Source organism: Streptomyces sp. NPDC001902, from assembly GCF_042891295.1.
GTDB lineage: Bacteria > Actinomycetota > Actinomycetes > Streptomycetales > Streptomycetaceae > Actinacidiphila.
Genome location: NZ_JBIATA010000026.1, coordinates 62,444 through 118,569 on the forward strand (window position 1 = coordinate 62,444; position 56,126 = coordinate 118,569).

A 56,126-nucleotide genomic window follows, 5' to 3' on the forward strand; every position below is an offset into this window, starting at 1 on the left:
GCCATCCCCAGACCCTGGATCGTCATCAACCCCGCCGACTGCAACGTCATCGCCCGCCCCCGCAACCCCTCCGGCACCGCCGCCACGAACCACTGAGCTGAACCTCGCCCGGCCGCCCTCGCACCGCTCGGCCCCAAGGGGCCTCACCGGCTTCGGACGCCTGCGCCGGGCTCCGCCCGGCCCCCTCACACCCCGCCGACGGCAGTCCCCCGCACCCGCGCCAGCACCAACAGGACGCACACCGTCCCCGCACCACCCGCCACCGCCGTCACCACGTGCGGCCGGACGAACTCCGCCGCCCCACCCGCCACCGCCATCCCCAGACCCTGGATCGTCATCAACCCCGCCGACTGCAACGTCATCGCCCGCCCCCGCAACCCCTCCGGCACCGCCGCCACGAACCACTGATCGAGGCCGAGGGTGTAGGCGGCCGTCAGGCCCGTGGTGAACATCGCGGCGACGGCCAGGGGCAGCGAGGGGCGCAGGGCGAAGAGGGCGTACGGGAGGAGGGAGCACGCGGCGAGGGGGACGGTGAGGCGGGCGCGGGCGGCCGGGGGCAGGAAGGCGCCCGCGAGGAGTTCGCCGAGGACGGTGCCGACGGGCATCGCGGCCATGAAGAGGCCGAGGCCCGGGGTGCCGGCGCCGATGGAGTCGGTGTACGGGGCCGCGAGCGCCTCCGGGAACACCACGAAGAACGGCTGGATCCAGCAGAGCAGCAGCAGGGACCGCACCCGGGGGTCCCGCAGCAGACGGCCGCTGCCGCCGGCGGAGCGCGCCGCGCCGCCGCCGCGCGCGGGGCGCCGCGCGGTGCCGAGGCGCAGCAGCAGGGCGGAGCCCAGGAAGGCCGCCACGGTGATCGCCAGCGCGGCCCGGGGCGGCAGGAGGACCAGCAGGAACCCGCCGACGCCGAAGCCCACGATCTGCGCGCCCTGGGCGACCATGCGGATCAGGGACCGGCCCAGCACGAAGGTGTCGCCGGGCAGGATGTCGGCCAGGCTCGCGGCCCGGGTGCCGGTGAACACCGGGGCGATCATCGCCATCACGCACCGCAGGCCGAGCAGGACCGCGATCGGCGTCCCGGGCAGCACCATCCCGGCTGCGCACGCCGCGCACAGCAGGTCGCACACGACGAGCACCCGGCGCGGCGGGAAGCGGTCGGAGATCCCGGCGAGCAGGGTGCCGCTGAGCGCGTACGGCACGAAGCCGAGCGCGAAGGTGAGCGCGGTCAGCAGCGGCGACCCGGTGAGCCGGAAGACCAGCACGGACAGCGCGATCTCGGCGACCACGGTGCCCTGGAGCGACAGTACGTGTGCCGCGAAGACCGCCCGGAACTCCCGTACGGCGAAGACCGCGCGGTAGCCGCGCCCGGCGGCCGGGCCCGCCGCTGTGGTGTCGGTGTTCAGCGTCATGGGCGCAGCCTGGCGGCCGGGACGGGGCACGCCGTAGTGTTTCGGCTCCAGCCGAAAGTCGAGGAGCAGGGGTCCGCCGTGCCGTTCCGTATGCGCTTCGGACCGGACGACCTGTTGCGCTGCCGGTTCGCGCTCTCCCCGCTGTGGGAGACCGAGGGGGCCGTCCGCACCCTGAAGGAGCCCGGGCTGCAGACGTACCACGTGCCGTGGTTGCGGCAGACCCGTGAGGCGGCCCGGGCCCTCGACCTCACCCCGCTGTGGCTGCTGATGCCCCGCCCCGGCCACAGCCCGGACTTCCTCTGCCCGCCCCCGCTGGGCCCGTCGGCGGCCATCGAGGACGAGCTCGCCCGGGTGCGGGCCACCGATCCGGAGGTCGCCCGGCAGGACATGGCCCGTTCGCTGGCGGACACCCCGGGCGCCGCCGACAGCCCGCGCGGCCGGGCGATGCTGGCCGACCCGGCGCGCGCGGTGCGGGAACTGGCGGATCTGTACGAGCGGGCCTGGGAGACGCTGGTGGCGCCGTACTGGCCCCGGCTGCGTGCCGTGCTGGAGGCCGACATCGCCTTCCGCGCACGCCGGCTGGCCGACGGCGGGCTGACGGGCCTCTTCGCCGACCTCCATCCCTCGCTGAGCTGGGCGGACGGCACCCTCACGCTGCACAAGCCGACGGAGCACGACCGGGACCTGGGCGGCGACGGCCTGGTCCTGGCGCCCAGCGTCTTCGTGTGGCCGGACCTCGCGGCGGGCTTCGACCCGCCCTGGCAGGGCACCGTCGTCTATCCGGCGCGCGGCATCGGTGGCCTGTGGCAGACCCCGCAGGCCGCCTCCGAGGCCCTGGTGCGGCTGCTCGGCGCCAACCGGGCGGCCATCCTCGGCGGTCTGGGCGAGCCGGCGACCACGACCGCGCTCGCCCACCGGCACGGCCTCGCCCTGTCATCGGTGTCGGCGCACCTGTCGGTCCTGCGGGACGCAGGGTTGCTCACCTCGCGCCGCTACGGCCACCAGGTGCTGTATGAGCGCACCCCGCTGGGCAGCGCGCTGGCCGGCGACTGACCGCCGGGACGCGGAACGCCGCGGGGTGCGGAGCGGCTACCGCGCGAGGTGCCGCTCGACGGTCTCCACCTTGGAGGTGAGCCCGTCGGTGACGCCGGGCCGGATGTCGGCCTTGAGGACCACCGAGACGCGCGGTGCCCGGGCCTCGACGGCTGCCACGGCGCGCTTGACGACGTCCATGACCTCGTCCCATTCGCCCTCGAGGGAGGTGAACATCGCGTCGGTGCGGTGGGGCAGCCCCGACTCGCGGACCACACGGACCGCGTCGGCCACGTACGCGCCGACGTCCTCGCCGACGCCGAGCGGGGTGACGGAGAAGGCGACGATCATGCCTCGACCACGCCTTCCTTGAGCTCCTTGCGCGCGCGGGCGGCGATGACACCGGCCTCGGCCTCGCGGCGGAGCCTGCGCTCGGCGAAGAAGCCGCCGGTGGGGAGGACGGACAGCACGAAGTACAGCGCGGCGCGGCCGAGCGGCCACTTGGCACGGTTCCAGGCGTCCAGCCAGAACACGACGTAGAGCACGAAGAGGACGCCGTGGATCATGCCCATGACGGGGACCGCGTTGAAGTCCGTGGTGCGCTTGAGCACCGAGCAGACCAGCAGGAGCAGGAACGAGACCGCCTCTGGGGCGGAGACCAGGCGGAGCCGGTTCAGGGCGGAGGCGGTCTTGATGTCCACGGGACCTCACTATCGGGACAGGGACTGCGGCGGGCGTGGGCACTGCGATCGAGTGTTTGTGAATGCGATCACAAGTGTTCCGCCCATTATCACCCGGCCCTCCGGCCGCCCCGCCCCCGGGGCCCCCGGGGGAACAGGTGAACCATCGGCGCGCGGGACGCGTCCCCCTCCACGACGGAAGACGAACCGCCCTCTCGAGGAAGAAGCGGGATGAAGCTGGACTGGGACCGCCGGCACTGCGCCCGGCGCGGGCACATCACGTACGCGCCCGACGAGGCGCACCTGCGGGAGCGGCTGCGCGCCGACACCGCGCTGGGAGAGGTGTGGCGCTGCCTGCGCTGCGGCGACTTCGCCCTGGGTGCGCCGCACGGTTCGGGGCCGGCCGACCGGGCGCCCGAGGTGCCGCGCGGCCGGGCGCTGCGCGACCTGTTCATCCTGCGCTTCCTGGCGGTCGAGCGGCTGCTGCGGGGGGTGTTCATCGTCGTCGCGGCCTGGGCGGTGTGGCGGTTCAGCAACTCGCAGGACTCGGTGCGCCGGTTCTTCGAGGAGAACCTCACCGTCTTCCGCCCGGTCTTCCGGCACTTCCACTACGACCTCGACCACTCCCCCGTCGTGGACACCATCCGCCGCACCTTCGAGTACCGGCACTCGACGCTGCTGATCGTGGCGGGCGCGCTGCTCGCGTACGCGGTGATCGAGATCGTCGAGGCCGTCGGCCTGTGGGCGGCCAAGCGGTGGGCGGAGTACCTGACGGTGGTGGCGACCGCGGCCTTCCTGCCGCTGGAGGTCTGGGAGCTCACCGAGAAGGTGAGCTACCTCAAGATCGGCACGCTGGTCCTCAACGTCCTCGCCGTCCTCTACATCCTGCTCTCCAAGCGGCTGTTCGGGCTGTGCGGCGGTCACGCGGCCTTCGAGGCCGAGCGCCGCGGCGCCTCGCTGCTGGAGGTCGAGGAGGCGGCGGGAGCGCCGCACGGAACCACTGCACCCCATGTGACGAGGACCCTGGTGACGGGTTCCTCCCGGACGGATACGGTCTGACCCGTGGCTCAGTTTCGATTGCAGGGCAGCAAGGTGCTCGCCGTGGACATGGCCGGCGACGCCGTCAAGGCGAAGAACGGCTCGATGGTCGCGTACGACGGCCAGATGAGCTTCAAGAAGATGTCCGGGGGCGGTGAGGGCCTGCGCGGCATGGTCACCCGGCGGCTGACCGGGGAGTCGATGGAGGTCATGGAGGTGCGCGGGCAGGGCACCTGCTACTTCGCCGACCGCGCGAGCGAGATCAACCTCGTCCGCCTGAACGGGGAGAAGCTGTACGTCGAGGCCAGCAACCTGCTCGCCACCGAGGCGGCACTGCGCACCGGCACCACCTTCACCGGCCTGCGCGGTGCCTCGCAGGGCAACGGCCTGTTCACCACCACGGTGGAGGGCGTCGGCCAGGCGGCGATCACCTCCGACGGCCCGGCCGTGGTGCTGCGCGTCGCCCCCGGCCTGCCGCTGCAGGTGGACCCGGGCGCGTACGTGGCGCACACCGGCAACCTCCAGCAGCACTTCCAGGCCGGCATCAGCTGGCGGTCGGTGATCGGCGAGTCGGGCGGCGAGTCCTTCCAGATCCGCTTCGAGGGCGACGGCCTGGTGTACGTCCAGCCCAGCGAGCGCAACACCATCGGGGGGCAGGTCTGATGCCGTTCACCCGCGTCAACTCCAAGATGGTCGAGGCCCAGGTGCTGCCGGGCCAGCGGCTGTTCAGCCAGCGCGGCGCGATGCTGGCCTACCGGGGGAACGTGAGCTTCACCCCCAACGTGCAGGGCGGCCAGGGCGGCATCGGCTCGATGATCGGCCGCCGGCTCGCCAACGAGGCGACGCCGCTGATGACCGTCGAGGGCCACGGCTCGGTGATGTTCGGCCACGGTGGCCACCACGTGCACTGCGTCGACCTGACCGGCGACACCCTGTACGTCGAGGCGGACCGGCTGCTGGCCTTCGACGGCTCGCTGCGGCAGGGCACGATGTTCATGGGGTCCCAGGGCGGCGTCATGGGCGTCATCCGCGGTCAGGTCACCGGTCAGGGCCTGTTCACCACGACCCTGCAGGGGCACGGCGCGGTCGCGGTGATGGCCCACGGCGGCGTCATCGAGCTGCCGATCACCCCGCAGCGCCCGGTGCACGTCGACCCCCAGGCGTACGTCGCCCACCGCGGCGACGTGCGCAACAAGCTGTCCACCGCGCTCGGCTGGCGCGACATGGTGGGCCGCGGTTCCGGTGAGGCGTTCCAGCTGGAGCTGTCGGGGCAGGGCACGGTCTACGTGCAGGCGAGTGAGGAGAAGCTGTGAGCACCGGACCCGTCGTCCACGACCCGTACACCCTGCCGGTCGACGACAACGTCAACCCCTACGCCTTCAGCGTCGACCTGAAGGGCCAGTGGTTCCTGCAGAAGGGGAAGATGATCGCCTACTACGGGCAGATCAGCTTCCACGGCATCGGCCACGGCGCCCTCGACGGCCTGATCCGCAGCAACTTCCACTCCCCGCTGCACGCCTCGGACTGGGTGGTTGCCGAGGGCCAGGGCAAGATGATCCTCGCCGACCGGGCGTTCGACGTGAACTCCTTCGACCTGGAGGACGGCAACCTGACCATCCGGTCGGGCAACCTGCTGGCCTTCCAGCCGGGCCTGTCGCTCAAGCAGTCGATCATCCCGGGCTTCCTCACCCTGATCGGCACGGGGAAGTTCGTGGCGGCCTCCAACGGGGCCGTGCACTTCGTCGAGCCTCCGGTCCGTGTCGACCCGCAGGCGCTGGTGGGATGGGCGGACTGCCCCTCCCCCTGCCACCATTACGACCACGGGTACATGCGCGGCGTGCTGGGCGGCCTGCGGGCGCTGACCGGCGTCGGCGGCACCTCGGGCGAGGAGCACCAGTTCGAGTTCGTCGGCGCGGGGCAGGTGCTGCTCCAGTCGAGCGAGGTCCTCATGCCCGAGCAGGCCACGGGCGCGGTCCCGCACGAGGCCGGCGTCCCGGGCGGCGGAGCGGGCGCCCCGGGCATGCCGCAGGGCGTGCCGAGGCTCCCTGGGCAGCTCGGGGACCTGCAGCGCCGCTTCGGTCTGTGAAGCTACCGACACGTATCGGGACCCCGAATAATCCGGATTTCAACTTTCTGGGTATAATTCCATCATGGAGACAGAGACCGGCACCCTTTGGCTGACCGCCGACGAGCAGCGCACCTGGCGCATCCACCTGGAGGTCAGCAAGTTGCTGACCCACCAGCTCGAACGGGACCTGCAGCCGTTCGGTCTGACGTACAACGACTACGAGATCCTGGTGAACCTCTCGGAGTCGCCCGAGCACCGCATGCGGATGAGCGACCTGGCCCGTGCCACCCTGCAGTCCAAGAGCCGGCTGTCCCACCAGATCAGCCGGATGGAGACCGCGGGCCTGGTCCGCCGCGAGAACTGCGAGTCCGACCGGCGCGGGCTGTTCGCCGTCCTCACCGAGGACGGCTGGGAGACCATGCGCAAGGTCGCCCCGCACCACGTCGTCGCCGTCCGGGAGCACTTCATCGACCTGCTCCCGGCCGAGGACCTGGCAGCACTGCGCAGGGCCCTCCACCCCGTCGCGGACCACCTGCGCGCGGTGCGCGGCAAGGCCTGACCCACCCGGCGGCCCGTTCGCCCGCGCCCCAGGGCGCGGGCCTCAGGCCTGCTCGGTGAGGCCGGCGACCAGTTCGTCGGCGGCGGCGTACGGGTCCAGCTCGCCCGCCACGATGCGCTCGGCGAGCGCGCCGAGGCGGCGGTCGCCGTGGAGGTCGCCGATGCGCTCGCGCAGCGTGGTGACGGCGATGTGCTCGACCTCCAGGGCCGCGCGGCGCAGCCGGCGCTCCGCGAGCACGCCGTGCTCCTCCATCCAGGCCCGGTGCTTCTCCAGGGCCTCGACCACCTCGTCGATGCCCTCGCCGCGGGCGGCGACCGTCCTGACGATCGGGGGGCGCCAGTCGCCCGGCCCGCGGGCCTCGCCCAGGCCCAGCATGTGGTTGAGCTCGCGGGCGGTCGCCTCGGCACCGTCCCGGTCGGCCTTGTTGACGACGTACACGTCGCCGATCTCGAGGATGCCGGCCTTCGCCGCCTGGATGCCGTCGCCCATGCCCGGCGCCAGCAGCACCACGCAGGTGTCGGCCTGGGCGGCGATCTCCACCTCGGACTGGCCGACGCCGACGGTCTCCACCAGGATCACGTCGCAGCCGGCCGCGTCGAGCACGCGGATCGCCTGCGGCGCCGCCCAGGCCAGACCGCCCAGGTGGCCGCGGGTGGCCATGGAGCGGATGTAGACGCCGGGGTCGGAGGCGTGGTCGCTCATCCGGACCCGGTCGCCGAGCAGGGCTCCCCCGCTGAACGGCGAGGAGGGGTCCACGGCCAGCACCCCGACCCGCTTCCCGGCCCGCCGGTACGCCGAGACCAGCGCGGACGTCGACGTGGACTTGCCGACGCCCGGTGAGCCGGTCAGGCCGACCACGTACGCGCCACCGGTCAGCGGCGCGAGCGCGGCCATCACCTCCCGCAGCTGCGGGGACGCCCCCTCCACCAGTGAGATCAGCCGGGCGACCGCCCGCGGGCGGCCCTGCCGTGCCTGCTCCACCAGGGTGGGGACGTCCATCGCTGTGCTCCTCTTTTTTTCAGGGCTCGGTTCGCCTCCGGTGCGCTCAGCCGTCGCCGACGGTCGACCGTGCTCGCCCGCTCGTTCCTCGTCGCGGGCTCCGCGCGCTCTCCCTTTCGGCAACGGCCGCTCCCCTTCGGCTCACTCGCCGTTCGTACTGCTACTTGCCCGGCACGCGGATGATCAGGGCGTCGCCCTGGCCGCCGCCGCCGCACAGGGCCGCCGCGCCCACGCCGCCGCCGCGGCGCTTCAGCTCCAGGGCGAGGTGCAGGACGATACGGGCACCGGACATGCCGATCGGGTGACCGAGGGCGATGGCGCCGCCGTTGACGTTCACCTTTTCAGGTGTCACGCCCAGGTCCTTCATGGACTGCACGGACACCGCCGCGAAGGCCTCGTTGATCTCGATCAGGTCCAGGTCACCGACGGACAGCCCCTCCTTCTTCAGGGCGTGCGCGATGGCGTTGGACGGCTGCGACTGCAGCGAGTTGTCCGGGCCGGCCACGTTGCCGTGGGCGCCGATCTCGGCGATCCACTCCAGGCCCAGCTCCTCGGCCTTGGCCTTGCTCATCACGACCACCGCGGCGGCGCCGTCGGAGATCTGCGAGGAGGTGCCCGCGGTGATCGTGCCCTCCTTGCTGAAAGCGGGGCGCAGCTTGGCCAGCGACTCGGCCGTGGTCTCCGCGCGGATGCCCTCGTCCTTGGCGAAGACCACCGGTTCGCCCTTGCGCTGCGGGATCTCCACCGGGGTGATCTCGGCCTCGAACAGGCCGTTCTTCTGCGCGGCGGCCGCCCGCTGGTGGGAGAGCGCGGCGATCTCGTCCTGCTCGGCGCGGCCGATGCCCAGGCGCGTGTTGTGCTTCTCGGTGGACTCGCCCATGGCGATGTCCTCGAAGGCGTCGGTGAGACCGTCGTACGCCATGGCGTCCAGCATCTGGACGGCGCCGTACTTGAAGCCCTCGCGGGACTTCGGCAGCAGGTGCGGGGCGTTGGTCATCGACTCCTGGCCGCCGGCCACGACGACGTCGAACTCACCCGCCCGGATCAACTGGTCGGCGAGGGCGATGGCGTCCAGACCGGACAGGCAGACCTTGTTGATCGTCAGCGCCGGCACGCTCATCGGGATGCCGGCCTTGACCGCGGCCTGACGGGCCGGGATCTGCCCGGCACCCGCCTGGAGCACCTGGCCCATGATCACGTACTGCACCTGGTCGCCGCCGATGCCGGCCCGGTCCAGGGCGGCCTTGATGGCGACGGCGCCGAGTTCGGCGCCGGAGAAGGTGCGCAGCGAGCCGAGCAGCCGGCCCATGGGAGTGCGCGCACCCGCGACGATCACGGACGTTCGTGCCTGGCTGGTCATGACGCGGCCCCTTTGCACGGAGGGAAGGTTAACGATGGTTTTCGAGGGTGCTGTCAATGTACTGAGGGGTGGAGCCGGCGGTCACCCGGCAGACGGTGTGATCGCGCGCACGTTGCGTGACCATGCGGACCGGCGGTCCACTGGAGTCATGCTGACGCGAATCGACCACATCGGCATCGCCTGCTTCGACCTCGACAAGACCGTCGAGTTCTACCGTGCCACCTACGGCTTCGAGGTGTTCCACACCGAGGTGAACGAGGAACAGGGCGTGCGCGAGGCCATGCTCAAGATCAACGAGACCTCCGACGGCGGGGCCTCCTACCTCCAGCTGCTGGAGCCCACCCGCGAGGACTCCACCGTCGCCAAGTGGCTGGCCAAGAACGGAGAGGGGGTGCACCACATCGCCTTCGGGACCGAGGACGTCGACGGGGACGCGGCGGCCGTCCGCGACAAGGGCGTGCGGGTGCTCTACGACAGCCCGCGCACGGGTTCCATGGGGTCGCGGATCACCTTCCTGCACCCCAAGGACTGCCACGGTGTGCTCACCGAGCTCGTCACCTCGGCCAAGGACCACTGACCGGAGACGACTCGCCCCGGTAGAGTGGCCTGGCGACCCCGGGGTGGGCTGGGGTACCTGCCCGCGCTTCGGCGTGGGATCGGACACAATTCTCCGCAAGGCCCCGCGGTAAACGGGGCCCCGGGGAATCTCACTCGGTTGGCGGGTGGGTACACCAGGAGACGGATGGGACCGCGGAGTGCGGGGCTACGACCGCTACGAGGTTGAGGACGACCACCTCTCGCAGTTCGAGGCCGAGATGGAGCGGCTTCGTAAGGAGCGGGACAAGGTCGTCCAGCATGCCGACGACCTCGGCTACCAGGTCGAGGTGCTGCGCGCCAAGCTGCACGAGGCGCGCCGTAACCTCGCGACGCGTCCTGCCTACGACAACCTCGGCCACCAGGCCGACCAGTTGCTGCGCAACGCCCAGATCCAGGCCGACCAGCTGCGCGCCGACGCCGAGCGGGAGCTGCGCGAGGCGCGCGCGGCCACCCAGCGGCTGCTCCAGGAGCAGGCCGAGCACCAGGCCCGGGTGGAGGCCGAGTGGCACGCCGAGGCCGTCGCCCGGCGCCGGCGGCTGGACGAGGAACTGGCGGATCGCCGCACCAACGTCGAGAGCCACGTCAACGAGAACGTGGCCTGGGCCGAGCAGCTGCGCGCCCGTGCCGAGGCGCAGGCGCGCCGGCTCATGGAGGAGACCCGCGCGGAGTCGGAGGCCGCGCTGGCCGCCGCCCGCGCCGAGGCCCAGCGGATCGCCGAGGGCGCCCGCGACCGGCTGGAGTCGGAGTCCGCGACCGCCCGCGCCGAGGCCGACCAGTTGCTGCGCCGCGCCCGCGCGGACGCCGAGCGGCTGCTGAACGCCGCGGCCAGCCAGGCCCAGGAGGCCACCACCCAGGCCGAGCAGCTGCGCGCCTCCACCCAGAGCGACACCGAACACGCCCGCACCCAGGCCGGCGAGCTCTCCCGCTCCGCCGAGGAGAAGCTGCGCGAGGCCCAGGAGAAGCTGCGCGAGGCGCAGAGCGAGTCCGACCGGCTGCGCGAGGAGGCCGCGGCCAACGCCGCCAAGCGGCTGGCCACCGTCGACGCCGACAACGAGCAGCGCACCCGTACGGCCAAGGCCGAGGTGGCCCGGCTGGTCGCCGAGGCCACCAAGGAGGCGGAGGCCGCCAAGGCCGAGGCCGAGCAGATCCTCGCCGACGCCAGGACCGAGGCCGAACGGCTGCACAGCCAGGCCCAGGAGACCGCCAAGTCCGAGGCGGCCGAGGACGCGGCGGCGGCCCTCGCCAAGGCGGCCCGCACCGCCGAGGAGGTCCTCAACAAGGCCACTGAGGACGCCCGTGCCACCACCCGCGCGGCGAGCGAGGAGGCCGAGCGCATCCGCCGCGAGGCGGAGACCGAGGCGGACCGGCTGCGCGGCCAGGCCGAGGAGTCGGCCGAGGAGCTGCTCGGCACCGCCAAGGACGACACCAAGGAGTACCGCGCCAAGACGGTCGAGCTGCAGGAGGAGGCCCGCAGGCTGCGCGGCGAGGCCGAGCAGCTGCGCGCCGAGGCGGTCGCCGAGGGCGAGCGCATCCGCGGCGAGGCGCGGCGCGAGGCCGTGCAGCAGATCGAGGAGGCGGCCCGGTCCGCCGAGGAGCTGCTGACCAAGGCGAAGGCCGAGGCCGCGGAGCACCGGCAGAAGGCGACCGTCGACTCCGAGAAGGCCCGTACCGAGGCGATCGAGCGCGCCGCCGCGCTGCGCAGGCAGGCCGACGAGCTGCTCGAGCGCGCCCGGGGCGAGGCCGAGCAGATGCGCACCGAGGCCGAGCAGCAGGCCGAGCAGGTACGGGAGGACGCCGAGGGCGCCGGCCAGGTGCTGCGCGAGGAGGCCGAACGGGCCGCCCAGCGGCTGCGCGACGACGCCGAGGCCGATCTGGTCCGGCTGCGCGAGGAGGCCGAGCGCCGCATCACCGCGGCCGAGGAGGCGCTGCGCGAGGCCCGCACCGAGGCGGAGCGGCTGCGCCGCGAGACCGCCGAGGAGGCGGCCACGCTGCGCACGGAGGTCGCCGAGCGCGTCAGGGCGCTGCAGGAGCAGGCCGAGCAGGAGACGGTGCGGCTGCGGGACGAGGCCGCGGCCGACGCGTCGCAGACCCGGGCCGAGGCCGAGCAGCTCGCCGTCCGGCTGCGGGGCGACGCCGCCGCCGAGGCCGAGCAGTTGCGCACCGAGGCGCAGGAGACCGCCGACCGCCTCCGCTCGGAGGCGCAGGAGACCGCGGGACGGTTGCGGGCCGAGGCGGCCGAGGCGCTGTCCGCCGCCCAGGAGGAGGCCGCACGCCGCCGCCGCGAGGCCGAGGAGTTGCTGGCCGCGGCCCGCGGCGAGGCGGAGCAGGAACGCGCCCAGGCCGGTCGCGAGGGCGAGGAGCTGCTGGCGGCCGCCCGCAAGCGGGTGGAGGAGGCCGGCGCCGAGGCGGAACGGCTGGTCGCCGAGGCCGAGCGGCACGCCGCCGAGCTGGTCGGCGCGGCCGAGCAGACCGCCCAGCAGGTGCGGGACTCGGTCAACGGGCTGCACGAGCAGGCCGAGGAGGAGATCGCCGGGCTGCGCTCGGCGGCCGAGCACGCCGCGGAACGCCTGCGGTCCGAGGCCCAGGAGGCCGCGGACCGGCTGCACGCGGACGCCAACGCCGAGCGCGAGCGCGCCACCGAGGACGCCCAGCGGCTGCGGCGCGAGTCGCAGGAGGAGGCCGAGGAGGCCCGGCAGCTCGCCGACCGCACCGTCGGCGAGGCGATCGAGGAGGCCGACCGGCTGCGGGTGGAGACCCGCGACGAGTCCAACCGGCAGCGGGTGGAGGCCGCGGAACAGGCCGACCGGCTGCTCACCGAGGCGATCGAGGAGGCCGACCGGCTCCGCGCCGACGCCGCCGCCCGGGCCGAGGAGACCGTGGGCAAGGCGCAGCGCGACGCCGAGCGGCTGGGCATCCTGGCCAAGGACGCCCTCGACTCCGCCGAGCGCGACGCCGAGGAGCGCCGCCGTGCGGCCGAGGAGGCGCTGGGCACCGCCGAGGCGGAGGCCCGCCGCATCCTCGACGAGGCGCGCGACGAGGCCAACAAGCGCCGCACGGAAGCGGCCCAGCAGGCCGACCAGCTGATCACCAGGGCCCGCGCCGAGGCGGAGCGGCTGGGCATCCTCGCCAAGGACGCACTCGACTCCGCCGAGCGCGACGCCGAGGCGGCCCGCTCGGAGTCCGACCGGATCCGGGACGAGGCGCGCGAGGACGCCAACAAGCGCCGCGCCGAGGCCGCGGGGCAGGCGGACGAGCTGATCTCCCAGGCGCAGGGCGAGGCGCTCAAGATCGGCACCACCGCGGAGGAGCAGGCCGACACGATGGTCGGCGCCGCCCGCAAGGAGGCCGACCGGATCGTCGGCGAGGCCACCGCCGAGAGCAACGGCATGGTGGAGCGGGCCCGTACGGACGCCGACACGCTGCTGGAGGAGGCCCGCAGGGACGCCACCGCCATCCGCGAGCGCGCGGAGGAGCTGCGGCAGCGCGTCGAGGCCGAGGTCGAGGAACTGCACGAGCGGGCCCGTAGCGAGTCGGCCGCCACGATGAAGTCGGCGGGCGAGCGGGTCGACAAGCTGGTCGAGGCCGCCACCGAGCAGCTGGAGAAGGCCGAGGCCAAGGCCCGCGAGCTGGTCACGGACGCCGAGGCCAGGGCCGAGGAGACCCGGTCCACCGCGAGCGCGGAGGCCAGCAAGGTCCGCATCGCCGCGGTGAAGAAGGCCGAGGAGCTGCTCAAGGGGGCCGAGCAGAAGAAGAACGACGCGGAGCGGGAGGCGGAGCGGGTGCGGAGCGAGGCCCGCGTCGAGGCCGAGCGCATCGTGACCGAAGGCAAGAAGGAGCTCGAGGTGCTGAGCCGGCGCCGCCAGGACATCAACGCGGAGATCACCCGTGTGCAGGATGTCCTTGAGGCACTGGAGTCATTCCAGCAGCCGATCGACGGGGGAAAGAGCAACAGTCAGAACGCCACGCAGAACGGTAAGAACACGGTCACTGCAGGTGCAGCGGCCGGCACGACCCGGACAGGGAGCAAGCGGTCCGACGATGCGCCACTCGATTGAGCGGTCATTGTGCACAGTTACTGGACAGTGACTGTAAGACACGCCGCTTGGGCCCCTAGGATTCCCCCTATCACCCCACCCGGTCTGAATTGACAGGAACCCCATGAGCGACACTTCCTCCCCCTTCGGCTTCGAGCTCGTGCGGCGCGGATACGACCGCGGGCAGGTGGACGACCGCATCACCAAGCTCGTCGCCGACCGTGACAGTGCACTGGCCCGGATCAATGCGCTGGAGAAGCGCATCGAGGAACTCCACCTCGAGACCCAGAACGCGCAGGCGCAGGTCAACGACGCCGAGCCGTCGTACGCCGGTCTCGGCGCGCGGGTGGAGAAGATCCTCCGCCTCGCCGAGGAGGAGGCGAAGGACCTGCGCGAGGAGGCCCGCCGGGCCGCCGAGCAGCACCGCGAGCTGGCCGAGTCCGCCGCCACCCAGGTGCGCAACGACGCCGAGTCCTACGCCGCCGAGCGCAAGACCAAGGCCGAGGACGAGGGCGAGCGCATCGTCGAGAAGGCCAAGGGTGAGGCCGGCCAGCTGCGCGCCGACGCGCAGAAGGACGCGCAGGCCAAGCGCGAGGAGGCGGACGCCCTCTTCGAGGAGACCCGCGCCAAGGCGGCCCAGGCCGCGGCCGACTTCGAGACCAACCTGGCCAAGCGCCGCGAGCAGTCCGAGCGTGACCTGGCGTCCCGTCAGGCCAAGGCCGAGAAGCGCCTCGCCGAGATCGAGCACCGCGCCGAGCAGCTCCGCCTGGAGGCCGAGAAGCTGCGCACCGACGCCGAGCGCCGGGCCCGCCAGACGGTGGAGACCGCGCAGCGCCAGGCCGAGGACATCGTGGCCGACGCGAACGCCAAGGCGGACCGCATCCGCAGCGAATCCGAGCGCGAGCTGGCGGCGCTCACCAACCGCCGCGACAGCATCAACGCCCAGCTGACCAACGTCCGCGAGATGCTGGCCACGCTGACCGGTGCGGCGGTCGCCGCGGCCGGCGCCCCCGCCGACGACGAGCCCGTGTCGCGCGGCGTCCCGGCCCAGCGCTGACGTCCCACCGGTCTTCCGGAGCACATCGAGCCCCCTGTCCCCTCGGCAGGGGGCTCGGTCGTGTGCGGGAGCGCAAACGGGGGCGTGAATTCCGCGTGCATCGCGCGCCGCGGCCAAATAGTGTATGCGGCATGATCGAGCTGCAGGGGCTGACCAAGCGGTACGGCGACAAGACCGCGGTGGACGACCTCACCTTCACGGTGCGGCCGGGGGTGGTGACCGGCTTCCTCGGCCCCAACGGGGCGGGCAAGTCGACGACGATGCGCATGATGCTGGACCTGGACAATCCGACCAGCGGCAGCATCCGCATCGACGGCAAGCACTACCGCGAACTCCACGAACCGCTCAAGCACATCGGGGCGTTGCTCGAGGCCAAGGCCATCCACGGCGGCCGCACGGCGTACAACCACCTGCTGTGCCTGGCCCAGTCCAACCGCATCCCGGCCCGCCGGGTCGACGAGGTGCTGGAGACCGTCGGTCTCGCGCCCGTCGCCAAGAAGCGTTCCAAGGGGTTCTCCCTCGGCATGGGACAGCGTCTCGGCATCGCCGCGGCGCTGCTGGGCGACCCCGAGATCCTGATGTTCGACGAGCCGGTCAACGGACTGGACCCGGAGGGCATCCACTGGATCCGCAACCTGATGAAGGGGCTGGCCGCGCAGGGCCGCACGGTCTTCGTCTCCAGCCACCTCATGAGCGAGATGGCGCTCACCGCCGAGCACCTGATCGTGATCGGCCGCGGCAAGCTGATGGCGGACACGACGATGGCGGACTTCATCACCGAGAACTCCCGCTCCTACGTGCGCGTCCGCACCCCCGAGCCGGAGAAGTTCAGGGACGCGCTGGCGGCCGCGTCGATCACCTCGGTGGTCGACGACGAGGGCGCCTTCGAGATCGAGGGCGCGGAGTCCGCCAAGATCGGTGAACTCGCCGCCCGGCACCAACTGGTGCTGCACGAGCTCAGCCCCCAGCAGGCCTCCCTGGAGCAGGCCTTCATGCAACTCACCGCCGAGTCGGTGGAGTACCACGCCGGTGGGGCCGCGGCGGAGGCCGGCGAGGCCGCGGCTCCCACGTCCCAGTGGGGCGCCGCCTGGAACACGCACACCGGAAAGGAAGCCTGACATGGCAGCGACCACCGCTGTTCTGCAGTCGGAGTGGACCAAGGTCAGGACCGTCCGGTCGACCGTGTGGACGCTGGCGTCCGCCGCCGTCCTGACCATCGTCATCAGCGGTCTGTTCTGCCTGCTCTTCCGCACCCAGTGGGACACCATCGAAGAGGGCGCCCGCGCCCAGTTCGACGCCACCGCCCAGAGCCTGTCCGGTCTCTTCCTCGGTCAGCTCGCGCTGATCACCTTCGGCGTGCTGATCATCTCCAGCGAGTACAGCACGGGCATGATCAGGGCCTCGCTCTCGGCGGTACCGCAGCGTGCGACGTTCTACCTCTCCAAGGTCGCCGTCGCCGCCGGCATCACCTTCGTCCTCGGGGTGATCGTCAGCTTCGTCTCCTTCTTCATCGGGCAGGCCGTCCTCGGCGGTGACCTCGACACCTCGATCAGCGATCCGGGGGTGCTGCGCGCGGTCTTCGGGGCCGGCCTCTACATGACGCTGATGGTGCTCTTCGCGGTCGGCGTCGCGACGATGCTGCGCAGCCCGCTGGTCTCACTGGGCATCCTCATCCCCTTCTTCTTCCTGATCTCCGGGATCCTCTCGGCCGTGCCGGGCGCCAAGGAGGTGGCCCGGTACTTCCCGGACCAGGCCGGCAGCAAGATCATGCGGGCCACGATCGCCCCGGACGACCCCGCCCCGTACAGCGCGTGGGGCGGACTCGGCATCATGGCGCTGTGGGTGGTCGTCGCGCTGATCGGCGGCTACGCGCTGCTGAAGAAGCGGGACGCCTGACCGTTCCCGGGCAATTCCGGCCTCACGGGGCGGGAACCGATCCCGCCCCGCTAGCCTCCTAATCCTCATGGGGGCGAGCGCCGCCCCGCGGACGGTTCGTCGAGGGGCGGAGCATGATCGAGGCAGTCGGCCTCACCAAGACCTACGGCAGCAAGACAGCCGTGTACAACCTGTCCTTCCAGGTGCGGCCCGGCATGGTGACCGGCTTCCTGGGGCCCAACGGCTCCGGGAAGTCGACCACGATGCGGATGATCCTGGGCCTGGACACGCCCACGGCCGGACGCGTGACCGTCGGCGGACAGCCGTTCCGGCAGCTGCCCAACGCCCCGCGCCGGGTGGGCGCGCTGCTGGACGCCAAGGCCGTGCACGGCGGGCGCAGCGCACGCCAGCACCTGCTGTGCCTGGCGCAGTTGTCCGGGATCCCGGCCCGCCGGGTGGACGAGGTGCTGGGCGTGGTGGGCCTGCAGGAGGTCGCGCGCAGGCGCTCCAAGGGCTTCTCGCTCGGCATGGGGCAGCGCCTCGGCATCGCGGCGGCGCTGCTGGGCGACCCCGAGGTGCTGCTCTTCGACGAGCCGGTCAACGGTCTGGACCCGGAGGGCATCCACTGGGTGCGCCATCTGATGCGCAAGCTCGCCTCGGAGGGCCGTACGGTCTTCGTCTCCTCGCACCTGATGAGCGAGATGGCGCTCACCGCGGACCACCTGATCGTGATCGGCCGCGGGCAGCTGCTGGCCGACATGAGCGTCAAGGACTTCATCGCCCGCAACTCCACCGGCTTCGCCGTGGTCCGCACCCCGGACGTGGCCGCGGACCGGGACAGGCTCACGAAGGCGCTGACCGAGGCGGGCGCGCAGGTGCAGCAGGAACAGGACGGCGCGCTGCGCGTGACCGGTCTTGAACTGCCGCGGATCAGCGACATCGCGCACGAGTCCGAGGTGCGGCTGTGGGAGCTCTCGCCCCACCAGGCCTCGCTCGAGGAGGCCTACATGCGCCTCACCAACAGCGCCGTCGACTACCGCTCCACCGCCGACCCGCGGCAGGGCCTGCAGCAGCCCGGCGGTGCGCCGGCCCCCGGCGGCTGGGGCATGCCGCCGCAGGCGCCCTACCCGCAGCCCGTCCCGCAGCAGCCGCCGTACGGGTACGGCTACGGGCACCCGCAGCCCCCGGTGCAGCCGTACGCGGCGCCGGTGCCGCCGGCCCCCGGCGCGGCGCCGACCGCGCCCGTGAACCCGTACGCGCAGCCGCCCGTGCCGCCCGGCGCCCCCGTACCGCCGGCGGTGCCCGCCGCTCCGGCGGCTCCCGCGGCTCCCGCCGCCCCGCCCGCCCCGCAGCCGACCCAGCCCGTCGAGGACGCCCGATGACTGCCCCCGTCCACAGCCCGGCTCCGCAGTTCTCCTCCACCGTCCCGGTGCAGAGGACCCACCTCGGCCACGCGCTGAAGTCCGAGTGGACCAAGATCCGTACGGTGCGCTCCACGCTGTGGACGCTCGGCGTCATGCTGCTGCTGATCCTCGGCATCAACCTGCTCGTCGTCGGCCTGGGCTCGACCGAGAACGTCTCCGACCCGGTGCTCGGCTTCGGCCTGTTCGGGGTGCTCCTCGGCCAGCTCTGCGTCATGACGCTCGGCGTGCTGGTGATCAGTTCCGAGTACGGCACGGGCATGATCCGCACGACCCTCACCGCGTGCCCGCAGCGCGGCCGGGTGCTCACCGCGAAGGCGATCGTCTTCTTCGCGCTGACCTTCACCGTCACCACCGTGGCCTGCGCGCTCACCGCGCTGATGAACTACGCCACCTTCGGCGGCAGGTCCGTGGGCGACGACACCTACGTGGGCGCCCGGCTCGTCATCGAGGACGGCCTCACCACCGCCAGCGGCACCCAGTGGCTGGGCGCCACCGTCGGCGTCGGCCTGTACGTGGCGCTGCTCGGGCTGCTCTCGCTGGCCGTCGGCGCGCTGCTGCGGCACTCCGCGGGCGCGATCACCACGATGATGGGCGTGGTCCTGCTGCCGCTGATCATCGCGATCTTCATGCAGTCGGACAGCCTCCGCAAGGTGCAGGAGAAGCTGATCGAGTACTCCTCCCCCAACGCCATCGCGTCGCTCTACCAGATGCCGATGCTGGAGAACGGCGACGCCGACGGCGTGCGCCAGTTGGTCGGGCTCGCGATCATCACGGCCGTCGCCCTGGGCGCGGCCTACGCGGCGCTCGCCAAGCGCGACGTCTGACCCGGGACACCGGGCTTCCGCCCCACGGTCAGTACCGGGGGGCGTTCCGGGACCGCTGGAGCCGTGCGCTCCGGCGGTCCCTGGCGTTCCAACAGGCGGTGTGCCAGTGGCGCCGGTCCTCCACGCCGCCGTGCTCCGGCCAGGCCACCAGGTGCCCGACGCCCGGCGGGATCTCCTGGTCGCAACCGGGGCAGCGGTAGTGCTTGCCACCCGGACTCCCGCTCAGCTGGCGGACGGTCCACTGCTCGCCCTGCCAGCTCTCCACACGCTCCGGGCCCCTGGCCGGTCCGGCCTCGGGACGCTCCTCGGCTCTGCCGGCGGCGCCTCGGGGGCGGTTTCGGCGCGGGGACACGGGCACGCACCTCATGCGGTTCGGGGGACTCGGGGCCGCCAACCAGCGTACGCGTAGCGCGGACCGTGCCGGGTACCCGGTCGGGGAACCCCCCATTCCGGCCATCGCCGAGAAAATCATGAAATCGCGGTGCGCGGACCGTGCCTTTGGCACGTGTCAGGCGTTAGTGCCAGTAGGGGAGCCGTGTCGGCCACCGAGGAAGGTGTGAAGCACGATGCGTGTCGGTACTTTCGTCCTCGCCGCCCAGTTCCCGGGGCAGGGACCGGGGGAGGCGCTGCACCGCGCGGTGCGGTCCGCAGAGGCGGCGGAGAAGGCCGGGCTGGACTCCGTATGGCTGGCGGAGCACCACTTCGTGCCGTACGGCGTGTGCCCGTCGGCCGTGACGCTCGCCGCGCTGCTGCTGGGCAGGACGCGCCGGATCGGGATCGGTACGGCCGTGAGCGTCCTGCCGACCGCGCACCCCGTGGCGCTCGGCGAGCAGGCGGCGCTGCTGCACATCGCCTCGCACGGCCGTTTCACGCTGGGCGTGGGCCGCGGCGGCCCCTGGGTGGACCTGGAGGTCTTCGGCGCCGGACTCGCCGCCTTCGAGAAGGGTTTCCCCGAGTCGCTGGACCTGCTGCTGCGCTGGCTCCGCGAGCCGCGCGTGGGGGCCTCGGGTGAACGATTCGCCTTCCGCGAGGTCGACGTCGTACCGCGGGCGGACGAGTTCGAGGAGCCCAGCGGGCCGCCGGTCGTCGTCGCCTGCACCTCGCCGGGCAGCGTCCGGCTCGCGGCACGCAGGGGTCTGCCGATGCTGCTCGGCATGCACTGCGGTGACGAGGACAAAGCTGCCATGGTCGCAATGTGGCAGGCCGAGGCGCGCGATGCGGGGCTTTCACCCGAAATGGTGGCCACGGCGGAACATGTCTCCGCGGGCGTCGTACAGATCGCGGACCGCCGTGCGGACGCCGTGGAGACCCTCACCAAGGCGATGCCCGGCTGGCTCCAGCGGGGTCTCGCCGCGCACCGCACGGTCGACGGCCGGCCCCGGACGATGCGCGATCCGCTCGCCTACACCGAACTCCTCTGCGACCTCCACCCCGTGGGCCCGCCCGCGCTGTGCGCCGACCGGCTGGCCGCCACCGCCGAGCGGACGGGCATCAGCCGCTTCGCCCTGCTCGTCGAGGGCTCCGGCGATCTCGCGGCCACCGAGGAGAACGTGGCGCGGCTCGGCAGCGAAGTGCTCCCGCAATTGGCCTGATTGAAACATCAAAGAGCAGTGGTGCGACCAACGGCGGGAGCACCCTGCCCGGTTCAGCAGTCCCGCAGCTCCGGGGACTGGTTCAGCAGCTGTGCGCGTACGGAGGTGAAGGTGGCGTAACGCCCGTCGACCGCCGGGTCCAGCGGGAACACCGCGACCCGGTGGCAGTTCTGGAACGCCAGCCGGACCCCGAAGTGCCGCTGCAGGGCCCCCCGTATCGCGTCACTCGCCAGGGCGCGGAGCAGCTGCCCGCGCGCGTGCTCGTCCGGCGGAGGTACCTGGTTGTCGGCGAACTCGCCGCCGTCCACCTTGAGTTGTGCCGCCAGAGAGCTGATCATGTCCCATGCGTAAGGCAGGGAAGTCCGGACGCAGTCGACGAATTCCCGTTCGTCGACCTCGCCTCGCTCGGCCTGTTCGAGGAGGGCCGGTGAGACGTCGAGCGACATGAGTACTCCTCTCGTGACCCCCCTGTCCGAGGAGTCAGACGGACTACGGAGAGAAGCCGCCCAGAGTTCTCCCGCGCGACGGCTTCCACCCACAACCGTAGGCGGAGAGGTCCCATGACACTAGGCGCGAGCGCTCACAACAGGCCATTTTCCGACCGCGCCCGGTAGCGAGTAACGTTGCCGACCATGCGTCTCGTCATCGCCCGTTGCTCCGTGGACTACGCGGGCCGGCTCTCCGCCCATCTGCCGTCGGCCACCAGGCTGCTCCTGGTCAAGGCCGACGGCAGCGTCTCCGTCCACGCCGACGACCGTGCCTACAAGCCGCTGAACTGGATGTCGCCGCCCTGCACGCTCAAGGAGGGTGAGGACGGGGTCTGGACGGTCACCAACAAGGCCGGCGAGCAGCTGATCATCACCATCGAGGACGTGCTGCACGACTCCACGCACGAACTCGGGGTCGACCCCGGCCTGATCAAGGACGGCGTCGAGGCCCACCTCCAGGAGCTGCTGGCCGACCGCATGGAGGTGCTCGGCGAGGGCTGGAGCCTCGTCCGCCGCGAGTACCCGACGGCCATCGGCCCGGTGGACATCCTGGGCCGGGACGCGTCCGGCACGACCGTCGCCGTCGAGATCAAGCGCCGCGGAGAGATCGACGGCGTCGAGCAGCTCACCCGCTACCTCGAACTCCTCAACCGGGACCCACTGCTCGCGCCCGTGAAGGGCGTCTTCGCGGCCCAGGAGATCAAGCCGCAGGCGCGCGTCCTCGCCACGGACCGCGGCATCGACTGCGTCGTCCTCGACTACGACGCGCTGCGCGGCATCGAGGACGACAAGCTCCGCCTCTTCTGACCCCAGGTCCCGGAACGGCCGCGGGCACGCACCACGGCGCGGCCCGGCGGTCGGCAGACCACCGCGGCCGCGCCGTGACGGGCGCCGGTCAGGCGATCGTTCCGGACGTGGAGGACTCGTCCACCGGGGTACCGGGATCCGTGGTGGCGACCGCGGTCTCGGAGGGCCCGCCGGCGCTGGTGGTGTCGCTGGGCTCGGTCGTCTCCGTGGGATCCGGCGACGCCGGGGGGGACGTCGGGGGCTCGCTGCTCGGCGTGGTCGAGGGCTGTGTCGGCGACTTGGTCGGCGTCTTCGACGGCGTCGGCTTTCCGGGGGTCCCACCGCCCGGCTTCTTCGTCGGTGACGTCTCCCCGCCCCCCGGCTGCTCGGTCCCCCCGTCGCCCGTACCCGGGTCGACCGCACCGCCCGGCGCGCCCGGCCCGCCGGTGGACCCCGGCGTGGTGCCGCTCGCGGAGGGGCTGGGCCGCCGGCTGGAGCCGGGGCTCGGGGCGTCCTCGGCCGGGAAGCCGTCGTCCGCGTTGTCCTCCTGGGCGGACTCGACCGGCTTGACGTTCATGGGTGTGTTCTGGTCACCGCCGGAGGCCGTCGTGCCGAGGGTGACGACGGTGCCGAGGACGGCGGCCAGCAGGGCGCCCGCGCCGGCGGCGACGAGGTTGCGGCGGGAACCGGTGAGGGCGATCCGGCGCGGGGCGGCGGCCGCCGCGGCAAGACGCTTGCTGATGATCGTCGTGGGCGCCTCGGACATGTCGGTGCCCGCCGCCGGGGTCTCGACGCCCGCGAGGCCCGTGCCGGGCACAGGGCCGCCCGCGCGGTCCACGACGAGCGCGAGGGTGCGGCGCCCCACCGTGGTGCCCTGGCGGTCCGCGAGGGCGCCGCGCAGGGCTATCGAGGCCTCCAGTTCGCTGCGGGCCCGGTCCAGGTTGCCGAGGCACAGCGCCAGGACGCCGAGTTCGTGGAGGAAGTACGCCTCCTCGGCCACCTCCCCGGCCAGCCGGGCGGCCTCCTGGCCGACGCGCAGCGCACGCTCCCACGCGCTCCAGTGCATGGCGGCCGCCAGGACGGGCGCCACCGCGCGGGCCAGGAGCACGGCCGCGCTGGTGTGCCCGCCGTCGCGGGCGGCGCTCAGGGCGCCGAGGATGGCCTCCGCCTCGGCGGCGACGCGCTTCGGGGTGACGGAGGGGTGCCCGGCCCACCAGGCGTAGTGCTGGGCGGCGGCCAGCGCCTGCGGTGAGCCCTCGGCGGCGGCCTCCGCGGCCAGTCCGTCCACCAGGGCCAGTTGGCGGCTCACACCGGCCGCCAGGCGGTGGTGCGCCGCGACGGGGACAGCGAGCCCGACGGCCACGATCTCGCCGAGCGCGGCATCGCCGTGGGTGTCGCCGACGAGCGCCGGCAGGTGGGCCTGGTGCGGGCACTCGCCGCCCAGGGCCACCGCGAAGCGCAGCGCCTCCTGCGCCGAGGCGCCGAGGCGGGAGGCGAGCAGGGCGGCGGGCGCGGCGCTCTCGGCGAGCGAGGGCAGCGGCACGTGCGAGGCCGACGCGCCCGGCTCGGTGCCGAAGGGCGCGTCGGCGGAAAGTTCGTCCGTCGCGTCCACGTCGCCCCACACGGACTCGTCGGCCGCGAGGATCTCCGCCCCGAGCGCGTCGCGCTGCCGCAGCAGCGCACCGGCCTGGACGAAGCGCAGCGGCAGACCCTCGGACTCGAACCACAGGTCGGCCGCCCAGGCGGTCTCCTCCTCCACCAGGGGGCGGCCCGCGGAGAGCTCCAGCAGTTCCAGGCAGGCGACCCGGGGCAGTCCGGGGAGGAAGACCTCTTCGACCAGGGAGTCGCCGGCGGGGGCCGGCACGTCGGGCGTCGCGGACACCAGGAAGGCGCACTCGGGCGCCGCCGCGAGCAGTTCCTCCAGGGAGGCGCCGCCGAACTCCAGGTCGTCCAGGACGACGACCCCGCCGATGTCGCGCAGCAGCTCCAGCAGGCGGCTGCGCTCGGGGCGGTAGTCATCGGTGTCGTAGACGGTGGCGAAGAGCTCCTGCAGCAGGTCGCTGGGGGTCCGCCGGTAGCCCGAGAGCCGGATCACGCCGTCGGGGGCGAGGTCCTCGCAGGCCCGGGCCACCGCGTCGAGCAGCACGCTGCGGCCGGCGCCGGAGGGCCCGGTGACGCGCACCGAACGGCCCCGGGAGAGCAGCCGCACCAGGCGCTTGCGCTCCTCCTCGCGCTCCAGCAGCGGGAGCTCGGGGGCGCGTGGCCCCGGCGGCACCGTCGGCCGGGCGGCGGCGGTCAGCGCGGCGCGTTCCTCCGCCGTGCGCCGTACGGGTGCGGGCAGGTCGCCGGGGGCGAGGGAGCTGACCTCGCTGCCGTCGACGGGGTTGAGGGTCAGCCTGCAGTCGCCCACGAGGAGTTCGACGACGCGTGGCGCGTCGCCGTCCCCCGTGCCCGCCCCGACCTCCAGGGCGAGCGGGTCGCGCGGCGGCCGGCCGACGCGCGGCGTCGGCGCGGTGCCGTCCTCCGCACCGCCGGCCGATGTCGCGTCGGCAAAGCCCGTGGGGTCCTGTTGTGCGCCGTACTCGTCACCGGTCATGTCGGGTCCGTGTGGGTCCATTAGTCTCCGCCCCCCATATGCGTCGCAGCAGGGCCCCACCGGGCCCGTGGTCGCGCCGTGGGACCGGTCCGGCTCCCCTCCTCGGCGTACGGGGTTGAGGCACGCCGGAACCGAACCCTAAACCTTCCCGCAGCGTGTGCGAAGCCCAGGGCGGCGATGCCGCCCTTGCGTCCGAATCTGTCCGGGGTTGCCGCTTGCGTATCGGCGCGCCCGGTGGGTGCGCTAGGTCCGCGGCAGTGCTTCTGCCGCGATTCCCCCCTCGATGACCAGGATGCGGTGCAGCCGCGTGGCGACCAGCAGGCGCTGCATCTGCGCGGGCACGCCCCGCAGGACCAGGCGCCGGTCGGCCCGGCCGCAGCGGCGGTGCGCCCCCATGATGACCCCCAGGCCCGTCGCGTCCCACGAGTCGAGTTCGGTCAGGTCGAGCACGAGGTCGCCGTGGCCGCCGTCCACGGCGCTGTGCAGGACCTTGCGGGCGTCCGCCGCGGTGCGGACGTCGAGGCGGCCCCCGACGACCAGCTCGGCGTGATCGCCCCTGATGTGCATTACGCCTCCCCGTGGAGTGAATGGGTGGAACTGCCGTGGTTCTACGTAACTGACGGTCCGTCGTACGAAGAGGTTGCCGTCTGTGAGCGAACCGATACCGAATTCACCCTTGCGAGTGACAGGAGGGGTCCGAGGGGCCCAGCCCTCCGGCCATCCGCACCGGACCGGGCCCTTCCGGTTGACGCTCCGTCAGTAGCGGTAGAAGCCCTCGCCGCTCTTGCGGCCGAGCGCGCCCGCGTCGACCATGCGCCGCATGAGCTCCGGCGGGGCGAACTTCTCGTCCTGGGACTCGGTGTAGATGTTGTCGGCGGCGTGCAGCAGGATGTCGACGCCGGTGAGGTCGGCGGTCGCCAGCGGACCCATCGCGTGGCCGAAACCGAGCTTGCAGGCGATGTCGATGTCCTCGGCCGTGGCGACGCCCGACTCGTAGAGCTTGGTGGCCTCGACGACGAGCGCCGCGATCAGCCGGGTGGTGACGAAGCCGGCCACGTCCCGGTTGACGACGATGGTCGTCTTGCCGATCTCCTCGGCGAAGGCCTTGGCGCGCGCCAGGGTCGCGTCGCCGGTCTTGTAGCCGCGGACCAGCTCGCACAGCTGCATGAGCGGGACCGGCGAGAAGAAGTGGGTGCCGACCACGCTCTCCGGGCGCTCCGTCACCGCCGCGATCTTGGTGATCGGGATGGCGGAGGTGTTGGAGGCCAGCACCGCGTCCGCCTTGGCGATCTTGTCCAGCGCGCGGAAGATCTCCTGCTTGACCTCGATCTTCTCGAAGACGGCCTCGACGACGATGTCGGCGTCGGCGGCCGCGTCCAGGTCGGTGGTGGTGGTGATGCGCGCGAGCGCGGCGGCCGCGTCCTGCGCGGTGAGCTTCCCCTTGGCGACGAACTTCTCGTAGGACGCCTCGATCCCGCCCTTGCCCCTGGCCAGCGCCTCGACCGTGATGTCACGCAGGACGACCTCGTAACCCGCTTGTGCGGACACCTGCGCGATGCCGGAGCCCATCAGGCCGGCTCCGATGACGGCGAGCTTCTTCGCCACGGCACACACCTATCTTCTCGATGCTGTTGCCGGGACCTTAACGTCGCTTCACAGCGGAGCGCAGCAGGAAGAGAGGCGGGTCACCCTGTGTCCTTCGTCGCACAGTTGAGGGCCCCGGCGCCCAGTTGCAGGCGAACCGCGTCCAGTTTGACCGGGACCGCCCCCGGAGTCCGCATCCGCCTCCCGCGCCTTGGGCCCGTCGCGGGGCGCGCCCCGGGCGCTGCCTGACTACGCTCGACACATGGTCAATCTGACGCGCATCTACACGCGGACCGGGGACGACGGCACCACCGCCCTCGGCGACATGAGCCGTACGGCCAAGACCGACAGCCGCATCTCGGCCTACGCGGACGCCAATGAGGCGAACGCGGCGATCGGCGTGGCGATCGCCCTCGGCGCGCTCCCGCAGGAGGTCGTGACCGTCCTCGTACGGGTCCAGAACGACCTCTTCGACGTCGGCGCCGACCTCGCGACGCCCGTCGTCCCCGACCCCAAGTACCCGCCGCTGCGCGTCGAGCAGACCTACGTGGACCGGCTGGAGGCGGACTGCGACCGCTTCCTGGAGGAACTGGAGAAGCTGCGCAGCTTCATCCTGCCGGGCGGCACCCCGGGCGCCGCGCTGCTCCACCAGGCGTGCACGGTCGTCCGCCGCGCCGAGCGGTCCACGTGGACCGCGCTGGAGGAGCACGGCGGGACGATGAACAAGCTCACCGCCACCTACCTCAACCGGCTGTCCGACCTGCTGTTCATCCTGGCCCGTACGGCCAACAAGGAGGTCGGCGACGTGTTGTGGGTGCCCGGCGAGAACCGCTGACCCCGCCCGCTCAGGTGCGCGGCGAGGCGGCCGGCCCCCGCTTGGGCCAGAGCGTGTAGCTCGCCGCGACGACCGCGTGGATCCCGGTCGCCGCCGCCATCCGCACCTGCCACTCCCGCAGGGCGGCCGTGCGTCCGGCGTCCGCCACGAGCCAGACGGCCAGTTGCAGCAGGGCGGCCGCGACCGCGGCGGACACCGCGGTACGGCCGAGCAGCCGCCACTCGTGCAGGGCCCGGGCCCTGCCGTACTTCGGTGCCGGCGGCGGCTCGGGGCCCCCCGCGAAGCGGTGCGCGAAGCGTGCGTCGGCCCAGCGGACGACGCCGTGGCCGTAGCCGGCGGAGAAGCCGATGTACGCGGCGGCCAGGCCGTGCCGGGCGGCGGCCGTGCCACCGTCGCGCAGGTCGGCCACCGCCGCGGCCAACAGCACCAGGTCCACCAGGGGCACGCACACCAGCAGCGCCGCGCCGGCCCGGGGCCGGCGCAGCAGGTAGCGCACCGCGAGCCCGGCGCCGAGCAGCGCCCAGAAGGCGATCTCGCACCCGGCGATCAGGGTCACCAACATGCCGCAAGGCTCCCCCGCGGCCGCGGTGGGGCGCGTCGTCGGCGCTGATGAGACCCGGCTGCATCCTTCGGTGTACGCACCGGGTCCGACCACCGGCCGACGCGCACCGTCCGCGCCGCGTGCTGGGATGGGCCCATGACGACCAACGCCGCCCGGCGCCCGCCTCGAGACGACGTGCTGATCGCCGTGTCGGGACTCACGGGCGGCCTCGCGATGTGGGCGTTCGGGCTGTACACCCACTCGGGGAACCATCCGGCGGGCGACCACCGCTGGCTGCCGCTGCTCCCGCTGGTGGTCATGGCCGGGTGCGAACTGATGCGGCGGACCGCGCCCCGCGTCGCGATCGTCCTCGGCGCGCTCACCTTCTGCGCGGACTTCGTGATCGGCTCGCTGCTGGTGACCGTGCTGATGTTCACCGACCTCGTGTACGCCGCCGTCCTGTACGGGCCGAAGCGGCTGACCCGGGTCGTGCCCGTCGTCAGCGTGCTCTGCACGGCCGCGCTCACCGCCACCGCCGTGGCGGTGCACCCGGTCGCCGAGTCCCTGCTGATCGGTGTGGTCGGTGCCCTGGTCTCGGTCGCCCCCGCCTGGACCGGCGTGGTGGTGCGGCGGCACCGCGACGAGGCCGCCCACGAACGGCTGCGCGCGGAGCAGACCGCGCTCCTCGCGGAGCTGGACCGCCGGGAGGCGGTGGGCCGCGAGCGGGCCCGGATGGCCCGCGAACTGCACGACATGGTGGCGGGCCACCTCTCCGCGATCGCCATCCACTCCACCGCCGCACTGTCCCTGGACCGCCACGAGGGCCCGGCCCGCGAGGCGCTGGCAGTGATCCGCGAGAACAGCGTCGAGGGCCTGTCCGAGATGCGCCGGCTGATCGGGCTGCTGCGCGACTCGGCGGGCGAGGACGGGGAACCGGCCCCCGTCCCGCGGCTGGCCGGCATGGAAGCGCTCCTGGAACAGATGCGCGCGGCGGCCCCGCACTCGGCCTTCGTACTGCGCGACGGGCGCCCCGAGGGCGCCGCCGCGCTGCCCGCGCCCGTGGAGCTGGCGGCCTACCGGATCGTGCAGGAGTCCTTGACCAACGTCCTGAAGCACGCGGCGCCCGGTGAGGTGCCCGTCATGCTGGAGCAGGAGGGCGAGGTGCTGACGGTGACCGTGGCGAGCCCTTGCCGGATCGGCGGCCCGGGGCACCGGCCGGACCCCCGGGCCCCCGGCTCCGGAAGTGGCTTGATCGGGATGCGGGAACGCGCCGAGCTGCTGGGCGGCACCTTCGAGGCGGGCCGGGAGGGCACGACATGGCGGGTACGGGCGGTACTGCCCATGAAGGGGAACGCATGATCCGGGTCGTCGTCGCCGAGGACCAGGCCGCGGTACGCGCGGGGCTGGTGCTGATCCTGGGCTCGGTGCCGGACATCGAGGTGGTCGGCGAGGCGGCCGACGGGGAGGCCGCGGTCCGCGTCGCCCGTGAGCTGCGCCCGGACGTGATCCTCATGGACCTCCAGATGCCCCGGCTGGACGGGGTCGCCGCGACCCGGGAGATCGTCGCGGAGCGACTGGCGGACGTGCTCGTCCTCACCACCTTCGACCTGGACGAGTACGTCTTCGGGGCGCTGCGGGCGGGCGCCGCGGGATTCCTGCTGAAGGACACCGAGGCGGACCGGCTGATCGAGGGCGTACGGCTGGTGGCCCGCGGCGAGGGGATGATCGCGCCCGCGGTGACCCGCCGGCTGATCGGCGAGTTCGCCCGCCCGCGGCCGCGGCCGGCGGCCGACCACGCCGTGCTCGGCGCGCTGACGCCACGGGAGCGGGAGGTGCTGGTCTGCGTGGGCGAGGGCCTGTCCAACGCGGAGATCGCGGTGCGGCTGGAGATGGCGGAGGCGACGGCGAAGACGCACGTCAGCCGCATGCTGGCCAAGCTGGAGCTGCGCAGCCGCGTGCAGGCCGCGGTGCTGGCGCAGGAATGGGGGCTGTCGGTACGGCCGTAGGGCCGGCGGGACCGGACAGCGCTTGTCAGGCCACGTCGACCCTCCCCCAGACTTCGTCCGGGGGGGACCCCCAACCAGCGGGGAGGCGGAACCAGACCTCAGGCCACGTTGACCCTCCCCCAGACTTCGTCCGGGGGGGACCCCCAACCAGCGGGGGGGACACCCCTGTCAGGCCACGTTGACCCGCTGGCCGGGAGGGGCGGCCTCGAGCCAGGCGAGGAAGCCGGTGAGGGCGTCGTCGCTCATGGCGAGTTCCAGACGGGTGCCGCGGTGCTCGCAGACCAGGATCACGGAGTCGGAGAGGAGCGCAAGCTCCTCCTGCCCCTCCGGGACGCGGCGGTGCAGCACCTCGATGGCGGAGCGTTCCAGCACCCGGCGCGGCCGGGGCGCGTAGGAGAAGACCCGGAACCACTCGATCCGGTCACCGCTGTAACGGGCGACGCCGTACGCCCAGCCCTTGCCGGAGGGTTCGCCGGCGCCGGTGGGCGGCATCCGCAGGCTGCAGTCGAACGTGCCGCCGGGCCGCTGGATCAGCCGGCGCCGCAGCCCGAAGACGAACAGCCCCAGCAGCGCCACCGCCACCAGGGCCCCGCACACCTGAAAAGCGAGGATCACGCCCACCGACCTCCTCGCTCCGTGTCACGAATAGGGATACTGCAGCCGCGGGACACCCTCACGGGCCTCCCGCGGCTCATGGCCCGGTGGGCCGGGTGCTCAGCGCGACCCGCTGGTCGCGGCGATCAGCCGGACCTCGGCGCGGCGCTCACTGGCGGCGTCGGCGTCGGCCTTCGCACGCTCCAGAGCCCGCTCCGCACGCTGGACGTCGATCTCGTCGGCGAGCTCGGCGATCTCCGCGAGCACCGACAGCTTGTTGTCCGCGAAGGAGATGAAACCGCCGTGCACCGCGGCGACGACGGTGCCGCCCTCGCTGGTGCGGATCGTCACCGGACCGGACTGGAGCACGCCCAGCAGCGGCTCGTGGTTCGGCATGACGCCGATGTCGCCGGACTCGGTGCGTGCGACGACAAGTGTGGCCTCGCCGGACCAGACACTGCGGTCCGCTGCGACCAGCTCGACGTGCAGCTCAGCCAAGATGGCTCCTCGGGTCGGCACCCACCGCCGTCCGGCGGGTGCATAAAACAAAGGATAACGGGGGTGCGGCAAGGGGGCGGACACAGGGTCCGCCCCCTGCCACGGTGAGCCGTCAGGCGACGGGCGTCAGCTGACGCCGAGCTCGCGGGCGTTGCGCTCGAGGTCCTCGATGCCACCGCACATGAAGAACGCCTGCTCAGGGAAGTGGTCGTACTTTCCGTCGGCGATGGCGTTGAACGCGGAGATCGACTCGTCCAGCGGGACGTCGGAGCCGTCGATGCCGGTGAACTGCTTCGCCGCGTGGGTGTTCTGCGACAGGAAGCGCTCGATGCGGCGGGCGCGGTGGACGGTGAGCTTGTCCTCCTCGCCCAGCTCGTCGATACCGAGGATCGCGATGATGTCCTGGAGGTCCTTGTACTTCTGCAGGATCCCCTTGACGCGCATGGCGCACTCGTAGTGGTCCGCCGCGATGTAGCGGGGGTCCAGGATGCGGGACGTCGAGTCCAGCGGGTCCACCGCCGGGTAGATGCCCTTCTCCGAGATCGGACGGGACAGAACGGTCGTCGCGTCCAGGTGGGCGAAGGTGGTCGCCGGCGCCGGGTCGGTCAGGTCGTCCGCGGGGACGTAGATCGCCTGCATCGAGGTGATCGAGTGACCACGGGTCGAGGTGATGCGCTCCTGGAGGAGGCCCATCTCGTCCGCGAGGTTCGGCTGGTAACCCACCGCGGAGGGCATGCGGCCGAGCAGCGTGGAGACCTCGGAACCGGCCTGGGTGAAGCGGAAGATGTTGTCGATGAAGAACAGCACGTCCTGCTTCTGCACATCGCGGAAGTACTCCGCCATGGTCAGACCGGCCAGCGCCACGCGCAGACGGGTGCCCGGGGGCTCGTCCATCTGGCCGAAGACCAGGGCGGTCTTGTCCAGGACGCCGGACTCCTCCATCTCCTGGATCAGGTCGTTGCCCTCACGGGTGCGCTCGCCGACGCCGGCGAACACGGAAACGCCCTCGTGCAGCTTCGCCACACGCATGATCATTTCCTGGATGAGGACGGTCTTGCCGACACCGGCGCCGCCGAACAGACCGATCTTGCCGCCCTTGACGTACGGGGTCAGCAGGTCGACGACCTTCAGGCCGGTCTCGAACATCTCGGTCTTGGACTCGAGGTCCTCGAACTTCGGCGCCTTGCGGTGGATCGTCCAGCGCTCGCCGACGTTGGCGTTCTCCTCGGGGACGTTCAGCACCTCACCGAGGGTGTTGAACACCTTGCCCTTGGTGAAGTCGCCGACGGGGACGGTGATGCCCGTGCCCGTGTCGGTCACCGAGGCCTGGCGGACCAGACCGTCGGTGGGCTGCATCGAGATCGCGCGGACCACGCCGTCGCCCAGGTGCTGGGCGACCTCGAGGGTCAGCGTCTTCTTCTTGCCGGCCTCGGCCGGGTCGGCGACCTCGACGGTGAGGGCGTTGTAGATCTCCGGCATGGCGTCGACGGGGAACTCCACGTCGACGACCGGGCCGATGACCCGGGCGACGCGGCCCGTGGCAGCGGCCGTCTCAACAGTGGTGGTCATGATTAGTCACTCCCCGCAGACGCGTCGGCCAGGGCGCTGGAGCCACCGACGATCTCGCTGATTTCCTGGGTGATTTCGGCCTGGCGGGCCTGGTTGGCAAGCCGCGTGAGCGTCTTGATGAGCTCCTCGGCGTTGTCGGTCGCCGACTTCATCGCGCGGCGGCGGGCGGCGTGCTCGGAAGCGGCACCCTGCAGCAGCGCGTTGTAGATCCGGCTCTCGACGTACCGCGGCAGCAGTGCGTCCAGGACGCCCTCAGCCGACGGCTCGAAGTCGTACAGGGGGAGGATCTCCCCCTCCTTGCGGGCCTCGCCACCGGTGGCGTCGACGAGCGAGAGCGGCAGCAGCCGCTTCTCCACCGGCGCCTGCGTCAGCATCGACACGAACTCCGTGAAGATGATGTGCAGCTCGTCCACGCCGCCCTCGGCGGTGTCCTTGAGGACCACCTCGATCAGCGGGTCGGCGACCGACTTGGCGTCCGCGTACGTCGGCTTGTCGGTGAACCCGGTCCACGAGTCCTCGATCGCGCGCTCACGGAAGCCGTAGTACGCCACGCCCTTGCGGCCGACGATGTAGTGGACGACCTCCTTGCCCTCCGAGCGCAACTGCTCGGTGAGCCGGTCGGCGGCCTTGATCGCGTTGGACGAGTAGCCGCCGGCCAGACCGCGGTCGCTCGTGATGAGCAGCACCGCGGCGCGCGTCGGGTTCTCGGTCTCCGTGGTCAGCGGGTGGTTCGTGTTCGAACCGGTCGCGACCGCGGCCACCGCGCGGGTGAGTTCGTCGGCGTACGGGGACGAGGCGTGGACCTGGCGCTGGGCCTTGACGATCCGGGACGCGGAGATCATCTCCATCGCCTTCGTGATCTTCTTGGTCGCGGTGACGGACTTGATGCGGCGCTTGTATACCCGAAGCTGGGCGCCCATGCTCAGCCCTCACCCAGCAGCTTGCCGTCCGAGGTCTCGAACTGCTTCTTGAACTCCGCGACCGCGTCGGTCAGGGCCTCGACCGTGTCGTCGCCGAGCTTGCCGGTCTCGGCGATGCTCAGCAGGAGGTCCTTCTTCTCGCGGCGGAGGTAGTCCAGCAGCTCGCGCTCGAAGCGGCGGATGTCCTCGACGGGCACGTCGTCCAGCTTGCCGGTGGTGCCGGCCCAGATGGAGACGACCTGGTCCTCGATCGGGAACGGGGCGTACTGGCCCTGCTTCAGCAGCTCGACCATGCGCTTGCCGCGCTCCAGCTGCGCCTTGGAGGCCGCGTCCAGGTCGGAACCGAAGGCGGCGAACGCCTCCAGCTCGCGGTACTGGGCGAGGTCCACGCGCAGTCGGCCGGCGACCGACTTCATGGCCTTGATCTGCGCCGAGCCACCGACTCGGGAGACCGAGATACCGACGTTCAGCGCCGGGCGCTGGCCCGCGTTGAACAGGTCGGACTCCAGGAAGCACTGGCCGTCGGTGATCGAGATGACGTTGGTCGGGATGAACGCCGAGACGTCGTTGGCCTTGGTCTCGACGACCGGCAGACCGGTCATCGAGCCGGCGCCCAGCTCGTCGGAGAGCTTGGCGCAGCGCTCCAGCAGGCGGGAGTGCAGGTAGAAGACGTCACCCGGGTAGGCCTCACGGCCCGGCGGGCGGCGCAGCAGCAGGGAGACGGCGCGGTAGGCGTCGGCCTGCTTGGACAGGTCGTCGAAGACGATCAGGACGTGCTTGCCGTCGTACATCCAGTGCTGGCCGATGGCCGAGCCGGTGTACGGGGCGAGGTACTTGAAGCCGGCCGGGTCGGACGCCGGGGCCGCCACGATCGTGGTGTACTCCAGGGCGCCGGCCTCCTCCAGCGCGGCGCGCACGCCGGCGATGGTGGAGCCCTTCTGGCCGATGGCGACGTAGATGCAGCGGACCTGCTTCTTGGGGTCGCCGGAACGCCAGTTGTCACGCTGGTTGATGATCGTGTCGATCGCCAGGGCGGTCTTGCCGGTCTGGCGGTCGCCGATGATCAGCTGACGCTGACCGCGGCCGATCGGGGTCATCGCGTCGACGGCCTTGAGGCCGGTCTGCATCGGCTCGTGCACGGACTTACGGGCCATGACGCCGGGAGCCTGGAGCTCCAGGGCGCGGCGGCCGTCGGTCTCGATCTCGCCGAGGCCGTCGATCGGGTTGCCGAGCGGGTCGACGACGCGACCCAGGTATCCCTCGCCGACCGCGACGGAGAGCACCTCACCGGTGCGCTGCACCGGCTGGCCCTCCTCGATGCCGCTGAACTCGCCGAGGACGATCGCACCGATCTCGCGCTCCTCGAGGTTGAGGGCGAGACCGAGGGTGCCGTCCTCGAACTTCAGCAGCTCGTTCGCCATGACCGAGGGCAGACCCTCGACCTTGGCGATACCGTCGCCGGCCAGGCTGACCGTTCCGACCTCCTCGCGCGAGGCCGCGTCCGGCTTGTACGACTGGACGAAGTTCTCCAGCGCGTCCCGGATCTCCTCCGGCCGGATCGTGAGCTCCGCCATCTGGGTTCCCTGCTCTCCTTGTTGGGCCCGAAGTATTCGCTACGGCCCAACTCGGGCCGCTGGTACTGCTCTTTGAGTTGGTGGCTGGTTCAGCCGGCCATCCGCCGACTCGCCTCTTCGAGGCGGTCCGCGATGGTCCCGTCGATGACCTCGTCGCCGACCCGAACCGAGATGCCGCCGCGGACCGCGGGGTCCACGTCGAGGTTCAGGTGCACCTGCCGGCCGTAGATCGTGGCCAGCGCGGCGCCGAGGCGCTGCTTCTGCCGGTCGCTCAGCGGAACCGCCGAGACCACGACCGCAACCGTGCGGTTACGGCGCGCCGCCGCCAGCTTGGACAGGGCGTCGATCCCTGCCTCCAGGCTACGGCCTCGTGGGTGGGTCACGAGACGGACCACGATCCGCTCGGTGACCGGGTTGGCGCGGCCGCCCAGCAGCGAGTGCAGCAGGGCCGCCTTCGCCTGGGTCCCCGCGGCACGGTCGGTCAGCGCCGCCCGCAGCTCGCTGCTGCCGGAGACGATGCGGCCGAAGCGGAACAGCTCGTCCTCGACGTCGTCGAGGACGCCCGCACGCTCCGCGGCGATCAGGTCGGCGCCGTAGGACAGCTCCTCCAGCGCGTCGGTCAGATCACGCGACTGCGACCAGCGGCTGCGGACCATGCCCGCGACCAGGTCGGACGTCTCGCCGCCGATCTGCCCGCCGAGGACCGCCTGCGCCAGGCCCGCCTTGGCCTCTCCCGGCTGCGCGGGGTCGGTCAAGGCGCGGCGCAGCGAACCCTCGCGGTCGAGCAGCCCCGTGACGGCGGCCAGCTCCTCGGCGAGCTTCGCCGCGTCGACGGACGTGTTGTCCGCCAGCGCGTCGAGGCGCTCGCGCGCGGTGGCCAGTGCCTCGCGGCTCGCTCCGTTCATCGCGCGGCCTCGGCCTTCTCCTCGAGCTCGTCGAGGAAGCGGTCGATCACGCGGCTCTGGCGGGCGGTGTCCTCGAGGGACTCACCGACGATCTTGCCGGCCAGGTCGGTGGCGAGCTTGCCGACGTCCTGGCGCAGGGCGTGCGCGGCGGACCGGCGGTCGGCCTCGATCTGGGCGTGACCGGCGGCGATGATCTCCTCACGCTGCCGCTGGCCTTCCGCGCGCATCTCGGCGATGAGCGCGGCGCCCTGCTCCTGCGCCTCCTGGCGCAGACGCGCGGCCTCGTGGCGGGCCTCGGAGAGCGACTGCTTGTACTCCTCGAGGGTCCGCTGAGCCTCGGCCTGTGCGGCCTCGGCCTTCTCCATGCCGCCCTCGATGGCCTCGCGCCGCTCGTCCAGAACCTTGTTGATGTTCGGGAGGAGCTTCTTGGCGAGGAAGAAGAAGACGATGGCGAAGGCGATGAGACCGATGACGAGCTCTGGGATCGGCGGGATGAGGGGGTTCTCCGCCTCCTCGGCCGCCAGCTGTGCCAGGGCGTTCACATCAGTGCCTTCCGTCGAAAGGGGTTGGTCTCGTCAGCCCGGACTCAGGAGGTCGGGTAGACGAACGGCATGACCAGACCGATCAGCGCGAGCGCCTCACAGAAGGCGAAGCCGAGGATCTGGTTGGCGCGGATCAGGCCGGCGGCCTCGGGCTGGCGGGCGAGGGCCTGCGTACCGTTGCCGAAGATGATGCCGATGCCGACGCCGGGGCCGATGGCCGCGAGGCCGTAGCCGATGGAGCCCAGGTTGCCGAGGATCTGGGTGGCGGCGAGGTTCACAGCGGACATGCTGTTTCTTCCTTCTCTTTCACGGACCGGTGGGGGTTGGCCACCGGACAATCGGGGGGCTGTGCGTCGCGCGGGTGCTCAGTGGTGCTCGGCGAGCGCGCCCTGGACGTAGGAGCAGGCCAGCAGCACGAAGACGTACGCCTGGACGGCCTGGATGAAGAGCTCGAAGGCGGTCATCACGATGACCATCACGAACGAGACGCCGGCGTAGGCGATGCCGATCCCGTTGAGCAGGTACCAGCTGGCGATGGTGAACAGCAGCAGCAGGACGTGACCCGCGAACATGTTGGCGAACAGTCGCACCGCGTGCGTGAACGGCCGGACGATCACGTTGGAGAGGAACTCCAGGCCGACGACCATCGGCAGCACCGCGCCGAGGTTCTTGTCGTAGCCGGTGATGTTCTTCCAGCCGCCGACGAAGCCGTGCTTCTTGAAGGTCAGCGACATCCACGTGACGTAGACGATCGCGGCCAGCGCGGCCGGGTAGCTGATGATCGCCGTGACGGGGAACTGGGCGATCGGCACGATCGACCACAGGTTCATGATCCAGACGAAGAAGAACAGCGCCACCATGAAGGGCACGTACTTCTCGCCGTCACGCTTGCCGATCGTCTCGTAGACGATCCCGCGGCGCACGAAGTCGTAGCCGGCCTCGGCGACCATCTGCAGCTTGCCGGGGACGATCTTCGGCTTGGCGAAGGCAGCCCAGAAGAAGCCGACGATCACGATGCTGCCCAGCAGCGCCAGCAGCATCGTCTTGTTGAAGTAGGCGCTGCTGTCCGCGTCGCCGATCAACGGCTTGAAGAGGAAGGAGTGCAGGCCGGGGGCCGGGAAGCCGCACCCGTCGAAGATGTGGCAGTTCGTCTCGAAGGCGAGCGTCGTTACATCACTCACCGAGAGCTCCTTCAGCGTGACGCATAGGTACGGCAACCTCTACGTGTCGGCGCGGCACGTGGCCACGGAACGGCACTGGACTGGTCTTACGGATGTGGGGGCGGCGGGTGGGCGCTGAGCCGATGGGCTGTTGCGAAGGCATGACTGCCACCCGCGCCAGCTCTGCCGCAGTTGAGACCGGACGATAGCAAACGAGCGGAAGTTCGCCCGCACCGGCCCTGCTGTTCACGACGGAGTTCCGGCGGATCCGGGCTCCACGTACAGCATCTTGGTCTTCATATGAGCACGGGCCTGGGCGGCGATCCACACCAGGGTCGTACCGAGCAGGGTGAAGGCGAACACCTGGGTGTCGAACAGCGTCGTGTGCTTGAACACGGCCAGCACGATGGCCAGGAGCAGCAGCTGCACGGTGTAGAGCATCAGGCCCATCGCCTGGAACAGCGTGGGGTAGGAACGGGCGGTGCGCTGAAGCACCGTCAGACCGATTCCCATGAACACGATCACCACCACCGCGCCGAAGCCCGCGCCGATCGCGCCCTTGCCGCCCGCGAGCATGCCTGACACAGCCACCGCGATCACCCCCGCGGCAGCGGCGGGCACGGCGCAGTTCAGGAGCGTTCGGACGTCGTTGGACTGCATGGCGGCAGCTCCTCCGGCGAGGTTGGGGTACAGGGGTCGTCGAGGACGAGGGTAGCCCGGCTGCGAGGACATGCCTCACGCCGGAAGACCATCGCACTAGGGTCTTTCGGCTTGATTCCGGGTTCTCGTGAACGGTATCACAAACTATTTGATGAGGTCTTTACCCGGTTCGTGTGTGACCTGTCACACGGAAGGAGTAACCGTCGTGGCGCCTACCTGACGCCGCACCACGGCTGTGCTATCGCGCGGCCGGCCTACGGACGGGTGCCCGCGCCCCGTCCGGCGTCCACCAGGGACCGAGCGCTGAGCGCGGTCGCGCCGTTGACGCCGGGGGCCTCCCCCGCGGCGATCGTGGCCGCCGCGGCGGCGTGCGCCGCCTGCGCGGCCTCCACCCGGGTACGGCGGTAGCGCGGCGGGACGAACGCCTCGGCCCAGCGCGGGGCCCGGGGCCGGAAGCGCGGCATGAGCAGGGCGATCAGTCCCATGGCGCTCAGCATCACGATGCCCAGGACGATCCACAGGCTGGAGGAGTTGACCGAGAAGGCGACCGCGCCGAAGGAGATCAGCGCGGACCAGAAGTACATGATCCACACGGCCCGGCTGTGCGAGTGGCCGATGTCCAGCAGCCGGTGGTGGAGGTGGCCGCGGTCGGCGGCGAACGGCGACTGCCCGTTCCAGGTGCGGCGCACGATGGCCAGCACCAGGTCGGCCGCCGGGATCGCGATGAGCGTCAGCGGCAGCAGCAGCGGCATGTAGACCGGCACCATGAAGTGCGTGGTGTCCCGGGTCGAGCCGGTGAGGTTGGTGATGGCGTCGGGGTCGGTCTGGCCGGTGATGGAGATCGCGCCGGAGGCCAGCACCAGGCCGATCAGCATCGAGCCCGAGTCACCCATGAAGATCCGCGCGGGGTGGAAGTTGTGCGGCAGGAAGCCCAGGCACATCCCGATGAGGATCGCGCTGAACAGCGTCGCCGGGGCGGCGGCCTCGATGCCGTATCCGTACCAGATGCGGTAGGCGTACATGAAGAACGCGATCGCGGCGATGCACACCATTCCGGACGCGAGTCCGTCGAGTCCGTCGACGAAGTTCACCGCGTTGATCGTGATCACGACCAGGGCCACGGTCAGCAGGGTCGACTGCACCGGTGTGAGCGCGACGATGCCCTTGCCCGGGATCGGCAGCCACAGCACGGTCAGACCCTGCAGCACCATCACGCCGGCGGCGATCATCTGCGCGCCCAGCTTGATCAGCGCGTCCACGCCCCACTTGTCGTCCAGCACGCCCAGCAGCCAGATCAGCCCGGCGCCGGAGAGCAGTGCCCGTGGCTCGTTGGAGAGCTCGAAGACGCTCTTGAGGTTGGTCAGGTGGGCCGCCACTAGCAGGCCCGCGCACAGACCGCCGAACATGGCGATGCCGCCGAGGCGTGGCGTGGGTTCGCGGTGGACGTCACGATCACGGATCTCGGGCATGGCGCCCGCCGCGATGGCGAACTTCCGCACCGGCCCCGTGAGGAGGTAGGTCACGGCGGCTGCCACGCAGAGGGTCAAGAGGTACTCGCGCACGGCCACACCCTATTCGCGTCCGGGTGGCGACTGTAAACACAGACGAAGACTCACAGCGGGTACCCAGGGTTGCACACACCACTCCCGGGGTCGGCCCGCGCCCCCTGTGAAGCGCGTCTCAGCCGGGGTACGGAGGGAAGCCCTCGACCAGTTCCGCGACCTCGCCCGCCAGTCCCCGCTCCTCCCGCAGCGCCCGCACGATCAGGTCCGCGACCTGCGGCATCTGCTCCTCGCCCATCCCCTGGGTGGTCACCGACGCGGTGCCCAGACGGATGCCGGAACCGGCCGCGCAGGGCTCCGTGTCGTACGGCAGCGTGTACTTGTCCAGCACGATCCCGGCGGCCGCGCACAGCCCGCGGGCGCGCATCCCGGTGACCCCCAGGGCCGAGACGTCGGCGGCGATCAGGTGCGTGTCCGTGCCGCCGGTGGCGATGCGCAGGCCGCGCGCGGAGAGCGCCCCGGCGAGCGTGCGGGCGTTGGCGACGACCTGGTGCGCGTAGAGCGCGAACTCCGGCCGCGCCGCCTCCGCGAGGGCCACCGCCTTCGCCGCGACGGCGTGCATGTGGGGGCCGCCCTGCGAGAACGGGAAGACCGCCCGGTCGATGCGCTGGGCCAGGTCCGCGCCGCACAGGACCAGCCCGCCACGCGGGCCGCGGAGCGTCTTGTGCGTGGTGGCGCACACCACGTCCGCGTACGGCACCGGGTTGGGGGCGGCCCCGCCGGCGACCAGGCCGAGCGTGTGCGCGGCGTCCACGATCAGGTACGCACCGACGTCGTCCGCGATCTCCCGGAAGACGGCGTAGTCGATGTGCCGGGGGTAGGCGATGCCGCCGCAGACGATCGCCTTCGGGCGGTGGCGGTGGGCCAGGACCCGCAACTGCTCGTAGTCGATCAGGCCGCCCTCCTCGAAGGTCCCGCCCCGCGTCACCCCGTAGCCGGCGAAGCGGAACCAGCGGCCGGAGAAGTTCGACTCGGATCCGTGGGTGAGGTGGCCGCCGTGGGCCAGCGACATCGCCAGGACGGTGTCCCCGGGGACCAGGAGGGCCGCGTAGGCGGCCAGCACGGCCGAGGAGCCGGAGTAGGGCTGCACGTTCGCGTGCGCGGCTCCGAACAACCGTGTGGCCCTTTCGACGGCCAGCCGCTCGGCCAGGTCCACCAGCTCGCACCCGGCGTGGTGGCGGTGACCGGGGTAGCCCTCGGCGTACTTGTTGGCGAGCGGCGAGCCGAGCGCCGTCAGGACGGCCGGGGAGGTGAAGTTCTCGCCGGCGATCAACTGCAGGCACGAGGCCTGCCGCTGGGCCTCCCCGAGGAGGATGTCGGCCAGCTCGGGGTCATGGGCGCGCAGCTCGTCGAGGCCGCGGCCCCAGGCCGGGAGCGTGGGGGTGACTATGTGGGGTGAAGACGCTTCCGCGGTGGGCATGGCGGCGCTCCCGGGGGCGGCTGGGAAGGTTCTCACCTGCCACTGTTGCACCCTTCCGGACATTTCGCGCCGCGTTGTGCTCCACCGGGGGCCGGGTTTCCGCCAGGGGCCGCGCCGCCCGTGCCGCGGCAGCCACCCCGAGGGCCACCTGCGTCGTGCTGAAACCTTCCGCCCGGGGCAGTCAGGCGGTGGGCGCCGGCATCCCGGTGAGCGCGGTCAGGACGGGGTCCAGCGCGTCGTGGATCTCCTCGCCGATGCTGCGGAAGAACGTCAGCGGGGCGCCGTACGGGTCGTACACCTCGTCCGCGTCGGGGGTGGGCGCCAGCAGCCACCCGCGCAGGGCCGCGGCGGCGCGCACCAGGGACCGCGCGCGCTCGGTCACGCTGCCCTCCGGCAGCGTCGCCGGGTCTATCGCCTTCACCAGCCGGGTGAACTCCTTGAGCGTGAAGGTGCGCAGCCCCGCCGCGTGCCCCATGGAGATCACCTGGGCGCGGTGGTCGCGGGTCGCGGTCAGGACGAGGTCGGCGTCGATCACATGGTCGTCGAGGAGTTCGCGGCCGAGGAACCCCGTGGGGTCGGCGGCGTACTCGGCGAGCACCGTGGCGGCGTGCGCCTCCATCGGCGAGCCCTCGTGCCCCCAGGTGCCGGCGCTCTCCACGACGATCCCCGCCGCGCCGTCACCGAGCCGCAGCGTCAGCTCGTGCCGGGTCAGCCGCTCGGCCATGGGCGAGCGGCAGACGTTGCCGGTGCAGACGTGGAGGATGCGGAACGGGCGCTCGCCGTGATCCCACTGCCCGGGTATGGGCGGTGTCAATTGCCGACCTCCAGGTCGGGGACGACCTCACGGAGCTGCTCCGCGCTGATCGCGCCCGCCCGCAGCAGGACTGGCACCTTGCCGGTGACGTCCACGATCGAGGACGGTACGGCCGCGGGCGTCGGGCCGCCGTCGAGGTAGATCGCGACGGAGTCCCCGAGCATCTCCTGCGCCGCGTCGCAGTCCTGCGGGGAGGGGTGACCGGTCAGGTTGGCGCTGGAGACGGCCATCGGGCCGGTCTCGGTCAGCAGTTCGATGGCGACCGGGTGCAGCGGCATGCGGACGGCCACGGTGCCGCGGGTGTCCCCCAGGTCCCACTGGAGCGACGGCTGGTGACGGGCGACGAGGGTGAGGGCACCCGGCCAGAAGGCGTCGACCAGCTCCCAGGCCTGCTCGCTGAAGTCGGTGACCAGGCCGTGCAGGGTGTTCGGGGAGCCGACCAGGACGGGCGAGGGCATGTTGCGGCCCCGGCCCTTGGCCTCCAGCAGGTCGCCGACGGCCTCGGTGTTGAACGCGTCCGCGCCGATCCCGTAGACGGTGTCGGTGGGCAGCACCACGAGCTCGCCGCGGCGTACGGCGGACGCGGCCTCACGCAGTCCGGCAACCCGGTCCGTCGCGTCCGAGCAGTCGTAACGCCGTGCCATCAGCAGACCTCCATGACGTGTGGCGCCGTGGTCACGGCGTCGCCTTGCGGGCAGTGGTGAACCGGGGACGGTTGTTGAGGTCGGGGTGGTCGGCGGCGTCCGCCCAGCCGGCCTCCTCGGTGAAGATCCAGGGCACCTGGCCGCCCTGGGTGTCGGCGTGCTCGATGACGACGACCCCGCCCGGCCGCAGCAGCCGGTGCGCGGTGCGCTCGATGCCGCGGATGGTGTCCAGGCCGTCCTCACCGGAGAACAACGCCATCTCGGGGTCGTGGTCGCGGGCCTCCGGCGCCACGTGCTCCCATTCGGTGAGCGGGATGTAGGGCGGGTTGGAGATCACCAGGTCCACCTGGCCGTTGAGGTCCTGGAAGGCCTCCAGGGCGTTGCCCTGCCGCAGGTCGACCTTGCTGCCCTCGACGTTCTTGCGGGCCCACACCAGCGCCTCGTCGGACAGCTCCACCGCGTGCACCCGGCTGCGCGGCACCTCCTGCGCCAGGGCGAGCGCGATGGCGCCCGAACCGGTGCACAGGTCGACGATGAGCGGCTCGGCGACGTCCATGGCGCGCACGGCGTCTATGGCCCACCCGACGACCGACTCGGTCTCCGGGCGGGGCACGAAGACCCCGGGACCCACCTGGAGCTCCAGGTACCGGAAGAACGCGCGGCCCGTGATGTGCTGCAGCGGCTCGCGGGCCTCACGGCGGGCCACGGCCTCCCAGTAGCGCGCGTCGAAGTCGGCGTCGGCGACGGTGTGCAGCGCGCCGCGCTTCACCCCGTGTACGTACGCCGCGAGCTCCTCGGCGTCGAACCGCGGCGAGGGAACGCCGGCGTCGGCCAGCCGCTGGGTCGCCTGGGCGACCTCGGCGAGCAGCAGGTTCACGTTCTCCGCCTCCGGTTCAGCTTCCGTCGCCCGCGGCAGCCAGCTTGGCGGCCGAGTCGGCGTCGACGCAGGCCTGGATCACCGCGTCCAGTTCCCCGTCGAGGACCTGGTCCAAGTTGTACGCCTTGAAGCCGACGCGGTGGTCGGAGATGCGGTTCTCCGGGAAGTTGTAGGTGCGGATGCGCTCGCTGCGGTCCACCGTCCGCACCTGGCTGCGGCGGGCATCCGAGGCCTCGCGCTCGGCCTCCTCCTGCGCGGCGGCCAGCAACCGGGAGCGCAGGATGCGCATCGCCGACTCCTTGTTCTGCAGCTGGCTCTTCTCGTTCTGGCAGGAGACGACCAGCCCGGAGGGCAGGTGGGTGATGCGCACCGCGGAGTCGGTGGTGTTGACCGACTGGCCGCCGGGGCCCGAGGAGCGGTAGACGTCGATCCGCAGGTCGTTGGCGTTGACCTCGACCTCGACCTCGTCGGCCTCGGGGGTCACCAGCACACCGGCGGCGGAGGTGTGGATCCGGCCCTGCGACTCGGTGGCCGGCACGCGCTGGACGCGGTGCACGCCCCCCTCGTACTTCAGCCGGGCCCAGACGCCCTGGCCGGGCTCGGTGGCACCGTTGCCGCCCTTGGTCTTCACCGCGACCTGGACGTCCTTGTAGCCGCCGAGGTCGGAGGCGTTGGCGTCGATGATCTCGGTCTTCCAGCCCTGGCGCTCGGCGTAGCGCAGGTACATGCGCAGGAGGTCGCCGGCGAACAGCGCGGACTCCTCGCCGCCCTCGCCCGCCTTGACCTCCAGGATCACGTCCTTGTCGTCGCTGGGGTCACGCGGGACGAGCAGCAGCCGCAGGCGCTCGGTGAGCTCCTCGCGCTGCTTCTCCAGCTCCTTCACCTCGGCGGCGAAGTCGGGGTCGTCCGCGGCCAGTTCGCGCGCGGTGCCGATGTCCTCGCCGGTCTGCTTCCAGCCGCGGTAGGTGCCGATGATGGGGGTCAGCTCCGCGTAGCGCTTGTTGAGCTTGCGCGCGTTGGCCTGGTCGGCGAAGACCGCCGGGTCGGCAAGCTTCTTCTCGAGGTCGGCGTACTCGCCGATCAGTTCCTCGACCGCCTCGAACATCAGGATCCCTGCTTCTGGAAGGGGTGAACGCCGGTGTACCAGCCTGGGACGACAAAGCGCCGGTCCGGCCGCCGGAGGATATCCGGGCAGCCGTGGACCGGCGCTTTCGGGTCGCTACTTCTTGGCGGACCCGGCCGCCTTGCCGAAGCGGGCCTCGAAGCGGGCCACGCGGCCACCGGTGTCGAGGATCTTCTGCTTGCCCGTGTAGAACGGGTGGCACGCGGAGCACACGTCGGCGCGGATGACGCCCTCGGTGACGGTGCTGCGGGTGGTGAACGAGTTGCCGCAGGTGCAGCTGACCTGCGTCTCCACGTACTCCGGGTGGATGTCGCGCTTCAAGGGATTCTCCTAGTGTTCGGGAGGGTCCCGGGTCGTGCTGCGGGCTTGCGTCACGTGAACCGGGGCCGACGTACCAGTCTGCCAGCACTGGCCGCATCTCCCCAAACCGGGGCCCGCGGCGATCTATTCCGATCCCGTCGCGGACGGCTGCGAGGAGCTCCTGACCACACCGTTCGTGTCGACGTCGTCACCCGCCGAGCCCTTGGTGGCGGACCTGGGGATCGGCTTGTCGGCCCGTAGCGCGGCCCAGACCTGCTCGGCCTGGTCGGGGATCGGCAGGACGCGGTTGGGGTCGGCCGGGTCGTAGCGCACCGGCATGGTGACCATGTTGATGTCCTTGGAGCCCAGGCCCTTCAGGCTCTCCCCGAGGCCGACCAGCTTCTTCACGGACGCCAGCTCCGAGTCGGTGGTGATGGCGCCGGTGGCGGTGTCGGCGATCTCGTAGAGCCGGGTCGGCGAGCTCAGCAGCCCGATGCTGTTCACCCGGTCCACCAGGGCGCTGAGGAAGGCCTGCTGCAGCCTTATCCGGCCCAGGTCGCTGCCGTCCCCCACCCCGTGACGGGTGCGGACCAGGCCGAGGGCCTGCTTGCCGTCGAGGTGGTGCGTGCCGGCCGGCAGGTGCAGATGGCTCCGGTTGTCGCTGATGGCCTGGCTGGTGGTGACGGTGACCCCGCCGAGGGCGTCGATGAGGTGCTGGAAGCCGGCGAAGTCGACCTCGATGTAGTGGTCCATGCGGATGCCGGTCATCGTCTCGGCCGTCTTGACCGCGCAGGCCGGGCCGCCGATCGAGTACGCCTCGTTGAACATCTCGCCCCGGCGGGGCGGGGCCGTGCCGCCGCCGGGCTCGGCGCACGCCGGGCGGTCGACGAGGGTGTCGCGGGGGATGCTCACCACGCTCGCCCGGTGGTGCCCCTGGTAGACGTGGACGATCATCGCGGTGTCGGAGCGGGCGGTGCCGTCGTCCTGGCCGCCGCCGGCCTTCTGGTTGCTGCCGGAGCGGGAGTCGGAGCCGAGGACGAGGATGTCCATCGAGCCGTTGTCGACGTCGGCCGGCCGGTCGCGTCCGAGGAGGGCGTTGATGTCGATGCCCCTGATGTTGCCGTTGAGCTTGAGGTAGAGGCAGCCGACGGCGGTGGTGGCCAGCAGGAGGAACGTCGCCACGACCCAGGCGGTGATCCGCAGGGCCCGTCGGCGGGGGCTGCGCCGGCGTCGCCGGGCGGCTCGTCCGTCGTCCGCGTGATCGGCCATCGGCTCCTCTGTCCTGATCGGCTCCTCATGATTGGGGTACCCGTTCCCGTGCCCGATCAGGCACGGGAGAGGTGCCCGCACAGGGCAATGACAGCGGGTCCGGGAGCGCCCCGCCTCGGGACGCGCCGGATCCGCCGCAGGTGAGAGCCATCCGGTCGGTGCCGCGGGCGGGCACGAGCGGCCGCGCACGAGCGGCCGGGGACGACGGAAGGCCGGTCCCGTCACCGAAGTGACGGGACCGGCCTCCTGGGCCGTGCCGACGCCGGGGCGTCAGTCGTTGTTGCCGCCCGGGGTGGTCTTGGCGATCTGCATCAGGAACTCGGCGTTGGACTTGGTCTGCTTCATCTTGTCCAGCAGCAGCTCGATCGCCTGCTGCGAGTCGAGCGCGTGCAGCACCCGGCGCAGCTTCCAGACGATGTTCAGCTCGTCCGGAGCCAGCAGGATCTCCTCCTTGCGGGTGCCGGACGGGTCGACGTCCACCGCGGGGAAGATCCGCTTGTCGGCGAGCTTCCGGTCGAGCTTGAGCTCCATGTTGCCGGTGCCCTTGAACTCCTCGAAGATCACCTCGTCCATGCGCGAGCCGGTCTCGACCAGCGCGGTGGCCAGGATGGTCAGCGAGCCGCCGTCCTCGATGTTGCGCGCGGCACCGAAGAAGCGCTTCGGCGGGTACAGCGCGGTCGAGTCGACACCACCGGACAGGATGCGGCCGGAGGCGGGCGCCGCGAGGTTGTACGCGCGGCCCAGACGGGTGATGGAGTCCAGCAGGACGACGACGTCGTGGCCCAGCTCCACCAGCCGCTTGGCGCGCTCGATGGCGAGCTCGGCGACGGTGGTGTGGTCCTCGGCGGGACGGTCGAAGGTCGAGGAGATGACCTCGCCCTTCACCGACCGCTGCATGTCGGTGACCTCTTCCGGACGCTCGTCGACGAGGACGACCATCAGGTGGCACTCGGGGTTGTTGCGGGTGATCGCATTGGCGATGGCCTGCATGATGATCGTCTTACCGGTCTTCGGCGGGGCCACGATCAGGCCGCGCTGGCCCTTTCCGATCGGGGCGACCAGGTCGATGATCCGGGTGATCAGCTGGCCGGGCTCGTTCTCCAGCCGCAGCCGCTCCTGCGGGTACAGCGGGGTGAGCTTGCCGAACTCCGGACGGCCGCGGCCGCTCTCCGGCGCCATGCCGTTGACGGAGTCCAGGCGCACCAGGGCGTTGAACTTCTCGCGGCGCTCGCCGTCCTTCGGCTGCCGGACGGCACCGGTGACGTGGTCACCCTTGCGCAGGCCGTTCTTGCGGACCTGGGCGAGCGAGACGTACACGTCGTTCGGGCCGGGCAGGTAGCCCGAGGTCCGGATGAACGCGTAGTTGTCGAGGATGTCGAGGATGCCCGCGACCGGGATCAGGACGTCGTCGTCGGCGACCTGCGGCTCACCCGCGAAGTCGTCGCGGCGGTTGCCGCCCCGCCCGCGGCGGTCGCGGTAACGGCCCCGGCGCCGGCGGCCGCTGCCGTCGAACTCGTCGTCGTCCTGGTGGCCGCCGCCCTGCTGCTGGCCCTGGGGGCCGCCGCCCTGCTGCTGACGCTGCTGGCCGCCGTCCTCGCCGCCCTTGCGGCGGTCGCGCTGACGGTCCCGCTGACGGTCGCGGCGGCTCTCGCGGCGCTCGTCGCCGCCCTTGGCGTCGCCGGACCTGCCCTCGGCGCTGTCCACGGCGGCCTCGGCGCGGCCCTCGGCGGACTGCTCGGCCTTGGCGGACTCCGCCTTGGCCTTGGCCGCGGGTGCGGTCTTCTCGCCGGCCGGCTGGCCGGGGATCTCGATCTGCTTCGGCTGCTGCTCGGCGGCCTGGTTCCCGGCCTCGGCGGATTCACCCGTACGGGTGCGCGAGGTCGCCCGGCGCTTCGGCTTCTCGGCGGCGGGCGCGCCCTCGGAGGCGGTGGCCTTGGCGCCGCTGCCGGACTGCGCGGCCTTGATGGTCTCGATGAGCTGGCTCTTGCGCATCCGCGCGGTGCCCTTGATGCCGAGACCGGAGGCGAGCTGCTGCAGCTCGGCCAGGACCATGCCGTCAAGACCGGTACCGGCGCGGCGGCGCCGCGCGGCGGGGGCAGTGGCAGCACCGGTGGCAGGCGCGGCAGCATCGGACGCGGCGACAGGGCTGTCTGCGCGTACGCCCATCAGATCGGTGGTGTCGCTCACGAAGGGTCCTTCCCTGGAGCGGACGTCGGCCTGTCTGGCTCGGCGACCGGTCGTGCTGTCCGGATCCGGTCCTTATCACTTACGCCGGACCCGGGGCGGTGGTCCGCCTGATGGCGGAGGAAATGATGTGGAACAAAAAACACAGTTACCGGCGAGGTGAGAGTCCACTCTCGGGTGAAACGTCACCCGCGCCGTCTCCGGAGCGTGCTCGGCACTGCCCAGGCAGGCTGCCTATGCGGTGTGGGAGGCTCCCGGAAGAATGGGCGGTCCCGATGCGGGACACAAGGCACCGGGACAACAGGTCCAGCAGGCGGGCGCCTGAGTCCACGGGTGCAGCAATGAGATTAACACTACCGGATCCAACAAACATTCCCCCTCTCTACGACCGGCAATCGTGTCACTGCCCCACAGCGAGCGGCAGCACACTCGCCCCCGCCGCGTCGAGGGCCAGGCGGTTCGCCGCCCACCCCTCGGCCGCCAGCCGGGAGACCTTGTCGGCGGTGTCCTCGTCCGCCAGCGCCAGCACCGTGGGTCCCGCACCCGAGATGACAGCGGGGACGCCCTCGGCGCGCAGTCGGTTCACCAGTGCCGTGCTCTCCGGCATCGCGGGCGCCCGGTACTCCTGGTGCAGCCGGTCCTCGGTGGCGGGGAGCAGCAGGTCGGGGCGCCGGGTGAGGGCCTCGACCAGGAGTGCGGCGCGTCCCGCGTTGACCGCGGCGTCCACGTGCGGGACGGTGCGCGGCAGCAACCCCCGGGCGGTCTCGGTCAGCACCGGCCTGCCCGGCACGAAAACCACCGGAACGACCGACTCGCAGGGGTCCATACGGACCGCGTGGGCGGCCCCGCCCTCGGTCCAGGCCAGTGTGAAGCCGCCGAGCAGACAGGCGGCGACGTTGTCCGGGTGGCCCTCGATCTCGTTGGCCAGTTCCAGCAGCGCGGCGTCGTCGAGCTTCTCCTGCCCGCCTATCGTCACCGCGCGGGCGGCCATGATGCCCGCGCAGATGGCGGCGGAGGAGGAACCGAGGCCGCGGCCGTGCGGGATGCGGTTGGCGCACACGACCTCCAGGCCGCGCGGCTGACCGCCGAGCAGGTCGAAGGCGGTGCGCAGGGAGCGTACGACCAGGTGGTTCTCGTCGCGGGAGAGCGAGTCGGCGCCTTCGCCGGCGATGTCGACGTGCAGACCGGAGTCGGCCACCCGGACCACGACGTCGTCGTAGAGTCCGAGCGCCAGGCCGAAGGCGTCGAAGCCCGGTCCGAGGTTGGCGCTGGTCGCGGGGACCCGCACTCGGACGGCGGCGGCGCGGAAGGCTGGTCCGGCCATCGTTCGATGACTCTCCTTGTTTCCAGGGCGTTTCTGCCTCGCGATGCCGCGGCATCGTTGCCGTACGGCGGCGAGGACTTGGGGGACCGTACCAAGGGGATCCCGCGAAGAGGATGCCAATGGCATGGGCCAGAACGGCGTGCGGCGGCGCCGGTGTGGGGCAAGCCTATCGAAGGAAGGTTCTCCTGCGACATAGGGCGCACGGACAGCGCGTGATGCGTGTCGCGTGCGGTTCCGTGCGCCCCTGTCGTCCCGTGGGGTCAGAGCAGCCCGAGCCGGTCCGCGGCAGTGTCGGCGTCCACCGGGACGGTGATGGGCTGCGGCGCGCCGGCGACCGCCCAGTCGGGGTCCTTCAGGCCGTTGCCGGTGACGGTGCAGACGATCCGCTGGCCAGGGTCGACCGCGCCCTGCTCGGCGGCCTTCAGCAGCCCGGCGACGCTCGCGGCGGAGGCCGGCTCGACGAAGACGCCCTCCTGCGCGGCGAGCAGCCGGTACGCCGACAGGATCTGACGGTCCGTCACCGAGTCGATCAGGCCCCCGGATTCGTCCCGCGCCTCCTCGGCGAACTGCCACGACGCCGGGTTGCCGATCCGGATCGCGGTGGCGATCGTCTGCGGCTGGCGCACCGGGTGGCCCAGCACGATCGGCGCGGCGCCGGCGGCCTGGAAGCCCCACATGCGCGGATTGCGCGTCGACACGCCGTCCGCGCGGTATTCGCGGTAGCCCTTCCAGTACGCGGTGATGTTCCCGGCGTTGCCGACCGGCAGCACATGGATGTCCGGCGCGTCGCCGAGCGCGTCCACGATCTCGAAGGCGGCGGTCTTCTGGCCCTCGATACGGGCCGGGTTCACCGAATTGACCAGCGCCACCGGGTACTTGTCGGACAGGCCGCGGGCGAGGTCCAGGCAGTCGTCGAAGTTGCCGTCCACCTGAAGGATGCGCGCCCCGTGCACCAGCGCCTGCCCCATCTTGCCCAGCGCGATCTTGCCCTGCGGCACCAGGACGGCGCACACCATCCCGGCCCGCACCGCGTACGCGGCGGCCGAGGCGGAGGTGTTGCCGGTGGAGGCGCAGATGACCGCCTGCGCGCCCTCCTCCTTCGCCTTGGAGATCGCCATGGTCATGCCGCGGTCCTTGAAGGAGCCGGTGGGGTTGGCGCCCTCCACCTTCAGGTACACGTCGCAGCCCGTGCGCTCGGACAGCACCTGGGCGGGGACCAGCGGGGTCCCGCCCTCCAGCAGCGTGACCACGGGGGTCGCCGCACCGACCGGGAGCCGCTCCCGGTACTCCTCGATGAGGCCGCGCCACTGGTGGGTGGCCGGCACGCGGCCGGCAGACACTGCGTTCATCGCTGGATTACTCCCCTTCCACACGCATGATGCTGGCGACGCCCCGGACGGTGTCGAGCTTGCGCAGCGCCTCGACGGTCGCCGCGAGCGCCGCGTCCGGCGCCTGGTGGGTGACGACGACGAGCGACGCCTCCCCGCCCTCCCGTCGCCCGCCACCACCCTGCTCGACGGCGACTCCGTCGCCGCCGCCCGGATTCCTTCCCTGCTGACGAACGGTGTCGATCGACACCTGGTGCTCGGCGAAGACCGTGGCCACCTGGGCCAGGACGCCCGGTTTGTCCGCCACGTCCAGGCTGATGTGGTACCGCGTCACCACGTCACCCATCGGGCTGACGGTGAGCTGCGCGTACGCCGACTCCCCCGGCCCGGTGGTGGCGGCCAGCTTGTTGCGGCAGGTCGCCACCAGGTCGCCCAGCACCGCGGAGGCCGTCGGCGAGCCGCCCGCCCCGGGGCCGTAGAACATCAGCTGGCCGGCGGCCGCGGCCTCCACGAAGACCGCGTTGTACGCCTCGCGCACGCTGGCGAGCGGGTGCGTCAGCGGGATCATCGCCGGGTGGACGCGGGCGGTGACCGAACGGCCGTCGGCGCTGCGCTCGCAGATCGCCAGCAGCTTCACCGTGCAGCCCATCTTCTTGGCCGAGGCGATGTCGGACGCGGTGACCTCGGTGATCCCCTCGCGGTGCACGTCGTCGATGGTCACCCGGGTGTGGAAGGCGATGCCCGCCAGGATCGCGGCCTTGGCGGCGGCGTCGAAGCCCTCCACGTCGGCGGTCGGGTCGGCCTCGGCGTAGCCCAGCGCGGTGGCCTCGTCCAGCGCCTCGGAGTAGCCGGCGCCGGTGGTGTCCATCTTGTCGAGGATGAAGTTGGTCGTGCCGTTGACGATGCCCAGCACCCGGTTGACCTTGTCGCCGGCCAGCGACTCGCGCAGCGGGCGGATCAGCGGGATGGCGCCGGCGACCGCGGCCTCGTAGTAGAGGTCCACCCCGTGCTCGACGGCCGCGGCGTGCAGCGCGGCACCGTCGGCGGCCAGCAGCGCCTTGTTGGCGGACACCACGCTGGCGCCGTGCTCGAAGGAGGTGGTGATCAGGGAGCGGGCGGGCTCGATGCCGCCGATCACCTCGACGACCACGTCGATGTCCCCGCGTTTGACCAGGGCGGTCGCGTCCGTGGTGAGCAGCTCGGCGGGCACGCCCGCGCGCACCCGGTTGGGCCGCCGTACCGCGATGCCGGCGAGCTCCACCGGTGCGCCGATCCGCGCGGCGAGGTCGTCCGCGTGCGTCGTCATGATGCGCGCCACCTCTGAGCCGACAACACCACAGCCCAGCAGCGCCACCTTCAGCGGACGCGTACGCATCATCCGACCTCGCTTCGCGGTTTACGGCTTTTCAAGCCTCTTGGACGGTCCCAGTCTCACGCACCGGACGGAAGTTTCCACGTGCTGTCCGGATCGCGAGACCGGTCTCCTTCTATGTGAGATTTCACGTCAGCCGACGTCGAGACGCAGGAGATCTTCTTCCGTCTCGCGCCGGACGATCACCCGGGCCTCGCCGTCCTTGACGGCGACCACCGGGGGGCGCAGGGCGTGGTTGTAGTTGCTGGCCATCGAGCGGCAGTACGCACCCGTCGCCGGCACCGCCAGCAGGTCGCCGGGCGCCAGGTCGGCGGGGAGGAAGGCGTCGCGCACCACGATGTCGCCCGACTCGCAGTGCTTGCCGACGACCCGGCTCAGCATCGGCTCGGCGTCACTCGACCGCGACACCAGCGCGACGCTGTACTCGGCGTCGTACAGCGCGGTGCGGATGTTGTCCGACATGCCGCCGTCCACGCTCACGTACGTCCGCAGGCCCTCCAGCGGCTTGATCGTCCCCACCTCGTACAGGGTGAACGCCGTCGGGCCCACGATCGCCCGGCCCGGCTCGACCGACAGCCGCGGGACGGCGAGCTCCGCGCCCCGGCACTCGCGGGAGACGATCTCCCCCAGCGACTTGGCGATCTCGTGCGGCTCGCGCGGGTCGTCGTCCGGGGTGTACGCGATGCCGAGGCCGCCGCCGAGGTCGATCTCGGGCAGCTCCACCCCGTGCTCGTCGCGGATCTGCCGCAGCAGGCCGATCACCCGGTGCGCCGCCACCTCGAAGCCGGAGGTGTCGAAGATCTGCGAGCCGATGTGCGAGTGGATGCCGACCAGTTCGAGCGAGTCCAGGCGCAGCACCCGGCGCACCGCCTCGGCCGCGTCCCCGCCGCCCAGGGAGAAACCGAACTTCTGGTCCTCGTGCGCGGTGGCGATGAACTCGTGGGTGTGCGCCTCGACGCCGACCGTGACGCGGACCTGCACCCGCTGCCGCCTGCCCAGCTTCTGCGCGGCGTCCGCCACCCGGACGATCTCCTGGAACGAGTCCACCACGATCCGGCCCACCCCGGCCTCGACGGCCTGGCGGATCTCCTCGGTGGTCTTGTTGTTGCCGTGCAGCGCGATCCGGTCGGCCGGCATCCCCGCGGACAGCGCCACGGCCAGTTCCCCGCCGGAGCACACGTCGAGGTTGAGCCCCTCCTCGTGCAGCCAGCGCACCACGGCGCGGGACAGGAACGCCTTGCCCGCGTAGAAGACGTCGGCGTCCGCGCCGAAGGCCTCGCGCCAGGCACGGCAGCGGGCCCGGAAGTCGGCCTCGTCCAGGATGTAGGCGGGGGTGCCGAACTCCTCCGCGAGGCCGCGGACGTCCAGTCCGCCGACGGTGGCGACGCCCTCGGCGTCCCGGGTGACGGTACGGGCCCAGACCCGGGGGTCCAGGGTGTTCAGGTCGGCGGGCGGCGCCGCGTAGTGACCCTCGGGGAGGACGTCGGCGTAACGGGGCCCGGCGGGGTGTGCGGAACGGCTCATCGTCTCGTGCTCTCTGCTCTCACAGGTGTCGGGGGGCGCTGATGCCGAGCAGGGTCAGGCCGTTGGCGAGCACGGTCCCGGCGGCGTCGGCGAGCGCCAGGCGGGCCCCGTGAACGGCCGAGGGTTTCTCCTCGCCCTTCGGCAGCGCCGGGCACTCGTCGTGGAAACGGAGGAAGGCATCGGCCGTGCGCTCCAGCAACCGCGCCACCCGGTCGGGTGCGCCGTGCCGGGCAGCGGCCTCCACGGTGCGGGGGAAGTCGGCGATCAGGCCGAGCAGTTCGGTCTCCGCGGGATCCCGGCGGCCGGATTCGGCGCCGGGTTCCAGGCCCAGGTCGTGGGCATTGCGCAACAGGGCCCGGCTCCGGGCGTGAGCGTACCGGACCCGGAACAGGGGGTTGTCCTCGCGCTGCGCCAGGTGCGCCGCGGGGTCGGTGCGGGGGGCGTCCTCGGGGGGCGGGCGCAGCAGCGCCCAGGCGGTGGCGTCGGCGCCGAGGCTGCGGGCCAGCTCGTCCGGCGTCTCCCGTACGGGGTGCGGCCGCCGCGCGGGCGGCTCGATGCCGGTGGCCGCGTGGAGGCGGCGGAGGGCGGCGGCGTAGGCGTCGGCACGGGCCTCGCCGCTGGGTGCCGGGAGGGCCGCGGCCTCGTGCTCCCCCACCCCGTAGCGGTGGTCCTGCTCGCGTACGAGATCGACGAGGGCCTCGTGGGACTCCCCCTGGAGGGTGATGTTGAGGAACCCCGGTGCGGCGACGTCCACCCGGGCGATGCCGGGGGCGGCGGCGAGCCGGCGGCCGATGACGTCCGCGACGGCGAGCGGCGCGACGCCGGTCAGGGGGGCCAGCTGCAGGGCCACGTTCGTGGCGTAGTCCCCGCACCCGGGCCGCGGCGGCCTGCGCACGACGACCCGCTCGGGCACCGGGCCCGCGAGGCTGAGCTCGTCGGCCTCAACGGCACGACGGACCGTGGCGAGCACGGTGCGGGAGAGCTCAGCGGGGGTCACAGACGCAAGCGTAGGCGAGGAGGGGGGTAGCGACGCGAACGGGTTTCACCCTTTGGTCACCCCTGGTCACCCGCCGTCAGGCAGTGCCCGGGGTGCCCGCCGACGCGCCTTGCTGGGGTGCGTCGACGTCCTTGCTGACGAGCCCGCGCACCACGCTGAGCAGCTCGCCGGGCTCGAAGGGCTTGCTGAGGAAGGCGTCCACCCCGGCGGCGACGCCGCGCTCCACCTCGGCCTGGGTGCAGGCGCTGACCACGACGATCCGCACGTCACGGGTGCGGGGGTCCGAGCGGAGGCGGGCCGCCGTCCGTATCCCGTCCAGCCGCGGCATGACGACGTCCAGGGTCACCACATCGGGGCGCACCTGCTGCACCACGTCCAGGCATTCGGCACCATCGGCCGCGGTCACGACCTCGAAGCCCTCCAGCTCGAGGTTGACCCTGATCAGCTGCCGGATGACCTTGTTGTCGTCGACGACAAGCACCCGGCCGGACTCGCCCGGCACATTCAGAGCCTAGGCGCGCCGGATCGGATGCGTCCGCGTTTTCCCCATTCCTTCCCCGACCGGGGGACCCCGCACCGGTGCGCCGGACACGCGCCGCCGCCATGGGCTATGCCACCGGCACGCGGCGCGGGGCACGCCCGCCACCCCCTCCCCACCCGCAACCCGCCTCCCCGGAAACCCTGTACACGGACACCCCTTCCAGGCTGGTAAGGTTTCACCCGTCGCCGCCACAGCGGCGGACACGCCCCCGTAGCTCAGGGGATAGAGCAACGGCCTCCGGAGCCGTGTGCGCAGGTTCGAATCCTGCCGGGGGCACCTTGTAAGAGGTGCCAAAAGACCCCGCCACCAGCCAAGACGCTGAGTGCGGGGTCTTCGCGTATGCGCAGGCGTGTGCCGCCCGGAGTGGCCGTATGACGGGGTCCGTGGACTATCCGTGGACGGGATCTTGGAGCGTTCGCCAAGGTCAGCCGCCACATTCGACGGACCGTTACCTATGTCCGGCCAATCCTCCGGGGACGCCCGCGGCTCCAAGGGCGCCGCCACTCCCCTCCCCCGGTTGGTGCAGGGATTCGCTGACGACGGTCCCTGGCTCAAGGTTTGGGGAAGTGGACGCTGTCGCGGGCCTTCTGCTGCGTCTGGCTCACCGCCTGCTCGTCTGCCGCGAAAGCCGCGGTCATGATCTTAACGAGATGGTTGTCATCGCTGATGATGCGCATGAAAGCAACCCAGTCAGCGTCGTCAGGGTCTGTGAGACGAGCGTCGAGGACGGCGTGGCCATCAACCGTGGCCTTCTTGATATCGGTGGCCTTGAGGTCATCGCTGGGGTACTCGTTGTCCGCGCGAATGGCGAACTGGAGCTGCAAGTCCAGATCCTCCGCCAAGGTAGGGCAGTCATTAACGGTGAGGCTGGTGGACTCGTCGGCGGTATCCACCGAATACAAGCGACCGGCGCAGCTGATGTCGTCTCCGACGGACTCCTCGACGGTGGCCTCTCCGGGAAGTTTGAAGGTGATCCCAGTGGGCGAGTCGGTGGTCTTCACCCATTTCGTGGCATCGGCCTTACCGTGATCACCCTGCTCG

At 71.9% G+C, this 56,126-nt stretch carries 55 protein-coding genes and 1 tRNA gene (1 of these 56 cut by a window edge); 19 read left to right on the top strand and 37 right to left on the bottom strand.

What is annotated here, in order from left to right:
* Positions 1-185 precede the first annotated feature (185 nt).
* Complete coding sequence (locus ACFYYN_RS33155; protein WP_500548672.1) at positions 186-1,409, bottom strand: MFS transporter; 1,224 nt, start codon at positions 1,407-1,409, stop codon at positions 186-188.
* A 78-nt stretch (positions 1,410-1,487) separates the two neighbouring features.
* Here ACFYYN_RS33155 and ACFYYN_RS33160 point away from each other — a divergent pair, with 78 nt between their 5' ends.
* Entirely contained in the window at positions 1,488-2,462 is a 975-nt protein-coding gene (locus ACFYYN_RS33160) for an ArsR/SmtB family transcription factor (protein WP_500548673.1), read from the top strand.
* Between the two features lie 36 nt (positions 2,463-2,498).
* Here ACFYYN_RS33160 and ACFYYN_RS33165 read toward each other — a convergent pair whose 3' ends face one another.
* Entirely contained in the window at positions 2,499-2,792 is a 294-nt protein-coding gene (locus tag ACFYYN_RS33165; protein ID WP_500548674.1) for an MTH1187 family thiamine-binding protein, read from the bottom strand.
* Positions 2,789-3,142, bottom strand: a complete 354-nt coding sequence (locus ACFYYN_RS33170) for a DUF3817 domain-containing protein (RefSeq protein ID WP_500325311.1) — start codon at positions 3,140-3,142, stop codon at positions 2,789-2,791. Before ACFYYN_RS33170 ends, ACFYYN_RS33165 begins: the two co-directional genes overlap by 4 nt.
* A gap of 210 nt (positions 3,143-3,352) precedes the next feature.
* On the opposite strand from ACFYYN_RS33170, the gene ACFYYN_RS33175 reads away from it, so the two are divergent.
* The 5 genes from ACFYYN_RS33175 (at position 3,353) to ACFYYN_RS33195 (ending at position 6,786) form a co-directional block, all read left to right on the top strand.
* Positions 3,353-4,180, top strand: coding sequence for a DUF2127 domain-containing protein (locus ACFYYN_RS33175; RefSeq protein ID WP_500548675.1), 828 nt, complete (start codon positions 3,353-3,355; stop codon positions 4,178-4,180).
* Positions 4,181-4,183: 3 nt separating this feature from the next.
* Positions 4,184-4,822 (top strand): AIM24 family protein, encoded by a 639-nt coding sequence (locus ACFYYN_RS33180; RefSeq protein WP_500325314.1) that lies wholly within the window; start codon positions 4,184-4,186, stop codon positions 4,820-4,822.
* Positions 4,822-5,472: an AIM24 family protein gene (locus ACFYYN_RS33185; protein WP_499514059.1), complete on the top strand. Its 651-nt coding sequence runs from the start codon at positions 4,822-4,824 to the stop codon at positions 5,470-5,472. Before ACFYYN_RS33180 ends, ACFYYN_RS33185 begins: the two co-directional genes overlap by 1 nt.
* On the top strand, positions 5,469-6,245 hold the full coding sequence (locus ACFYYN_RS33190; RefSeq protein WP_500325318.1) for an AIM24 family protein: 777 nt from the start codon (positions 5,469-5,471) through the stop codon (positions 6,243-6,245). Before ACFYYN_RS33185 ends, ACFYYN_RS33190 begins: the two co-directional genes overlap by 4 nt.
* 64 nt (positions 6,246-6,309) lie before the next feature.
* On the top strand, positions 6,310-6,786 hold the full coding sequence (locus ACFYYN_RS33195) for a MarR family winged helix-turn-helix transcriptional regulator (protein WP_500325319.1): 477 nt from the start codon (positions 6,310-6,312) through the stop codon (positions 6,784-6,786).
* A 42-nt stretch (positions 6,787-6,828) separates the two neighbouring features.
* Here the strand turns inward: ACFYYN_RS33195 and meaB are convergent, their stop codons facing one another.
* Both meaB and ACFYYN_RS33205 read right to left on the bottom strand, forming a co-directional pair.
* Complete coding sequence (gene meaB / locus ACFYYN_RS33200; RefSeq protein WP_500548676.1) at positions 6,829-7,785, bottom strand: methylmalonyl Co-A mutase-associated GTPase MeaB; 957 nt, start codon at positions 7,783-7,785, stop codon at positions 6,829-6,831.
* Between the two features lie 160 nt (positions 7,786-7,945).
* Entirely contained in the window at positions 7,946-9,121 is a 1,176-nt protein-coding gene (locus ACFYYN_RS33205) for an acetyl-CoA C-acetyltransferase (protein ID WP_500325565.1), read from the bottom strand.
* A gap of 172 nt (positions 9,122-9,293) precedes the next feature.
* Between ACFYYN_RS33205 and mce the strand changes: the two genes are divergently transcribed.
* The 7 genes from mce (at position 9,294) to ACFYYN_RS33240 (ending at position 18,956) form a co-directional block, all read left to right on the top strand.
* Complete coding sequence (gene mce, locus ACFYYN_RS33210; RefSeq protein WP_361800906.1) at positions 9,294-9,722, top strand: methylmalonyl-CoA epimerase; 429 nt, start codon at positions 9,294-9,296, stop codon at positions 9,720-9,722.
* A 178-nt stretch (positions 9,723-9,900) separates the two neighbouring features.
* Positions 9,901-13,797, top strand: a complete 3,897-nt coding sequence (gene scy / locus ACFYYN_RS33215) for a polarized growth protein Scy (RefSeq protein ID WP_500548677.1) — start codon at positions 9,901-9,903, stop codon at positions 13,795-13,797.
* Positions 13,798-13,900: 103 nt separating this feature from the next.
* Positions 13,901-14,833, top strand: a complete 933-nt coding sequence (locus ACFYYN_RS33220; RefSeq protein ID WP_018563504.1) for a coiled-coil domain-containing protein — start codon at positions 13,901-13,903, stop codon at positions 14,831-14,833.
* 131 nt (positions 14,834-14,964) lie between these two features.
* The gene (locus tag ACFYYN_RS33225) at positions 14,965-15,951 is read left to right on the top strand and encodes an ABC transporter ATP-binding protein (protein ID WP_500548678.1); all 987 of its coding nucleotides are present in this window, start codon (positions 14,965-14,967) and stop codon (positions 15,949-15,951) included.
* A gap of 1 nt (position 15,952) precedes the next feature.
* The gene (locus ACFYYN_RS33230; protein WP_500325325.1) at positions 15,953-16,729 is read left to right on the top strand and encodes an ABC transporter permease; all 777 of its coding nucleotides are present in this window, start codon (positions 15,953-15,955) and stop codon (positions 16,727-16,729) included.
* 113 nt (positions 16,730-16,842) lie between these two features.
* Positions 16,843-18,090 carry an ABC transporter ATP-binding protein gene (locus ACFYYN_RS33235; protein WP_500548679.1) on the top strand — a complete coding sequence of 416 codons (1,248 nt, stop codon included), beginning with the start codon at positions 16,843-16,845 and terminating at the stop codon, positions 18,088-18,090.
* Entirely contained in the window at positions 18,087-18,956 is an 870-nt protein-coding gene (locus ACFYYN_RS33240; protein WP_500548680.1) for an ABC transporter permease, read from the top strand. The genes ACFYYN_RS33235 and ACFYYN_RS33240 overlap by 4 nt, the downstream gene beginning before the upstream one ends.
* Positions 18,957-18,984: 28 nt before the next feature.
* On the opposite strand, the gene ACFYYN_RS33245 is transcribed toward ACFYYN_RS33240, so the two are convergent.
* On the bottom strand, positions 18,985-19,308 hold the full coding sequence (locus tag ACFYYN_RS33245; RefSeq protein WP_499514050.1) for an Rv1322 family protein: 324 nt from the start codon (positions 19,306-19,308) through the stop codon (positions 18,985-18,987).
* A 214-nt stretch (positions 19,309-19,522) separates the two neighbouring features.
* On the opposite strand from ACFYYN_RS33245, the gene ACFYYN_RS33250 reads away from it, so the two are divergent.
* The gene (locus ACFYYN_RS33250) at positions 19,523-20,548 is read left to right on the top strand and encodes an LLM class flavin-dependent oxidoreductase (RefSeq protein ID WP_500548681.1); all 1,026 of its coding nucleotides are present in this window, start codon (positions 19,523-19,525) and stop codon (positions 20,546-20,548) included.
* A gap of 53 nt (positions 20,549-20,601) precedes the next feature.
* Here ACFYYN_RS33250 and ACFYYN_RS33255 read toward each other — a convergent pair whose 3' ends face one another.
* A complete protein-coding gene (locus tag ACFYYN_RS33255; protein WP_018563511.1) occupies positions 20,602-20,994 on the bottom strand; it encodes an SCO5389 family protein in 393 nt (130 codons plus the stop codon).
* A gap of 186 nt (positions 20,995-21,180) precedes the next feature.
* On the opposite strand from ACFYYN_RS33255, the gene nucS reads away from it, so the two are divergent.
* On the top strand, positions 21,181-21,843 hold the full coding sequence (nucS, locus tag ACFYYN_RS33260) for an endonuclease (protein ID WP_499514048.1): 663 nt from the start codon (positions 21,181-21,183) through the stop codon (positions 21,841-21,843).
* 88 nt (positions 21,844-21,931) lie between these two features.
* Here nucS and ACFYYN_RS33265 read toward each other — a convergent pair whose 3' ends face one another.
* From ACFYYN_RS33265 to ACFYYN_RS33275, 3 genes are all read right to left on the bottom strand, one after another.
* Positions 21,932-24,418, bottom strand: a complete 2,487-nt coding sequence (locus tag ACFYYN_RS33265; protein WP_500548682.1) for an ATP-binding protein — start codon at positions 24,416-24,418, stop codon at positions 21,932-21,934.
* A gap of 243 nt (positions 24,419-24,661) precedes the next feature.
* Positions 24,662-24,985, bottom strand: a complete 324-nt coding sequence (locus tag ACFYYN_RS33270; protein WP_018563514.1) for an STAS domain-containing protein — start codon at positions 24,983-24,985, stop codon at positions 24,662-24,664.
* 189 nt (positions 24,986-25,174) lie between these two features.
* Entirely contained in the window at positions 25,175-26,023 is an 849-nt protein-coding gene (locus ACFYYN_RS33275) for a 3-hydroxyacyl-CoA dehydrogenase family protein (RefSeq protein ID WP_500358252.1), read from the bottom strand.
* A gap of 241 nt (positions 26,024-26,264) precedes the next feature.
* Here ACFYYN_RS33275 and ACFYYN_RS33280 point away from each other — a divergent pair, with 241 nt between their 5' ends.
* Positions 26,265-26,837, top strand: coding sequence for a cob(I)yrinic acid a,c-diamide adenosyltransferase (locus tag ACFYYN_RS33280; RefSeq protein ID WP_500548683.1), 573 nt, complete (start codon positions 26,265-26,267; stop codon positions 26,835-26,837).
* A 10-nt stretch (positions 26,838-26,847) separates the two neighbouring features.
* Here the strand turns inward: ACFYYN_RS33280 and ACFYYN_RS33285 are convergent, their stop codons facing one another.
* A complete protein-coding gene (locus ACFYYN_RS33285) occupies positions 26,848-27,399 on the bottom strand; it encodes a hypothetical protein (RefSeq protein ID WP_500548684.1) in 552 nt (183 codons plus the stop codon).
* Positions 27,400-27,534: 135 nt separating this feature from the next.
* Between ACFYYN_RS33285 and ACFYYN_RS33290 the strand changes: the two genes are divergently transcribed.
* On the top strand, positions 27,535-28,737 hold the full coding sequence (locus tag ACFYYN_RS33290) for a sensor histidine kinase (RefSeq protein WP_500548685.1): 1,203 nt from the start codon (positions 27,535-27,537) through the stop codon (positions 28,735-28,737).
* Positions 28,734-29,384 carry a response regulator gene (locus ACFYYN_RS33295; RefSeq protein ID WP_500548686.1) on the top strand — a complete coding sequence of 217 codons (651 nt, stop codon included), beginning with the start codon at positions 28,734-28,736 and terminating at the stop codon, positions 29,382-29,384. Before ACFYYN_RS33290 ends, ACFYYN_RS33295 begins: the two co-directional genes overlap by 4 nt.
* Positions 29,385-29,552: 168 nt before the next feature.
* Here the strand turns inward: ACFYYN_RS33295 and ACFYYN_RS33300 are convergent, their stop codons facing one another.
* The 25 genes from ACFYYN_RS33300 to ACFYYN_RS33420 form a co-directional block, all read right to left on the bottom strand.
* Positions 29,553-29,999 (bottom strand): DUF2550 domain-containing protein, encoded by a 447-nt coding sequence (locus tag ACFYYN_RS33300; RefSeq protein WP_499514041.1) that lies wholly within the window; start codon positions 29,997-29,999, stop codon positions 29,553-29,555.
* 99 nt (positions 30,000-30,098) lie between these two features.
* On the bottom strand, positions 30,099-30,479 hold the full coding sequence (locus tag ACFYYN_RS33305) for a F0F1 ATP synthase subunit epsilon (protein ID WP_499516949.1): 381 nt from the start codon (positions 30,477-30,479) through the stop codon (positions 30,099-30,101).
* 123 nt (positions 30,480-30,602) lie between these two features.
* Positions 30,603-32,045, bottom strand: a complete 1,443-nt coding sequence (gene atpD / locus ACFYYN_RS33310) for a F0F1 ATP synthase subunit beta (RefSeq protein WP_499514040.1) — start codon at positions 32,043-32,045, stop codon at positions 30,603-30,605.
* A 2-nt stretch (positions 32,046-32,047) separates the two neighbouring features.
* Positions 32,048-32,965, bottom strand: a complete 918-nt coding sequence (locus tag ACFYYN_RS33315) for a F0F1 ATP synthase subunit gamma (RefSeq protein WP_499514039.1) — start codon at positions 32,963-32,965, stop codon at positions 32,048-32,050.
* A 2-nt stretch (positions 32,966-32,967) separates the two neighbouring features.
* The gene (gene atpA / locus ACFYYN_RS33320; protein WP_431965637.1) at positions 32,968-34,539 is read right to left on the bottom strand and encodes a F0F1 ATP synthase subunit alpha; all 1,572 of its coding nucleotides are present in this window, start codon (positions 34,537-34,539) and stop codon (positions 32,968-32,970) included.
* Between the two features lie 89 nt (positions 34,540-34,628).
* The gene (locus tag ACFYYN_RS33325) at positions 34,629-35,444 is read right to left on the bottom strand and encodes a F0F1 ATP synthase subunit delta (protein WP_500325350.1); all 816 of its coding nucleotides are present in this window, start codon (positions 35,442-35,444) and stop codon (positions 34,629-34,631) included.
* A complete protein-coding gene (locus ACFYYN_RS33330) occupies positions 35,441-35,986 on the bottom strand; it encodes a F0F1 ATP synthase subunit B (protein WP_018563526.1) in 546 nt (181 codons plus the stop codon). Before ACFYYN_RS33330 ends, ACFYYN_RS33325 begins: the two co-directional genes overlap by 4 nt.
* 44 nt (positions 35,987-36,030) lie before the next feature.
* Positions 36,031-36,273, bottom strand: a complete 243-nt coding sequence (gene atpE, locus ACFYYN_RS33335) for an ATP synthase F0 subunit C (RefSeq protein ID WP_018563527.1) — start codon at positions 36,271-36,273, stop codon at positions 36,031-36,033.
* A 78-nt stretch (positions 36,274-36,351) separates the two neighbouring features.
* Positions 36,352-37,182, bottom strand: a complete 831-nt coding sequence (atpB, locus tag ACFYYN_RS33340; RefSeq protein WP_431965728.1) for a F0F1 ATP synthase subunit A — start codon at positions 37,180-37,182, stop codon at positions 36,352-36,354.
* A 210-nt stretch (positions 37,183-37,392) separates the two neighbouring features.
* Positions 37,393-37,806 (bottom strand): Cg1360 family ATP-synthase-associated protein, encoded by a 414-nt coding sequence (locus ACFYYN_RS33345; RefSeq protein ID WP_499514036.1) that lies wholly within the window; start codon positions 37,804-37,806, stop codon positions 37,393-37,395.
* 254 nt (positions 37,807-38,060) lie between these two features.
* The gene (locus tag ACFYYN_RS33350; RefSeq protein WP_500325352.1) at positions 38,061-39,368 is read right to left on the bottom strand and encodes an MraY family glycosyltransferase; all 1,308 of its coding nucleotides are present in this window, start codon (positions 39,366-39,368) and stop codon (positions 38,061-38,063) included.
* Positions 39,369-39,486: 118 nt separating this feature from the next.
* Positions 39,487-40,788 (bottom strand): serine hydroxymethyltransferase, encoded by a 1,302-nt coding sequence (gene glyA, locus ACFYYN_RS33355; protein ID WP_500548687.1) that lies wholly within the window; start codon positions 40,786-40,788, stop codon positions 39,487-39,489.
* Between the two features lie 181 nt (positions 40,789-40,969).
* Complete coding sequence (locus ACFYYN_RS33360; RefSeq protein ID WP_499514033.1) at positions 40,970-41,602, bottom strand: arsenate reductase/protein-tyrosine-phosphatase family protein; 633 nt, start codon at positions 41,600-41,602, stop codon at positions 40,970-40,972.
* The gene (locus tag ACFYYN_RS33365) at positions 41,599-42,246 is read right to left on the bottom strand and encodes an L-threonylcarbamoyladenylate synthase (protein WP_500325356.1); all 648 of its coding nucleotides are present in this window, start codon (positions 42,244-42,246) and stop codon (positions 41,599-41,601) included. Before ACFYYN_RS33365 ends, ACFYYN_RS33360 begins: the two co-directional genes overlap by 4 nt.
* Positions 42,247-42,277: 31 nt before the next feature.
* Positions 42,278-43,123, bottom strand: coding sequence for a N5-glutamine methyltransferase family protein (gene prmC / locus ACFYYN_RS33370; protein ID WP_499514031.1), 846 nt, complete (start codon positions 43,121-43,123; stop codon positions 42,278-42,280).
* 16 nt (positions 43,124-43,139) lie between these two features.
* On the bottom strand, positions 43,140-44,228 hold the full coding sequence (prfA, locus tag ACFYYN_RS33375; protein WP_499514030.1) for a peptide chain release factor 1: 1,089 nt from the start codon (positions 44,226-44,228) through the stop codon (positions 43,140-43,142).
* A 114-nt stretch (positions 44,229-44,342) separates the two neighbouring features.
* Positions 44,343-44,567 (bottom strand): 50S ribosomal protein L31, encoded by a 225-nt coding sequence (gene rpmE / locus ACFYYN_RS33380; protein ID WP_431965655.1) that lies wholly within the window; start codon positions 44,565-44,567, stop codon positions 44,343-44,345.
* 123 nt (positions 44,568-44,690) lie between these two features.
* Positions 44,691-45,815 (bottom strand): LCP family protein, encoded by a 1,125-nt coding sequence (locus tag ACFYYN_RS33385; protein WP_500548688.1) that lies wholly within the window; start codon positions 45,813-45,815, stop codon positions 44,691-44,693.
* 270 nt (positions 45,816-46,085) lie between these two features.
* A complete protein-coding gene (rho, locus tag ACFYYN_RS33390) occupies positions 46,086-48,002 on the bottom strand; it encodes a transcription termination factor Rho (protein ID WP_500548689.1) in 1,917 nt (638 codons plus the stop codon).
* Between the two features lie 397 nt (positions 48,003-48,399).
* Entirely contained in the window at positions 48,400-49,323 is a 924-nt protein-coding gene (gene thrB, locus ACFYYN_RS33395) for a homoserine kinase (protein ID WP_500325362.1), read from the bottom strand.
* Positions 49,324-49,583: 260 nt separating this feature from the next.
* Positions 49,584-50,672, bottom strand: coding sequence for a threonine synthase (thrC, locus tag ACFYYN_RS33400; RefSeq protein WP_500325364.1), 1,089 nt, complete (start codon positions 50,670-50,672; stop codon positions 49,584-49,586).
* A gap of 7 nt (positions 50,673-50,679) precedes the next feature.
* Entirely contained in the window at positions 50,680-52,029 is a 1,350-nt protein-coding gene (locus ACFYYN_RS33405; protein ID WP_500548690.1) for a homoserine dehydrogenase, read from the bottom strand.
* 126 nt (positions 52,030-52,155) lie between these two features.
* A complete protein-coding gene (lysA, locus tag ACFYYN_RS33410; RefSeq protein WP_500366300.1) occupies positions 52,156-53,547 on the bottom strand; it encodes a diaminopimelate decarboxylase in 1,392 nt (463 codons plus the stop codon).
* 19 nt (positions 53,548-53,566) lie between these two features.
* Positions 53,567-54,544, bottom strand: a complete 978-nt coding sequence (gene nrtL / locus ACFYYN_RS33415; protein WP_500548691.1) for an ArgS-related anticodon-binding protein NrtL — start codon at positions 54,542-54,544, stop codon at positions 53,567-53,569.
* 76 nt (positions 54,545-54,620) lie between these two features.
* The gene (locus ACFYYN_RS33420; RefSeq protein WP_500548706.1) at positions 54,621-55,052 is read right to left on the bottom strand and encodes a response regulator; all 432 of its coding nucleotides are present in this window, start codon (positions 55,050-55,052) and stop codon (positions 54,621-54,623) included.
* Positions 55,053-55,289: 237 nt separating this feature from the next.
* Between ACFYYN_RS33420 and ACFYYN_RS33425 the strand changes: the two genes are divergently transcribed.
* Positions 55,290-55,361: transfer RNA gene (locus tag ACFYYN_RS33425), tRNA-Arg, on the top strand.
* A gap of 275 nt (positions 55,362-55,636) precedes the next feature.
* Here ACFYYN_RS33425 and ACFYYN_RS33430 read toward each other — a convergent pair.
* Positions 55,637-56,126, bottom strand: partial view of a hypothetical protein gene (locus tag ACFYYN_RS33430; RefSeq protein WP_500548692.1) — the 3' portion only. The gene runs 137 nt beyond the window's last position; the window shows 490 of its 627 coding nt (coding positions 138-627); its start codon lies off the right edge, out of view — the gene reads right to left on this strand; its stop codon occupies positions 55,637-55,639.

Bases quoted from the DNA above. Each gene is read 5' to 3' on its own strand.
- ACFYYN_RS33325 (WP_500325350.1), bottom strand. From the start codon at position 35,444: ATGAACGGAGCGAGCCGCGAGGCACTGGCCACCGCGCGCGAGCGCCTC.
- ACFYYN_RS33365 (WP_500325356.1), bottom strand. From the start codon at position 42,246: ATGGCACGGCGTTACGACTGCTCGGACGCGACGGACCGGGTTGCCGGA.
- ACFYYN_RS33285 (WP_500548684.1), bottom strand. From the start codon at position 27,399: ATGTTGGTGACCCTGATCGCCGGGTGCGAGATCGCCTTCTGGGCGCTG.
- ACFYYN_RS33165 (WP_500548674.1), bottom strand. From the start codon at position 2,792: ATGATCGTCGCCTTCTCCGTCACCCCGCTCGGCGTCGGCGAGGACGTC.
- ACFYYN_RS33385 (WP_500548688.1), bottom strand. From the start codon at position 45,815: ATGGCCGATCACGCGGACGACGGACGAGCCGCCCGGCGACGCCGGCGC.
- ACFYYN_RS33230 (WP_500325325.1), top strand. From the start codon at position 15,953: ATGGCAGCGACCACCGCTGTTCTGCAGTCGGAGTGGACCAAGGTCAGG.
- ACFYYN_RS33265 (WP_500548682.1), bottom strand. From the start codon at position 24,418: ATGACCGGTGACGAGTACGGCGCACAACAGGACCCCACGGGCTTTGCC.
- ACFYYN_RS33225 (WP_500548678.1), top strand. From the start codon at position 14,965: ATGATCGAGCTGCAGGGGCTGACCAAGCGGTACGGCGACAAGACCGCG.
- ACFYYN_RS33155 (WP_500548672.1), bottom strand. From the start codon at position 1,409: ATGACGCTGAACACCGACACCACAGCGGCGGGCCCGGCCGCCGGGCGC.
- meaB (WP_500548676.1), bottom strand. From the start codon at position 7,785: ATGGACGTCCCCACCCTGGTGGAGCAGGCACGGCAGGGCCGCCCGCGG.
- glyA (WP_500548687.1), bottom strand. From the start codon at position 40,788: ATGCCCACCGCGGAAGCGTCTTCACCCCACATAGTCACCCCCACGCTC.
- atpE (WP_018563527.1), bottom strand. From the start codon at position 36,273: ATGTCCGCTGTGAACCTCGCCGCCACCCAGATCCTCGGCAACCTGGGC.
- atpA (WP_431965637.1), bottom strand. From the start codon at position 34,539: ATGGCGGAGCTCACGATCCGGCCGGAGGAGATCCGGGACGCGCTGGAG.
- ACFYYN_RS33255 (WP_018563511.1), bottom strand. From the start codon at position 20,994: ATGTCGCTCGACGTCTCACCGGCCCTCCTCGAACAGGCCGAGCGAGGC.
- ACFYYN_RS33405 (WP_500548690.1), bottom strand. From the start codon at position 52,029: ATGATGCGTACGCGTCCGCTGAAGGTGGCGCTGCTGGGCTGTGGTGTT.
- atpD (WP_499514040.1), bottom strand. From the start codon at position 32,045: ATGACCACCACTGTTGAGACGGCCGCTGCCACGGGCCGCGTCGCCCGG.
- ACFYYN_RS33290 (WP_500548685.1), top strand. From the start codon at position 27,535: ATGACGACCAACGCCGCCCGGCGCCCGCCTCGAGACGACGTGCTGATC.
- ACFYYN_RS33195 (WP_500325319.1), top strand. From the start codon at position 6,310: ATGGAGACAGAGACCGGCACCCTTTGGCTGACCGCCGACGAGCAGCGC.
- ACFYYN_RS33295 (WP_500548686.1), top strand. From the start codon at position 28,734: ATGATCCGGGTCGTCGTCGCCGAGGACCAGGCCGCGGTACGCGCGGGG.
- thrC (WP_500325364.1), bottom strand. From the start codon at position 50,672: ATGAACGCAGTGTCTGCCGGCCGCGTGCCGGCCACCCACCAGTGGCGC.
- ACFYYN_RS33280 (WP_500548683.1), top strand. From the start codon at position 26,265: ATGGTCAATCTGACGCGCATCTACACGCGGACCGGGGACGACGGCACC.
- ACFYYN_RS33315 (WP_499514039.1), bottom strand. From the start codon at position 32,965: ATGGGCGCCCAGCTTCGGGTATACAAGCGCCGCATCAAGTCCGTCACC.
- lysA (WP_500366300.1), bottom strand. From the start codon at position 53,547: ATGAGCCGTTCCGCACACCCCGCCGGGCCCCGTTACGCCGACGTCCTC.
- ACFYYN_RS33185 (WP_499514059.1), top strand. From the start codon at position 4,822: ATGCCGTTCACCCGCGTCAACTCCAAGATGGTCGAGGCCCAGGTGCTG.
- ACFYYN_RS33235 (WP_500548679.1), top strand. From the start codon at position 16,843: ATGATCGAGGCAGTCGGCCTCACCAAGACCTACGGCAGCAAGACAGCC.
- ACFYYN_RS33345 (WP_499514036.1), bottom strand. From the start codon at position 37,806: ATGCAGTCCAACGACGTCCGAACGCTCCTGAACTGCGCCGTGCCCGCC.
- ACFYYN_RS33240 (WP_500548680.1), top strand. From the start codon at position 18,087: ATGACTGCCCCCGTCCACAGCCCGGCTCCGCAGTTCTCCTCCACCGTC.
- nucS (WP_499514048.1), top strand. From the start codon at position 21,181: ATGCGTCTCGTCATCGCCCGTTGCTCCGTGGACTACGCGGGCCGGCTC.
- thrB (WP_500325362.1), bottom strand. From the start codon at position 49,323: ATGGCCGGACCAGCCTTCCGCGCCGCCGCCGTCCGAGTGCGGGTCCCC.
- prfA (WP_499514030.1), bottom strand. From the start codon at position 44,228: ATGTTCGAGGCGGTCGAGGAACTGATCGGCGAGTACGCCGACCTCGAG.
- ACFYYN_RS33220 (WP_018563504.1), top strand. From the start codon at position 13,901: ATGAGCGACACTTCCTCCCCCTTCGGCTTCGAGCTCGTGCGGCGCGGA.
- ACFYYN_RS33175 (WP_500548675.1), top strand. From the start codon at position 3,353: ATGAAGCTGGACTGGGACCGCCGGCACTGCGCCCGGCGCGGGCACATC.
- ACFYYN_RS33250 (WP_500548681.1), top strand. From the start codon at position 19,523: ATGCGTGTCGGTACTTTCGTCCTCGCCGCCCAGTTCCCGGGGCAGGGA.
- ACFYYN_RS33270 (WP_018563514.1), bottom strand. From the start codon at position 24,985: ATGCACATCAGGGGCGATCACGCCGAGCTGGTCGTCGGGGGCCGCCTC.
- mce (WP_361800906.1), top strand. From the start codon at position 9,294: ATGCTGACGCGAATCGACCACATCGGCATCGCCTGCTTCGACCTCGAC.